General features: G+C 71.8%; 51 protein-coding genes (2 of these 51 cut by a window edge). 16 read left to right on the top strand and 35 right to left on the bottom strand.

What is annotated here, in order from left to right; all coding sequences use genetic code 11:
* On the bottom strand, positions 1 to 770 hold the 5' portion of the coding sequence (gene rlmD / locus M3M55_RS02985) for a 23S rRNA (uracil(1939)-C(5))-methyltransferase RlmD (protein WP_249011340.1). The gene continues 622 nt to the left of window position 1, outside the view; the window shows 770 of its 1,392 coding nt (coding positions 1-770); the start codon lies at positions 768 to 770; its stop codon lies beyond the left edge, outside the window.
* 40 nt (positions 771 to 810) lie between these two features.
* Here rlmD and argF point away from each other — a divergent pair, with 40 nt between their 5' ends.
* Positions 811 to 1,701 carry an ornithine carbamoyltransferase gene (argF, locus tag M3M55_RS02980; protein WP_249011339.1) on the top strand — a complete coding sequence of 297 codons (891 nt, stop codon included), beginning with the start codon at positions 811 to 813 and terminating at the stop codon, positions 1,699 to 1,701.
* 8 nt (positions 1,702 to 1,709) lie between these two features.
* Here the strand turns inward: argF and M3M55_RS02975 are convergent, their stop codons facing one another.
* From M3M55_RS02975 to thiO, 4 genes are read right to left on the bottom strand one after another with little or no spacing between them, the layout of a single operon-like run.
* A complete protein-coding gene (locus tag M3M55_RS02975; RefSeq protein ID WP_249011338.1) occupies positions 1,710 to 2,213 on the bottom strand; it encodes an ester cyclase in 504 nt (167 codons plus the stop codon).
* Positions 2,210 to 3,013 (bottom strand): thiazole synthase, encoded by an 804-nt coding sequence (locus M3M55_RS02970; RefSeq protein WP_249011337.1) that lies wholly within the window; start codon positions 3,011 to 3,013, stop codon positions 2,210 to 2,212. The genes M3M55_RS02975 and M3M55_RS02970 overlap by 4 nt, the downstream gene beginning before the upstream one ends.
* Position 3,014: 1 nt before the next feature.
* On the bottom strand, positions 3,015 to 3,221 hold the full coding sequence (gene thiS / locus M3M55_RS02965; RefSeq protein WP_249011336.1) for a sulfur carrier protein ThiS: 207 nt from the start codon (positions 3,219 to 3,221) through the stop codon (positions 3,015 to 3,017).
* Positions 3,221 to 4,441 (bottom strand): glycine oxidase ThiO, encoded by a 1,221-nt coding sequence (gene thiO, locus M3M55_RS02960; RefSeq protein ID WP_249011335.1) that lies wholly within the window; start codon positions 4,439 to 4,441, stop codon positions 3,221 to 3,223. The genes thiS and thiO overlap by 1 nt, the downstream gene beginning before the upstream one ends.
* 81 nt (positions 4,442 to 4,522) lie before the next feature.
* Between thiO and thiE the strand changes: the two genes are divergently transcribed.
* The 5 genes from thiE (at position 4,523) to M3M55_RS02935 (ending at position 9,216) form a co-directional block, all read left to right on the top strand.
* Positions 4,523 to 5,140 (top strand): thiamine phosphate synthase, encoded by a 618-nt coding sequence (gene thiE / locus M3M55_RS02955; protein ID WP_249011334.1) that lies wholly within the window; start codon positions 4,523 to 4,525, stop codon positions 5,138 to 5,140.
* Between the two features lie 172 nt (positions 5,141 to 5,312).
* On the top strand, positions 5,313 to 5,804 hold the full coding sequence (locus M3M55_RS02950; RefSeq protein ID WP_249011333.1) for a hypothetical protein: 492 nt from the start codon (positions 5,313 to 5,315) through the stop codon (positions 5,802 to 5,804).
* Between the two features lie 78 nt (positions 5,805 to 5,882).
* Positions 5,883 to 7,253, top strand: a complete 1,371-nt coding sequence (gene lpdA, locus M3M55_RS02945) for a dihydrolipoyl dehydrogenase (protein WP_249011332.1) — start codon at positions 5,883 to 5,885, stop codon at positions 7,251 to 7,253.
* On the top strand, positions 7,250 to 7,960 hold the full coding sequence (locus tag M3M55_RS02940; protein WP_249011331.1) for a 2-oxo acid dehydrogenase subunit E2: 711 nt from the start codon (positions 7,250 to 7,252) through the stop codon (positions 7,958 to 7,960). The genes lpdA and M3M55_RS02940 overlap by 4 nt, the downstream gene beginning before the upstream one ends.
* A complete protein-coding gene (locus tag M3M55_RS02935; protein WP_249011330.1) occupies positions 7,957 to 9,216 on the top strand; it encodes a hypothetical protein in 1,260 nt (419 codons plus the stop codon). Before M3M55_RS02940 ends, M3M55_RS02935 begins: the two co-directional genes overlap by 4 nt.
* Here M3M55_RS02935 and M3M55_RS02930 read toward each other — a convergent pair.
* On the bottom strand, positions 9,204 to 10,121 hold the full coding sequence (locus M3M55_RS02930) for a site-specific DNA-methyltransferase (protein ID WP_249011329.1): 918 nt from the start codon (positions 10,119 to 10,121) through the stop codon (positions 9,204 to 9,206). The two genes, M3M55_RS02935 and M3M55_RS02930, sit on opposite strands and share 13 nt — an antisense overlap.
* 44 nt (positions 10,122 to 10,165) lie before the next feature.
* Here M3M55_RS02930 and M3M55_RS02925 point away from each other — a divergent pair, with 44 nt between their 5' ends.
* Positions 10,166 to 10,690 carry a GtrA family protein gene (locus M3M55_RS02925; protein WP_249011328.1) on the top strand — a complete coding sequence of 175 codons (525 nt, stop codon included), beginning with the start codon at positions 10,166 to 10,168 and terminating at the stop codon, positions 10,688 to 10,690.
* On the opposite strand, the gene M3M55_RS02920 is transcribed toward M3M55_RS02925, so the two are convergent.
* The 17 genes from M3M55_RS02920 to M3M55_RS02840 all read right to left on the bottom strand — a co-directional run bounded on the left by M3M55_RS02920 (position 10,591) and on the right by M3M55_RS02840 (position 31,366).
* On the bottom strand, positions 10,591 to 11,442 hold the full coding sequence (locus tag M3M55_RS02920) for a glycosyltransferase family 2 protein (RefSeq protein WP_249011327.1): 852 nt from the start codon (positions 11,440 to 11,442) through the stop codon (positions 10,591 to 10,593). The two genes, M3M55_RS02925 and M3M55_RS02920, sit on opposite strands and share 100 nt — an antisense overlap.
* Positions 11,430 to 12,365 carry an NAD(P)-dependent oxidoreductase gene (locus M3M55_RS02915; RefSeq protein WP_249011326.1) on the bottom strand — a complete coding sequence of 312 codons (936 nt, stop codon included), beginning with the start codon at positions 12,363 to 12,365 and terminating at the stop codon, positions 11,430 to 11,432. Before M3M55_RS02915 ends, M3M55_RS02920 begins: the two co-directional genes overlap by 13 nt.
* Before the next feature lie 208 nt (positions 12,366 to 12,573).
* Positions 12,574 to 13,461, bottom strand: coding sequence for a class I SAM-dependent methyltransferase (locus M3M55_RS02910; protein ID WP_249011325.1), 888 nt, complete (start codon positions 13,459 to 13,461; stop codon positions 12,574 to 12,576).
* 42 nt (positions 13,462 to 13,503) lie between these two features.
* Positions 13,504 to 15,177: an RNA polymerase sigma factor gene (locus M3M55_RS02905; RefSeq protein ID WP_249011324.1), complete on the bottom strand. Its 1,674-nt coding sequence runs from the start codon at positions 15,175 to 15,177 to the stop codon at positions 13,504 to 13,506.
* A gap of 210 nt (positions 15,178 to 15,387) precedes the next feature.
* Positions 15,388 to 16,062 carry a hypothetical protein gene (locus M3M55_RS02900; RefSeq protein ID WP_249011323.1) on the bottom strand — a complete coding sequence of 225 codons (675 nt, stop codon included), beginning with the start codon at positions 16,060 to 16,062 and terminating at the stop codon, positions 15,388 to 15,390.
* Positions 16,044 to 16,637 (bottom strand): sugar transferase, encoded by a 594-nt coding sequence (locus tag M3M55_RS02895; protein ID WP_249011322.1) that lies wholly within the window; start codon positions 16,635 to 16,637, stop codon positions 16,044 to 16,046. Before M3M55_RS02895 ends, M3M55_RS02900 begins: the two co-directional genes overlap by 19 nt.
* A complete protein-coding gene (locus M3M55_RS02890; RefSeq protein ID WP_249011321.1) occupies positions 16,634 to 17,842 on the bottom strand; it encodes a glycosyltransferase in 1,209 nt (402 codons plus the stop codon). The genes M3M55_RS02895 and M3M55_RS02890 overlap by 4 nt, the downstream gene beginning before the upstream one ends.
* Positions 17,839 to 19,023: a glycosyltransferase family 4 protein gene (locus tag M3M55_RS02885; RefSeq protein WP_249011320.1), complete on the bottom strand. Its 1,185-nt coding sequence runs from the start codon at positions 19,021 to 19,023 to the stop codon at positions 17,839 to 17,841. Before M3M55_RS02885 ends, M3M55_RS02890 begins: the two co-directional genes overlap by 4 nt.
* A 5-nt stretch (positions 19,024 to 19,028) precedes the next feature.
* Positions 19,029 to 20,015, bottom strand: coding sequence for a glycosyltransferase family 2 protein (locus M3M55_RS02880; protein WP_249011319.1), 987 nt, complete (start codon positions 20,013 to 20,015; stop codon positions 19,029 to 19,031).
* On the bottom strand, positions 20,012 to 21,472 hold the full coding sequence (locus M3M55_RS02875; protein WP_249011318.1) for a lipopolysaccharide biosynthesis protein: 1,461 nt from the start codon (positions 21,470 to 21,472) through the stop codon (positions 20,012 to 20,014). Before M3M55_RS02875 ends, M3M55_RS02880 begins: the two co-directional genes overlap by 4 nt.
* 154 nt (positions 21,473 to 21,626) lie before the next feature.
* Positions 21,627 to 23,492: a FlgD immunoglobulin-like domain containing protein gene (locus M3M55_RS02870; protein ID WP_249011317.1), complete on the bottom strand. Its 1,866-nt coding sequence runs from the start codon at positions 23,490 to 23,492 to the stop codon at positions 21,627 to 21,629.
* The gene (locus M3M55_RS02865) at positions 23,489 to 24,073 is read right to left on the bottom strand and encodes a histidine phosphatase family protein (RefSeq protein ID WP_249011316.1); all 585 of its coding nucleotides are present in this window, start codon (positions 24,071 to 24,073) and stop codon (positions 23,489 to 23,491) included. Before M3M55_RS02865 ends, M3M55_RS02870 begins: the two co-directional genes overlap by 4 nt.
* Before the next feature lie 38 nt (positions 24,074 to 24,111).
* Positions 24,112 to 25,455 carry a LytR C-terminal domain-containing protein gene (locus M3M55_RS02860; protein ID WP_249011315.1) on the bottom strand — a complete coding sequence of 448 codons (1,344 nt, stop codon included), beginning with the start codon at positions 25,453 to 25,455 and terminating at the stop codon, positions 24,112 to 24,114.
* Between the two features lie 12 nt (positions 25,456 to 25,467).
* Positions 25,468 to 27,516: a nucleoside-diphosphate sugar epimerase/dehydratase gene (locus M3M55_RS02855; RefSeq protein WP_249011314.1), complete on the bottom strand. Its 2,049-nt coding sequence runs from the start codon at positions 27,514 to 27,516 to the stop codon at positions 25,468 to 25,470.
* A 74-nt stretch (positions 27,517 to 27,590) separates the two neighbouring features.
* Positions 27,591 to 29,144, bottom strand: coding sequence for a hypothetical protein (locus M3M55_RS02850; RefSeq protein WP_249011313.1), 1,554 nt, complete (start codon positions 29,142 to 29,144; stop codon positions 27,591 to 27,593).
* A 17-nt stretch (positions 29,145 to 29,161) separates the two neighbouring features.
* Positions 29,162 to 30,175: a DUF354 domain-containing protein gene (locus M3M55_RS02845; RefSeq protein ID WP_249011312.1), complete on the bottom strand. Its 1,014-nt coding sequence runs from the start codon at positions 30,173 to 30,175 to the stop codon at positions 29,162 to 29,164.
* A gap of 15 nt (positions 30,176 to 30,190) precedes the next feature.
* Positions 30,191 to 31,366: a DegT/DnrJ/EryC1/StrS aminotransferase family protein gene (locus M3M55_RS02840; protein WP_249011311.1), complete on the bottom strand. Its 1,176-nt coding sequence runs from the start codon at positions 31,364 to 31,366 to the stop codon at positions 30,191 to 30,193.
* Positions 31,367 to 31,525: 159 nt separating this feature from the next.
* Here M3M55_RS02840 and M3M55_RS02835 point away from each other — a divergent pair, with 159 nt between their 5' ends.
* The 4 genes from M3M55_RS02835 to M3M55_RS02820 all read left to right on the top strand — a co-directional run bounded on the left by M3M55_RS02835 (position 31,526) and on the right by M3M55_RS02820 (position 35,856).
* Positions 31,526 to 32,179: a DedA family protein gene (locus tag M3M55_RS02835; RefSeq protein WP_249011310.1), complete on the top strand. Its 654-nt coding sequence runs from the start codon at positions 31,526 to 31,528 to the stop codon at positions 32,177 to 32,179.
* Positions 32,180 to 32,189: 10 nt separating this feature from the next.
* Positions 32,190 to 33,116 (top strand): undecaprenyl-diphosphate phosphatase, encoded by a 927-nt coding sequence (locus tag M3M55_RS02830; protein ID WP_249011309.1) that lies wholly within the window; start codon positions 32,190 to 32,192, stop codon positions 33,114 to 33,116.
* Positions 33,113 to 34,219: a phosphoribosylformylglycinamidine cyclo-ligase gene (gene purM / locus M3M55_RS02825; protein WP_249011308.1), complete on the top strand. Its 1,107-nt coding sequence runs from the start codon at positions 33,113 to 33,115 to the stop codon at positions 34,217 to 34,219. Before M3M55_RS02830 ends, purM begins: the two co-directional genes overlap by 4 nt.
* A 125-nt stretch (positions 34,220 to 34,344) precedes the next feature.
* A complete protein-coding gene (locus M3M55_RS02820; RefSeq protein ID WP_249011307.1) occupies positions 34,345 to 35,856 on the top strand; it encodes a protein kinase in 1,512 nt (503 codons plus the stop codon).
* On the opposite strand, the gene M3M55_RS02815 is transcribed toward M3M55_RS02820, so the two are convergent.
* Genes M3M55_RS02815 through M3M55_RS02780 form a run of 8 tightly spaced genes read right to left on the bottom strand, consistent with a single transcriptional unit; the run spans position 35,847 to position 46,008 of the window.
* A complete protein-coding gene (locus tag M3M55_RS02815; RefSeq protein ID WP_249011306.1) occupies positions 35,847 to 36,848 on the bottom strand; it encodes a D-alanine--D-alanine ligase family protein in 1,002 nt (333 codons plus the stop codon). The two genes, M3M55_RS02820 and M3M55_RS02815, sit on opposite strands and share 10 nt — an antisense overlap.
* Complete coding sequence (pknB, locus tag M3M55_RS02810; RefSeq protein ID WP_249011305.1) at positions 36,845 to 38,947, bottom strand: Stk1 family PASTA domain-containing Ser/Thr kinase; 2,103 nt, start codon at positions 38,945 to 38,947, stop codon at positions 36,845 to 36,847. The genes M3M55_RS02815 and pknB overlap by 4 nt, the downstream gene beginning before the upstream one ends.
* Positions 38,944 to 40,419, bottom strand: coding sequence for a penicillin-binding protein 2 (locus M3M55_RS02805; RefSeq protein WP_249011304.1), 1,476 nt, complete (start codon positions 40,417 to 40,419; stop codon positions 38,944 to 38,946). The genes pknB and M3M55_RS02805 overlap by 4 nt, the downstream gene beginning before the upstream one ends.
* Positions 40,416 to 41,741: an FtsW/RodA/SpoVE family cell cycle protein gene (locus tag M3M55_RS02800; RefSeq protein ID WP_249011303.1), complete on the bottom strand. Its 1,326-nt coding sequence runs from the start codon at positions 41,739 to 41,741 to the stop codon at positions 40,416 to 40,418. The genes M3M55_RS02805 and M3M55_RS02800 overlap by 4 nt, the downstream gene beginning before the upstream one ends.
* Positions 41,738 to 43,000, bottom strand: a complete 1,263-nt coding sequence (locus tag M3M55_RS02795) for a Stp1/IreP family PP2C-type Ser/Thr phosphatase (RefSeq protein WP_249011302.1) — start codon at positions 42,998 to 43,000, stop codon at positions 41,738 to 41,740. The genes M3M55_RS02800 and M3M55_RS02795 overlap by 4 nt, the downstream gene beginning before the upstream one ends.
* Positions 43,001 to 43,024: 24 nt before the next feature.
* The gene (locus tag M3M55_RS02790) at positions 43,025 to 43,543 is read right to left on the bottom strand and encodes an FHA domain-containing protein (RefSeq protein ID WP_249011301.1); all 519 of its coding nucleotides are present in this window, start codon (positions 43,541 to 43,543) and stop codon (positions 43,025 to 43,027) included.
* Positions 43,544 to 43,551: 8 nt separating this feature from the next.
* Positions 43,552 to 44,337 (bottom strand): DUF3662 and FHA domain-containing protein, encoded by a 786-nt coding sequence (locus M3M55_RS02785; protein ID WP_249011300.1) that lies wholly within the window; start codon positions 44,335 to 44,337, stop codon positions 43,552 to 43,554.
* Positions 44,338 to 44,394: 57 nt separating this feature from the next.
* Positions 44,395 to 46,008, bottom strand: a complete 1,614-nt coding sequence (locus M3M55_RS02780; protein ID WP_249011299.1) for a serine/threonine-protein kinase — start codon at positions 46,006 to 46,008, stop codon at positions 44,395 to 44,397.
* Positions 46,009 to 46,214: 206 nt separating this feature from the next.
* Here M3M55_RS02780 and M3M55_RS02775 point away from each other — a divergent pair, with 206 nt between their 5' ends.
* The 5 genes from M3M55_RS02775 (at position 46,215) to M3M55_RS02755 (ending at position 50,991) form a co-directional block, all read left to right on the top strand.
* A complete protein-coding gene (locus M3M55_RS02775; RefSeq protein ID WP_249011298.1) occupies positions 46,215 to 47,396 on the top strand; it encodes a CARDB domain-containing protein in 1,182 nt (393 codons plus the stop codon).
* Positions 47,397 to 47,459: 63 nt separating this feature from the next.
* Entirely contained in the window at positions 47,460 to 48,023 is a 564-nt protein-coding gene (locus M3M55_RS02770; protein ID WP_249011297.1) for a DUF4446 family protein, read from the top strand.
* Positions 48,024 to 48,029: 6 nt separating this feature from the next.
* Positions 48,030 to 48,893: a prephenate dehydratase gene (pheA, locus tag M3M55_RS02765; RefSeq protein ID WP_249011296.1), complete on the top strand. Its 864-nt coding sequence runs from the start codon at positions 48,030 to 48,032 to the stop codon at positions 48,891 to 48,893.
* Positions 48,894 to 49,028: 135 nt separating this feature from the next.
* Positions 49,029 to 49,562, top strand: a complete 534-nt coding sequence (locus tag M3M55_RS02760; RefSeq protein ID WP_249011295.1) for an HNH endonuclease — start codon at positions 49,029 to 49,031, stop codon at positions 49,560 to 49,562.
* Positions 49,563 to 50,022: 460 nt separating this feature from the next.
* Positions 50,023 to 50,991, top strand: coding sequence for an NAD(P)H-dependent flavin oxidoreductase (locus M3M55_RS02755; protein ID WP_371878792.1), 969 nt, complete (start codon positions 50,023 to 50,025; stop codon positions 50,989 to 50,991).
* Here M3M55_RS02755 and gyrA read toward each other — a convergent pair.
* The 4 genes from gyrA to M3M55_RS02735 form a co-directional block, all read right to left on the bottom strand.
* Positions 50,980 to 53,613: a DNA gyrase subunit A gene (gene gyrA / locus M3M55_RS02750; RefSeq protein ID WP_249011293.1), complete on the bottom strand. Its 2,634-nt coding sequence runs from the start codon at positions 53,611 to 53,613 to the stop codon at positions 50,980 to 50,982. The two genes, M3M55_RS02755 and gyrA, sit on opposite strands and share 12 nt — an antisense overlap.
* A 51-nt stretch (positions 53,614 to 53,664) precedes the next feature.
* Positions 53,665 to 56,091 (bottom strand): DNA topoisomerase (ATP-hydrolyzing) subunit B, encoded by a 2,427-nt coding sequence (gene gyrB / locus M3M55_RS02745; protein WP_305883312.1) that lies wholly within the window; start codon positions 56,089 to 56,091, stop codon positions 53,665 to 53,667.
* A gap of 159 nt (positions 56,092 to 56,250) precedes the next feature.
* On the bottom strand, positions 56,251 to 56,553 hold the full coding sequence (locus M3M55_RS02740) for a DciA family protein (protein WP_249011292.1): 303 nt from the start codon (positions 56,551 to 56,553) through the stop codon (positions 56,251 to 56,253).
* Between the two features lie 2 nt (positions 56,554 to 56,555).
* Positions 56,556 to 57,671, bottom strand: partial view of a DNA replication/repair protein RecF gene (locus M3M55_RS02735; protein WP_249011291.1) — the 3' portion only. The gene runs 15 nt beyond the window's last position; 1,116 of the gene's 1,131 nt are visible here — the last part of the coding sequence; its start codon lies beyond the right edge, outside the window; the stop codon is at positions 56,556 to 56,558.

Raw genomic sequence — 57,671 nt, 5'->3', positions numbered from 1 at the left:
GCCTCCGTACGGGTCCACAGGAGCGTGTCCGCGGACGGGGTCGCCGCACACAGCTCGGCCCGGTCGAGCTGTCCCGGAGTCGTCGGGCCGGTGACGAGCCGCACCTGCAACTGTCCGCTTCGGCGCCCCTCCCGGATGACGAGGTTGCGCAGGAAGCCGGTGCCGCGGCGGCGGTCATAGGCGGCCAGGCCGCGGGCGCGACAGAAGTCGACGACCTCCTCCCGAGCCCGGTTGGAGGCCTCAGAGGCGAGCAGGCAGTCACGCACCTCGACGATCTCCTCCCATCGTCCGGGGGCGTGGAAGCCGCAGATGAGGCGCCCAGGACCGTCGCCCGGGGCGCCGGTCGGGTCATCGCCGAAGGAGTACTCGAGCTTGTTGCGGTAGCGCCAGGGCTCGAGCGCGGGCACGATCGGCTCGATCACGAACCCGTCGAGGCGGCCGATCCGGCGCAGCGCGTCCTCCACCTGTTCCTGTTTGATCGCCAGCTGACGCTCGTAGGGGAGGACCTGCCAGGGCGCCCCGGGGTGGTCGGCCACGGGGGCGACCCGGTCCGGGCTGGGCTCGAGCACCTCGACGGCCCGCGCCTCCGCGTAGGCCCGTTTGGCCTTCGTCACCTCCGCGAGCACGCGGTCGCCGGGCAGACCACCGGCGACGAACAGCACGTACCCGTCGCTGCGGGCGACCCCGGCGCCACCGTGGGCGAGTGAGTCGATGCGCAGCTCGAGACGCTCGCCGCGCTGGGGTCGAGTGGCACTGCGTGGCGGTTCCATGCGAGGCAGGGTAGAGCTGTCGAGCCGGTACTCTGGCCCGGTGCGTCTCACCCACTACCTGACCGGGGCGGAGCTGACGGGCACCGAGACCGCCGCGCTGCTGCGCCGGGCCCGGGAGCTGAAGGCGGCGCCGCTGCACTCGCGGGCCCTGGCGGGCGCGAGCGTCGCGCTCATCTTCGAGCGGCCGTCGACGCGGACGCGGGTGAGCTTTGAGGTTGGCGTCAGCGAGCTCGGCGGCCATCCGGTGATCCTCCGCGGGGAGGAGATGCAGCTGTCACGGGGCGAATCACTCCGCGACACCGCGCTCGTCCTCTCCCGCCACGTCGCGGCGATCGGAATCCGGACCGGCCCGGACGAGACCGTGGAGGAGCTCGCCGCCCACGCGAGCGTCCCGGTGATCAACCTGCTCACCCGCGACCACCACCCCTGTCAGGCGCTCGCGGACCTGCTCACTCTCGATGAGGAGTTCGGACACCTCGACGGGCTCAAGCTCGCCTACGTCGGGGACGGCAACAACGTCGCCCGGTCACTGGCGATCGTCGGTGCCCGGGTCGGGGTGACCGTCGCCGTCGCCGCGCCGCCCGGCCATCAGCTCGACCCCGTCGCCGGGGCGATCCTCACCGACGATCCCTATGAGGCCGTCGCCGGGGCCAACGCCGTCTACACGGACGTGTGGGTGTCGATGAACGACGCTCCCGAGACCGCCGCGGCCCGGCGGGAGGCGCTCGCCCCTTACCGCCTCGACGGCCGGCTGCTCGCCGCCGCGGCCCCCGGCGCGATCGCGCTGCACTGCCTGCCCGCTCACCCCGGCGAGGAGATCACCGAGGAGGTGCTCTACGGCGAGCGCCAGCGGATCTGGAATCAGGCCGAGAACCGCCGCCACGCCCAGAAGGCGCTGCTGGAACGGCTGATCAGCGGCCCGCCGGCGTGAGGTCGGCCTCAGCGGCCGGCACGGAGCCCGAAGCCGCGCAGCATCAGCAGCGCCCGCTCAGACAGCGTCCCCCGGGAGGGGAGGACACCCAGCTGGGTCGCCGCGTCGTAGAGGTCGAAGAAGGCGCGGACGCGCAGCAGCCGTCCCCGTTCGGTCTGGCAGTAGAAGACCATCGGTACGGCCAGGAACTTCTGGGTCGCCGGGAGCGCCTCGAGCGGACCGGTGTTCGTCGCCAGCAGCCGGGCGGGGGCGGCGATGAACCGCTCCGCCGACAGGCGGGCGCCCGAGCGTTCGAGGCGGGCGTCCGGGAACGCCGTCCACAGCCGCTGGGCGTGGCCGCCGAGGGCGGCCGGCCCGGTGAGCGGGGCGATCACGAGCGGATCCTCGTAGCTGACGTTCGCGGTGCAGATCGCGACGAACGCCGCCGGGTCCCGGGCCGACCACGCCTCCTCCCAGGCGTCGATCAGCTGATCGACGCTGAGCCGGCGCGGTTCCATCTCCGTGTCGCTCACCCGCGCGCCCTCGCGGCCGGCGAGCGCAGGTCGGCGAGGCCGGCGCGCGGGCTCGAAGCCCGGGCGTATCGGCGCTGGGGGATCCGCCCGGCGGAGCGGGCGAGGGCGCCCGCCTCCACCCCGAGTCGGATCGCCGCGGCCATCGCCACCGGGTCGTGGGCCCGGGAGATCGCCGAGGCACAGAGGACCGCGTCACAGCCGAGCTCGAGGGCGAGGGTCGCATCCGAGGCGGTGCCGACCCCGGCGTCGAGGATCACCGGAACCTCGGCCTGGTCGATGATCAGGGCGAGGTTGTACGGGTTGGTGATCCCCATCCCGCTGCCGATCGGGGCGCCGAGCGGCATCACCGCGGCACAGCCGACATCCGCGAGACGCCGGGCGAGGACAGGGTCGTCGCTCGTGTAGGGGAGGACGGTGAACCCGTCGGCGACGAGCGTCTCGGCGGCGGCGAGCAGTTCGACGGCGTCGGGCATCAGCGTGTGCTCGTCCCCGATCACCTCGAGCTTGATCCAGTCGGTTCCGAGCGCCTCCCGGGCGAGGCGGGCGGTGCTGAGCGCGTCCTGTGCCGTGAAACAGCCGGCGGTGTTGGGGAGCACGTCGACGCCGCAGCGCTCGAGGACATCGAGGATCGACCCGTGCGCGGCGGGATCGAGCCGGCGCAGAGCGACCGTGCACAGCTCGGTCCCGGCGGCGGTGAGCGCCTCGGCCATCACCTCATGGTTGTCAAAGCCGCCGCTCCCGAGGATGAGCCGGGATCCGAAGGTCCGGCCGGCGATGCGGAGGGGCGCAGGCGCGGGCACGTCAGCCTCCCTGCACGGCGACGAGGACCTCGACGCATGCGTCTGGGGCGAGCGGTGTCTCCCCCCAGACGGCGCGGGGCACGACCACGCCGTCGACGGCGACGGCGACCCCGCGACCATCGGCGCGGACTCCGAGGGTGCCGATCAGACCGGCGACGGTCGTCCCGACCGGAAGGTCCCGCGGCTCGCCGTTGAGGATGATCTCCATCAGCCCTCGACTCCCGGCCCTGCGGCGAGGGCCGCGGCGGTCTCCGCCGCTTCGGCGGCCCCGCCGGCGGGCGCGGCTGCGCTGACGCTCGCGCGCCCGGGCGTCGCAGCCTCGGCCCCCTCGGGCGGGGTCTCGCCGAGGATCGCTGCAACGACGATCGCCGCCGTCAGCGGAGTGAGCAGCACGCCGTGGCGGTGGTGGCCGGTCGCCCAGAGCAGCCGGTCGAGCACCGGAGAGGGACCGATGATCGGCAGGTTGTCGGCCGTTCCCGGCCGGATCCCGGCGTTGAGCTCGTCGATCCGCCACTCTGCCGCACCGGGCACGAGCTCGATCGCATCCGACAGCAGAGCGAAGATCGCTCCGGCGGTGATCGACGTATCGAACCCGCGTTCCTCGACGCTGGCTCCGAGGATGTAGCGGCCGTCCCCCCGGGGGACGAGGTAGCCCGGCTGCATCCGCAGGACCCGATCGATCAGCCCGGGCCCGGCCGGGTCACTGAGCGTGACGATCTGGCCCTTGACCGGCCGCAGGGCGACACGAGCGGTGGGGGGCAGGCCGGCGATCTGGCCCGACCACGGCCCGGCGGCGACGACGACCTGGCCGGCGGCGAGGCTCTCGCCGGTGTCGAGGCGGACACCGTGGACGGTCTCATGGGAGACGCTGAGGGCGGCGACCTCCACGGCGGTCCGCAGCTCGCCGCCGGCTCGGGTGAAGGCGCGCGTGAGAGCAACGGTGAGGGCGCGGGGGTCCACCGCGTGATCGTCGGGAATGTCGAGGGCGAGACGGAGGGTCGGGGCGAGCGCCGGCTCGAGCCGGCGCGCCTCGGAGGGGAGCAGCCGGGTGACGGGACGGCCGAGCCGCTCACGGAAGGCGAGGTCCCGGTCAAGCACCGCCGCCTCATCCCCGTCGCGAGCGAGGAACAGGGATCCGCAGCGCCGGAAGCCGACGCTGAGGCCCGTCTCGGACTCGAGCTCCCCGGTGAACGCCGGATACATGTCCGCGCTCGCGAGGCCGAGCGTGAGGAGCGCCGGTTCAGTCGGGGAGGCCTCACTGACCGGGGCGATCATGCCGGCGGCGACCCGTGAGGTCTGCCGCGCCGGCGCGGCGTCCCGCTCGAGCACGCAGACGCTGAGTCCGCGCTGGCGCAGGCGCCAACCGACGGCGAGGCCGATGACTCCGCCGCCGACGATCAGGACATCATGTGGGCTCGTCTCACTCATCGCCAGCTTCCGGCAAGGCTAGTGATCCCTCCGGGCCGACGGTGCCGCCCACCGGCCGGGAGGGAGTGGCACACTGGTCAGGTGCCTCTGCGCGCCCGCCTCTACCTCGTCACCGGCGCGATCTCCGACGACCGCCTCACCGCCGCCCTCGCCGGTGGCGTCGACATCGTGCAGCTACGGCTCAAGGACGCCGATGACGACGCGATCCTCGCCCAGGCCGCCCGGGTCCAGGCGGTCTGTCGCCGGTATCGAGTTCCGTTTCTGCTCAACGACCGTCCCGATCTCGCCCGCGCCGCCGGGGCCGACGGGGTCCATCTCGGCCAGGAGGACATGCCCGTCGCCGAGGCCCGGGCCCTGCTCGGTCCCGACGCGATCATCGGGCTGTCGACGCACACCCCGGCCCAGGTCGACGCCGCGGAGGCGCTGGCGATCGACTACTTCGCCGTCGGCCCGATCCACGCAACCCCGACCAAGCCGGGGCGCCCGGCCGTCGGAGAGGCGCTCATTCGCTATGCCGCGTCACGGGCGGTGACCCCGTTCTTCGCCATCGGCGGAATCGACACCTCGACGGTCATCGCCGCGCGGGCCGCGGGGGCACACGCGGTCGCGGTGGTGCGGGCGATCACCGACGCGTCCGACCCGACGGCGGCTGCAGCCGCGCTGAGAGCCGCACTGGAGGCCGGGGATGAGCCAGCGTAAGCGCAGGCCCGGCGGGCGCCGGGCGGGCGCCCCAACCGCCTCCCGATCCGCGAACCCGACGGCGATCCCGGCCCCGCCCGGGGGGCCCGGCCCCCGCATGCCATCCACGCCCGCGCCGGCGCGCCCGGCACCCCCCACCGCGCCAGGACACCCATCCCGCCCCCCCGTGCCGGTGGGGTCCCCGATCCCCCCCGTGCCCGCGGACGGGGACTGGGTCGCGCGCTATGCCGCCCGCGCGGAGGCGCGCAACGCCGAGGCGCGGGCGCGGATCGTCCCGCTCGGCAGGGGCGAGCAGCCCTGGCCGCTGCGGATCGCGATCGGCCTCGCGCTCGTCTTCTCCCTTGGCACCCTCGTGCTGATGGTCGCCGGGGTCAAGGTCGACCACCGCTCGCCGTCGGCGAGCTGGATCCTCTACGTCGTGGTGATGTTCGCCTGCGCGGTCGGGATGTGGAAGCACTGGTTCCAGGCGGTGCTCGCGTTCATGTGCCTGCTCGCGATCGCCCTCGTCATCCTCTCCGCCCTCCTGCTGCGCTTCTCCAATCTGCTCGGTCTGATCGTCCCGCTGGTGCTGATCACCCTCGGCGGAACCCTGTTCTGGAAGCTGGTCGGGGTCCTCGGGCGGATCCAGATGCCACAGCGACCGTCCCCCTCGGCCAAGGGCTGACCCGGCGGAGAGGGGCGGGCGACCGTCAACGGCCGCCCGCCTCAGACGCCGTAGGCGGCCGTCTTATAGGCTGGTCCCGTGTCTGACTCCACATACGACTGCATCGTGATCGGCTCTGGCCCGGGCGGTTACGTCACCGCGATCAGGGCCGCCCAGCTGGGATTCCGAACGGCCGTGGTCGAGAAGGACAAGATCGGCGGACGCTGTCTCAACTACGCATGTATTCCGGCCAAGGCGGTCCTGCGGGTCGCTGACGTCGCCGCGGAGATCGCCGAGGCCGCCGATTACGGGATCACCACCTCCGCGCCGACGATCGACTTCTCCGCGGTGATCGAGCGACGCAACCGCGTCGTCTCCACCCTCACCGGCGGCGTCTCAAGCCTGCTGAAGAAGAACGCCGTCGACGTGATCGAGGGTGTCGCCGCCCTCGCCCCTGGCCCGGCGGTCACCGTCGGTGGTCATGAGTACGCCGCGCGCGTGGTCATCCTCGCGACCGGATCGGTCAAGCGCCCGATCCCGGGAACGTCGTTCGGCGGCCGCGTGATCGGAACCGAGGAGGCGTGGGCGCTGCCAGAGTTGCCGCGCCGCCTGGCGGTGATCGGCTCGGGGGCCTCCGGGTCGGAGATCGCCTCCGCCTACGCCCGGCTCGGCTCCGAGGTGCAGCTGTTCGAGGCCCTCGACCGGGTCCTGCCGACCGAGGACGCAGACATCTCGCGGATCGCCGAGCGCGGCTTCAAGAAGCAGGGGATCGACGTTCACACCGGCGTGCTCGTCGCTGACGTCGCATCGGGGGAGACCTCCGTGAGCTTCCGCTACGGGGAGGCGACCGGGGAGGCCGACTGGGTCGTGATCGCCGCCGGGCGGGGCCCGGACGTCGACGCCCTCGGGCTCGAGGCCGCCGGGATCGCCCTCGACGATCGTGGTCTGATCCGCGTCGACGCGACGATGAAGACGAGCGTGCCCGGGATCTACGCGATCGGGGACATCGTTCCCGGCCCGGCGCTCGCTCACAAGGCCTCAGACGAGGGGATCATCGCGATCGAGGACGCCGCCGGGCTGGCGACGCACCCGATCAGCTACCAGGACGTTCCGCGGGCGACCTTCTGCACACCGAACGTCGCCAGCTTCGGCCTCACCGAGGCACAGGCCCGGGAGCAGGGCCATGACGTCGTCGTCGGCAAGGTCCCCTACGGGGCGGTCGGTGCCGGCACCGTCTACGGCGACCGCACCGGCCAGGTGAAGATCGTCGGGGACCGGACCTACGGTGAGCTGCTCGGGGCCCACATCGTCGGCGCCAAGGCGACCGACCTGATCCAGGAGCTCGTCAACACCAAGGCGCTCGAGGGCGGCTACCCCGAGGTGGCACGGATCGTCCACGGACACCCGACCATGTCCGAGGCGCTCGCTGAGGCGGCCCGGGCCGCGGACGGATGGCTGATCCACGGGTGAGCGGGACCGAGCCCGCGGGGCCCGAGCCCGTGGTCGACCCCGAGACCGCTCCGCTGCGGGGGATCCCGACCCTCCTCACCCCGAGCCGCCTCGAGCGGACCGTCGCCCGTCGCAGCGCGGAAATCCGGGCGACGGTCCCCGACGCGGACTACAGCCTGACCGTGCCCGCCGACGGACTCGTCGAAGCCGCCGCGGCGGAGGATGTTCCGGCGGTGGCGCTGCTGATCGCCGCGGTCGCCCGCGCCCTCACGCGGGTGCCGCGTCTCAACGCCGGCTATCGCGACGGCCGCGGGGAGCTGTACTCTCGCGTGAACCTCGGCGTGACCATCGCCGCTGAAGGGGTGTACGTGGTGCCGACCCTGTTCAACTGCGAGACAAAACCCGCGAACCTGATCGCCGCCGAACTGGCCGACTACCGGGCCCGCGCGCTCGCGGACCGGCTCGAGTCCGCGGAGCTGGCGGGGGGCACCTTCACCGTCGCCGACTTCGGTGCCGACGGTCTCACCGCCGGTACCCCGCTCGTCGTCGGCGGCCAGGCCGGGGCGCTCGGGATCGGCGCGATCCGGGCGGTGCCCGTCGTGCGCGACGGCGCCGTGGTCCCCGGTCACGAGATCACGCTCACCCTCGCGGTCGACCACCGGATCGTGCAGTCGTCCGATGCCGGCCGGTTTCTCGCCGCCGTGGCGGAGGAGGTGGCGGGCACATGAGCGAGCGCGACCTCGACACGCTCGCAGAGAGCTACGCGGCCGCGGGCCGGGAGGAGCTGCTCGCGCGGTTCCGCAACGCCTACGCCCACGCGCTCGGCACCCAGGGCGACCTCGTCAGCTTCGATGCCGAGCGGATCGAGGCGATGGTCGAGCGCTCAGCCGCGGAGGCTGACGGGCTGCAGTGGCGCCGCGCTCTCGCCGGCGTCGCCGCCCGAGACCTTGGGATCGACCTCGGCTCCGCCCTCACCCATCCGGCGGTGACCCGCGCCCACCAGTTGAGCGGCGCGCCGTCGTATGAGTCGGCTCTCGCCGCCCTCGCCGTCCCGATCCCAACGCCGATCAGCGCCCACGCGACGGTGACCGCACGGCCCGTCCCCGCTCCACTCACGCCAGCGCCGACGCCGACGCCGACGCCGACGCCGACGATCTCCGCTGAGCCTGCGTCGGCCCCGGCAGCCGCCGGTCCCGAGCCTGTGGTCTCCGTCGAGCTTGAGCCGACCGCCGTCGACGCCGGTCCCGAGCCTCTGATCCCCACCGATCCGGAGCCAGCCCCGAGCGTCGCGGCGCCCGCCCCCGCGCCCACGCCGGCCGACATGCCGGCGGCCGGACCACCCGCCGAGGCGAGCTCGACGCCGAAGTCCGCAGCGACTCCCCCATCCCCGACGATCGTCATCCCGTCCGCGATCCCCGCCCCCGCCGAGCCGGTCGCCGACAGCGCGCCCGAGTCGCGTGAGGAGGTCCTCTCCCATCGCGCCGACGACTTCGCCGCCGAGTTCATGGCCGGTACCGGCCCGTCCACCCCCAGCACGACCGAGGACGACCCCGAGCCGGCCGAGGACCCGTCAGCGGCCGTGCTGTGGGCTCGGGACACCACCGAGAACGAGGATGAGGTCGCCGCCCCCATGGGCGGCGACACCTTTGAGCACGAGGCCGTTCCGGTAGGAGGCGAGGCCGCGTTTGCGGCAGTCCACCTCGGAGGGGTGGCGAGCCTGCCGACCGCCGGGGAGGTCGACGTGCACCTCTCCGCCGACGGTCTCGACCTGCTCGAGGTGAGCGGAGAGATCCTCGGACGGCTCGGGTGGGCCGACATCTCCGCTCTCGAGGTGACCGTCCCACACGGACGGCGCCGCCGCAAGGGCGCCCCGCGGCTCGTCGTCCACACCGCCGGGGGCAGCGCTCGCTTTGAGGTGCCGGGGCTGTCCGGTGAGGAGCTCCAGGCCCAGGTCGCGCCCCTGATGGACCGCTACGGACACTGAGACGGCGGACCGTCCGGGGGCGCGAGCGCCTGCGGGTCGAGACCCAGACGGGCGGCGGCGATCTCGATCGCGACCGGGTTGGCGTCGATGAGGACGAAGTGGCGCCCGAGGGCGGCGGCGACCGCTCCGAGGGTGCCCGACCCGCTGAACGGGTCCAGGCACCACCCGCCCGGGCAGGAGGACGCCGCGACGATGCGCCGCAGCACCCCCTCGGGCTTCTGGGTCGGGTAGCCGGTCTTCTCCCGGCCGTTGGTCGGGACGATCGTGTGGAACCAGACGTCGGTCGGACGTTTGCCGCGCGCCGCCTTCTCCGGGGTGACGAGGCCTGGGGCCATGTAGGGCTCGCGCTCGACCGCGTCGGCGTCGAAGTGGTGCGCGCCGGGCGTGCGGACGTAGACGAGGATCGTGTCGTGCTTGGCCGGCCAGCGCCGTCGCGGCTTGGCGCCGTAGTCGTAGGCCCAGATCAGCTCGTTGAGGAACGCCTCACGGCCGAAGATCTCGTCGAGGAGCAACTTGCAGTAGTGCGCCTCGCGGTAGTCGATGTGGAAGTACAGGCTGCCGTGGGGGGCGAGCAGCTCCCGGCAGCGACGCAGGCGCGGCTCGAGGAAGCTGAGGTAGTCGCTGAAGCGATCCTCGTAGCTCAGCTGCGACAACAGCGTCGAGCGGTAGCGGCGGCCCCCGAAGCCGGTGCGCTCCCCCGCCGCGGCGCCGGCCTCGGGCGCCGACTCCACCGGACGCACCCTGATGCTCTGGCGGGCCTGGGCATGACCGGTGTTGAACGGCGGGTCGAGGTAGATGAGGTCGAACCCGCCGGACGGGAGGGCCGCCAGCGCCGGCAGGTTGTCACCCCACAGCAACCGGTCCTCCAACAGGGTCGCGAGATCGGCGCTGGCGATCGTTCTCACCGGTGGATACCCTGAGGGCAGTGACTCAAGGCCCACACCAGCCGGTGAGCTCGGAGACCCTCTATGAGCGACTGACGTCCTCCCGGTTCTTCGGCAAGATCGCCAAATACTCGATCGGCTCGGTGATCGCGCTCGGCACGAGCACGGTCGTCTTCGAGCTGCTGTTGCTCGTGGGGTCGAACAACACGACGATCGACTCGATCGCCGCGTTCGTAGCGGGCGCGGTGCCCAACTGGATCCTCAACCGTCGCTGGGCCTGGCAGCAGACCGGCGACATGGACGTGCTGCGGGAGATCGTCGGCTACACGATCGTGTCGGTGATCGCGCTCGCCGCCTCCTCGCTCGGAACCGGACTGATGCAGGATTACGTCCAGGGTCACGTCGCGGCCAACAGCGGGCTGCGGTCGCTGCTCGTCACCGGCGCCTACGTGCTTGTACAAGCGCTGCTCTTCGTCGTGAAGTTCGTGATCTACGACCGCTGGGTGTTCACCGGGGAGAGCCGGTTCCGGGCGGCGTGGCGGTCCCGGCGCCAGGTCCTGAAGGCAGCGCGGGCGAACCGCACCCCATAGCCGAGGTTGTTGCCCTTCTTCGTGCCCGTCGCGTGGGTGCCGCGGTCGCGCATCGTCGTCGGGACCTCGGTGAGGCGGAAACCGTTGAGGGCCGCAGAGATCTGGAGCTCTGAGGCCTGATACTGGCGCTGCTCGAGAGTGACCGCGGCGGTCACCTCCGCGCGCATCGCCCGCAGGCCGCAGGCCGGGTCGGTGATCCGGTGGCGGGTGAACAGGGTGAGGATCGCCCCGAACACGATCACCCCCAGGTGCCGGGTGAAGTCGGTCGTCAGCTCGGTCCCGAGCCGGCGTGACCCGGACACGAAGTCGGCCTGGCCGGCGAGGATCGGCGCGACGACCGCGGCGATCTCCGCGGTCTCATACTGGCCGTCGGCGTCGATCGTCGCGATGATCTGAGCGCCCCGGGCGCGAGCGAGCCAGTAGCCCAGGCGGAGCGCCGCCCCCTGTCCGCGATTGACCGGCACGTCACAGACGAGTGCGCCGGCGCCGCGCGCCTGGCCGGCCGTGTCGTCGCTGGCACCGTCGACGACGACGATCACCTCGAGGGCGAGCCCGGCCGCCTCCCGGGGCACCTCGGCCACCACCTCAGCCACGGTCGGCTCCTCATTGAAGGCGGGGATGACGACGGCAAGGGGCGCACCCGCGCCGGCCGGATGGGCAAGCAGGAACGCGCGGGCGGCGTCCCGTTCGGCCGGTTCGAGCCGGGCGAGCTCGCGCTCGAGCTCGAAGGGTTCGGGGGTCACGGTGCGCACGCGCCGCCGAGGTCGAGGTCCCGCCACTCGTCCCAGACACCCTGGACCCCGGTCCGAAAGTCATAGCGTGGCGTCCAGCCGAGGACGCGGGCGTGCCCGTTGTCGACGATCACCGCCGGCATCTCCCCGGCCTTGGCGGGACCGTGTCCGACGGGGAACTCCGCCCCGGTGATCGCCTTGACCTGCGCGACGACATCGAGCACCGACAGCGAGGTTCCCGACCCGATCACGACCGGCCCGGACCAGCGCTCGTCGGTAAGCGCGGCCGTCACCGCGGCAACGACGTCGAGGGAGTGGACGTAGTCCCGAACCTGGCTGCCGTCACCGTAGATCTCAAAGGACCGACCCAGGCGGATGCAACGCATCAGCCGGGCGACGATGCTGTCCTTTGCCTGCATGCCGGGCCCGTACACGTTCGTCAACCGGATCGCCGTGCAGCGCAGCCCGTACACCTCGGTGTAGGCCGACATCAGCATCTCCCCGGCCGCTTTGGTCGCACCGTAAGGGGTCATCGGGGCGAGTCGCTGGCCCTCGGTGATCTTCGGGGCGGTCATCGGCCCGGTCACCGCGTTCGTCGAGGCGAAGGCAAGCGCGCCCACCCCGGCTTCGCGGGCTCCCTCGAGGAGTCGGTGGGTGCCCGCGACGTTCGTCTGATAGGTGAGCTCAGGCTGCTCGATTGACTTGAGCACCGAGGTCACCGCCGCAAGGTGAACGACCCCGTCGATCGTGAGGTCCTCGAAGCACCGCTCGATCGTCGCCGGGTCGGCGATGTCACCGATGATCACGTCGACGCCCGGGTCAGGGTGGGCGACGAGGTCGACGACGCGAATGCGCGCGCCCGCCTCAGTGAGGGAGCGGACGACCTGGCGACCGATGAACCCGGACCCGCCGGTGACGAGGACGGTGCTGCCGGCCAGGTTCACGGCCGGTCCTGCCGTGACGCGGCCGGCTGGGGAACAAGCACTGAGATGGTCATGTGATGTCGGTTCCGATCACTCGCTCGGCGGACGTCAGCGGCCGCACGATCACCGCCCGGAGCGAAAGAGGATGGGGTGGGCCGCCCGGGGCGCGAGCGGGGGAGGATAGCCGACACCGTGGGGCACGCCGAAGTTGGACGCCGCCCAGCACGGTTCAGCGCGGCCGGGCGGTGACCTCCATGATGTCACCGGGGACGATGCGGACGGTCCGCTCAGCGGTCCCGGTGGCCGTGAGGAGGTGACGCAGCGGGCCGGCGGCGGGCAACCCGGCCCGACGCCAGCGGTCGGCGGCGAAACGAAGGCTGACGCGGCGACCGACCTTCTGATGGGTGATGACGGTGAACCCGGTGTCGCCGAGCAGCCGTGTGAGCGTGGCGCAGGAGAAGAAGTGGTAGTGGTCGGGGATGAGCTGGCGCCAGCGCCCGGGCGCGATCCGGAAGAAGACGCTGTCGACCGTCGGGGTCTCGATCATGAGCACCCCGTCCGGGGCGATCAGCTCGCGGACGACATCGAGACCCGCTCGCGGCGAATCGAGATGCTCGAGCACATGGAACATCGTCACTGCCCGGTACCCGCCGGGCGGGGCGCTGAGCCGGTCCAGTGCCGTGTTCTGCACGCGGAGGCCACGGGCGACCGCCTGCCCGGCGGTCGCCGGATCCGGCTCGACCCCCTCGGCGTCGAAGCGCTCGCCGGCGACAGCGAGGAAGTCCCCGAGCGCCGCCCCGACGTCAAGCAGCCGGCCACCGGAGACGTGGCGGAGGAGACGCTCGAGGCGCTCGCGCTGGGCCGCCTCCCGCAACGACGGGGCCTCGCCCTCCTCGACGCCGACGTCGACGATGCCGAGCGCGCGGATCCGGTCGGCGAGGGCGGCGGTCCGGGCCGGATCGGCCCCGGTGAAGGTGAAACCGCGGGAACGGACGGCGACGAACAGGTGGCCGCACTCGGCGCAGCGGACGAGCGGCCCGTCGAGGCGCGGTGAGCGGAGAAAGAGACGGGCCCGCGGGGAGCCGCAGACATCACAGCGTCCGAAGCGGCCGTCCACCCCGCGCACGGTAGCCGCTGAAGCCCGCGCGAGTTGGGCAGGTCACTGGCCCCCGCCGCCGGGGTTGCCGCCGGGGCGGTTGTCACCGCCGGGGTTGCCGCCGGGGTTGCCGCCGGGGCCGTGTCCCCCGTGCCGGTTGCCGCCGGGAGTGGGCCCACCGGTACCTGTCGAGCCGGCCGCGGGACCGGCGGGGTTGCCACCCGGCGTGGGCGTCACCGAGGTCACCGCGTGGGCGTGCCGCCCGTCGGCAGCGCCGGAATCGGGAGACACACCACCGTGCCGGCCCTGCGCCGCTGACGCCGCCGATCCGGGGGTGTCCCCGTGGCGCCTCGAGCCGGCGGCGGGCGATGGCCGCGGGCGGACCGGATGCGTCGCCGCTGCCGTCGGGGCCGCCGGGACGCGGGTCGGCGCAGGTGAAGCAGCCGGACTGGATGCGAAACCCGTGCTCAAAGCCGAGCCGGAGACGATGGAGCCCGTTCCGGAGGGCGAGGCGGTCGAGGTCGCAGACGGCGGCAGGGCCGCCCCCGCTCCGCCTGCAGGAGCGACCGGGGCAAGGCCGCGACGGGCGGCCGCACGCGGCGAGCCGACCCGTACACCACCACGAGCGTCGCCGCGGTGGTCACCGGCTGACCGGGGAGCGATCTCCGCGAACCGGACAACGGACCCGGTGGTGGAGTGGGCACTCCGCGCGAGCCGCCCGACACCGAGGGCGGTCGCGTTGGGAGCACCGCCCGCCCCGACCGCGCCACGGCCGGTGAGGCTGGCCGCGCTCGCAAGTGAACGCGGGGCCGCGGGCGAGCGGAGGTGTCCGTCACGGTGGGGGTAACCGAGCGGCCTCGACGAGCGGGCAGCGCCGATGAAATGGCTGAAGGGCAGGGCGCCAGTGGCGACGATCACCGCGGTCCCGGCGGTGCCGGCACTGACCGCCAGGGTGGCGAGCAACCCCTTGAGGACGCCGCCCTTGAGCGCGCCACCGAGCACGAGGCCGCCACCGGCGCTCCCGCCGCCGAGCAGCGCCGCCCCGAGCGCAACCTCCTTGAGCGCCAAGGACGGTGCGACGGGCAGCAGCAGGCGCAGGCGGCGGCGCTGGCGCTCAATTTGGGTCTGGAAATCCCGACAGCCGTCACAGTCGCGCAGATGCCGGCGCAGGTTGGCCCGCCGAAGCGCCGGCCCACGCGCGGTGGAGAGCAGTTCGCGAATCTCCTGACAGGGCGTCTCCCGTGCCGTGCGGTCGGCGATCAGGCTTGACCGGGCCTGGAAGACGAGCGCCTTGACCTTCTCGGAACGGACGCCGAGCACTCCGGCGATCTCGGTGTGGCTGAGCGCGTCGATCTCCGACAGGACGAGCGCGGCCCGCTGGTCCTGGGGCAGGGCGGCGATATCGGAGAGGAGCGCGCGCAGGTCCTCGCGCCGCTGTACCTCGGCGCTGAGGTTCTCCGTCGATACCTGGTCCACGTCATCGGTCGGCGAATCACGGCGGGCCCGCAGGATCGAGTAACAGCGGTTGCGGGCGATCGTGAACAGCCACGGCCGGACGCTGATCTCCTTGGAGGTGGAGACGAGCTCACGGTAGGCGGCCATGAAGGTGTGCTGAACGGCGTCCTCGGCCTCATGGGCGTCGCCGAGCAGGTGCCGGCAGAACGAGAGGATCGCGCGATGATGGCGGTCATAGAGGGCCTCAAATGCAGCCGTCTCCCCCTCCCGGATGAGGCTCACCAGACGGGCATCCGGACTCAGTCGCCGCACCGGCGGCGGCCCGACGACCACCGCCGCCGGGCGTGGGAGTGTCCCCGCTTCCATTCCGCCTCACCGCCTTCAGTCCCGAGTTCAGGTCGGCGGACGACCTGGCCACGCCCGCCTGAGACGTGTTATAGCGCCACGTTTCGGTCTGCGCCAGCGGGTTTGCGGCAGCTCCATGAGACTGTGTTACCGATTGTTGGTGGATCCGGGCGAGATAACCCGGGCTGGAACCCCAGCGACCGTCGTTCCGGGCGCCACGTCGGCGGTGACGACCGCCCCCGCGCCGATGATCGCGCCGGCGCCGATGCGCAGCGGTCGGCCCGGGGCGCCGTTGACGGTGACCGACCCGGTTCCGAGGAACGCGTGGTCGTCGATCCGGTTGGTGCCCGACAGGCAGGTGCCGGGAGAGAGCGTCGCGAACGCGCCGATCACCGTGTCGTGCATGACGGTGCAGCTGACGTTGATCTGGGTGTGGGCACCGACCTCGATGTCCGTGGTGATGACCGTCCGGGGGCAGATCACGACGCCGGCGCCGAGGCGGACATAGTCGGCGTCGATCTCGACCCCGGGGTGGACGAGCGGCGCGGCGCTGATCAGCCCGGTCGCCTCCGCGGCGGCGATGAGCGCCGCTCGCAGCCGCGAATCGCCGACGGCGGCGATCACCCCCGCCCCGGGATGACGCGCAGCCGCGACGGCGAGCGGCCAGACGGGGAGACCGTGCACCGTCTCATCCCCCGCGGCGCGGTCGTCGATGAAGCCGATCAGGTCGTGGGCGACCTCCGCCCAACACGCCCGGGAGGCCCACGCGGCGATCTCCCGCCCCGAACCCCCGGCCCCGTAGATCAGGAGGGGGTGACCCACCCGCCGCCCTCACCCTCGTGGTAGAGCCCATGTCCGCCGAGCAGGGTCACGACGGTCCGGGCGAGGATTTGCAGATCCAGCCACAGTGAGTGGTGCTCCACGTAGTAGATGTCGAGTTCGATCCGTTCTGGCCAGCTGAGCGCCGCGCGGCCGTTGACCTGCGCCCAGCCGGTCATCCCGGGCCGGACGTTCAGGCGGGTCCACTGGCGCGGCGTGTACTGGGTGACCTGTCCCGGCAGGGTCGGGCGGGGTCCGACGATCGACATCTCGCCCCGCACGACGTTCCACAGGTTGGGGATCTCGTCGAGGCTCGTGCGGCGTAGCCAACGTCCGATCCGGGTGATGCGCGCATCGTCGGGGAGAACGGCGTCACCCGCCCCGAAGGATTGGGCCCCGGCGACCATCGTGCGCAGCTTGAAGATCCGAAAGGGCTCGCCGTCCCGACCGGCGCGAACCTGGGTGAAGATCGGGTCACCCGGTGACCCGAGCCGGATCAGCAGGCACAGGACGGCGATCAGCGGAGCGGTGAGGACCGCTGCGGGAACCGCGAGGAGAAGATCGAATGTCCGTTTCACCGTGTACCTTCCGCCGGCTCCCAGCCGACGGTCTGCGTGCCGCGCATCCAGTCCCACAGCCCGACGGCGAGGGACGCGGTGGTGAACACGTAGTAGCGGGCCAGCAGCAGCAGTCTATTGGGCCACCGCGGGGCGAGCAGGGCGCCGAGGATCAGGGCGACCTGGAGCGCGAGCGCGATCTCGTAAACGAGGCCGGCTCCGGCTCCGACGGCGGCGAGGCTCGCGCCGAACAGGATGAGGTGCAGCAGCGGGGAGGTATAGCGCAGGGTCCGGTGAGAGAACACCATCAGGGCGTACAGGGGCGGATAGCCACGCGGGTCGAACATGCCGCCGAGGATCACGCTCGGCCACGTCTCCTGGCGCGCCATCCGCCGCTTGCGGGCGAACTCGCCCTCGATACTCGGCGCCATCTTCTCCGTCGCCCTGGCCGCCGGGACCGAGATCGCCCGCCAGCCCGCCTTGACGAGCCGGAACGGGAAGGAGATGTCGTGTCCCATCCGCGGGTCGAGGTGGAGGTAGGTGGCCGCCCGGGTCGCGTAGATGGCGCCGTTGCCGGCGGTGATCGACGCCAGCTCCGATTCGAGCCGGCGCAGGAACAGCTCATAGCGCCAGTAGATCCCCTCCTGGTTCGTGCCACCCGCCGGGTTGAGGAAGCTCACCTCACCGCAGGCGTAGCCGACGCGCGCATCCCTGAAGGCGTCGACAAGGGTCGCGAGCGCGTCCGGCTCCCACCGGGCGTTCGCGTCAGTGAAGGCGAGGATCTCCCCACCCGCGGCGCGCACCGCCGCGTTCTGGGCGGCGACCTTGCCCGAGCGGGGCAGCTCGAGCACGAGGTCGGCCCCCGCCGCCCGGGCCCGGTCGGCGGTGAGGTCGCGATCGGGGTCCGCACCCCCGTCGACGGCGACGATGATCTCGAGCCGGCCGGCGGGGAAGCGGCTCGCGCGGAGGTTGGCGACCCGACCGGTGATGACGTCCTGTTCGTGGTAGGCGGCGACGATCACCGACACCGGTGGCACGGGCCGGTCGGCCCCCAGCTCGGCGTCCACCTCGACAGCGCCCCCGGCCGGGCTGCCGCCCCCCGCGCGGCGGGCATCGGCCCGAGCCACCCCGAGGTGAGCGAGCAGGGCAAGGAGGAGCCCGTAACCGACCTGGGTGTAGACCAGCAGGGCGAGGGCGAGCCAGACGACGATGACGGCCACCGTCACCCCAACACCGTTCGGTAGACGTCGACGGTCGCCTCGGCAGCCGCCGCCCATGAGAACGGGCCCGTCGCGAGCGCGGCCGCGCGGGCGCCGAGGGCCGCACGGGCGCCGGGGTCGTCGATCAGCTCCTGCAGGCCCGCCGCGAGCGCGGCCGGGTCAGCCGGAGGAACCCCGCGCACGCCGCCGGCGGCGATCAGCTCGGTGAAGCTGCCGAGGGCGGAGGCGACGACCGGCTTGGCGGCCGCCATCGCGGTTGCGAGCACCGCGGAAGAGCTGAACTGACCGGCCGGGAGGTACGGCACAACGAGGACGTCGGCGGCCTGGAGGAGGGCCCGCTCCTCCAGGCCGTCGACATAGCGGGGGACGAACTGGACCCCGGCGGGGGCACCGGCGATCTCCTCGGCGATGTCATACATCGGCCGTCCGACGACCCACAGGTCGGCCCCGTGCACCTGTCGCCAGGCCGCCAGCAACGCCTCGAGGCCCTTGTAAGGGCGGATCAGTCCGTAGAGGAGCACGACCGGCCGGCCGCTCGGCACGAGTTCGGGAGGGAGCTCCGGCGCGCCAGACGCGGCCTCGGTCTCCGTCGGGGCGGGAGCGCCGGCGGAGCGGGGAGCGGGAGCGCCTGGCGCATCGACCGCAGCCGGACCGGGGGCGCCGGGGGCGGGCGCTGCGCTCATGCCGATCGGGACGACGTGGACGCGACCGGGTGCCAGGCCCGGCACCCGGAGCAGGAGCTGCTCGCGGGCAAAGCCGGAGTGGACGATGATCGCCCCGACCCGACGCAACGCCGCAGCGGGGATCCACTGGTCGGGACGCCCTCGGGTGAACGGGTCATGCAGGGTGAGGACGAGCGGGCGGCGGGGGAGGAGAGCGAGGTCGAGCGCCGGCAGAGTGAGCCACTGGACGTGGCAGAGGTCGCCGGCGGCATGCCGGCGGTAGGAGACGAGGCCGGGAAGGTGGGCGGCGAGCTTGTGGACCCGGCGGCGGCGTGGGTGCGCGCCCGACACCGCCCGGCGGTAGAAGACGACCTTCCGGTCGTACCCGTCGGGAGCGGGCACGGGCCCGTACACGAACGGGCCCGTGAGCAGCCGGACCGACACGCCGGTGCGAGCGAGCGCCCGCGCGAGCTCGTGGTCGTAGCTGGGCAGATAGGCGGGCGGATCGAGCAGATCGACGCGCATCGACGTCACGGCCTCCGGTCGGCTCGGAGGTCAGCGGGACGGAGCCGCCGGGCGATCCCCGACCGCACGGGGCGGACGCGGTTGGATTGGCGCAGGCCGATCTGCTCCTCGACCCCGAGCAGGCACTGAACGGCGAGGAAGGCGAGCCGGTCAGCCCAGGGCAGGCGCGCCGTCGGGCCGCTGGCACGGTGTGGCCGGTCCGGGAGGCCCGGGCCGCCGCGCAGTCGGGAGCGGACGAGCCGGACGAGCCGGTGCAGGGCGGGATCGGGGTGGTAGCCGGGCCAGCGGGTTTCCAGCCAGGCCGACCCGGCCGCATAAGCGCGCCACTGGCGGCGCAGGTCAGACAGCCGTTCCCGGTAGCGGTGGCCGACGACCGCCCCCGGGCAGTAGCCGAGGGTCCACCCGGCCTCCTGCAGGCGCCAGCAGAAGTCGGTGTCCTCAGCGGCGCGGACCCCCTCACAGAAGCCGCCGACGGTGAGGAAGGCACGGCGGCGGACGAGCAGGTTCGCGCTCGCCGCGCGCGGTCGGTAGTAGTGGCTCAGGTGGGCCCGCTGGCTGAGGAAGTTCGCGTGAGCGCCGTAGCGAGCGGCGAGCGTGTCGACCGTCACGACCCCGGCGAGCTCGCCGGCGACCGCGCCGATCCGGGACGGGATCGGCGCGGCGAAGAACCGGGCGAGCAGGTCGGCGGGGGGCCGGGTGTCGGCGTCAAGGAAGAGGATCCAGTCGTTGTGGGCGGCGCGGGCACCGACGTTCCGGGCGTGAGCGGGCGAGCGCTCCCCTGCGGCGGCGATCACGCGCACGCCCGCAGGCGCCTCGGTGACGATCCCGCAGTTGTCGGCGAGAATCCGCTCGTCTCCGGCCTCGACGTCAAGTCCATCGAGCAGCGCGAGCGCGGCGGCAGCCGCCGCCCCCTCCCCCGCGAAGGGAACGACGACCGACACGGCCGGGCGCGCCGGCAGGCTCTCGAGCGTGGGGGGCTCGGCCGGGCTCATCGGCGAAGGCGGGCGAGGAGACGGCGGCCCCCGGCGAGCTCGACGGGAGTGAAGAAGCGACTGAGCGCGAGGACGGGGAGGATCAACACGAACGCCACGGCACGGAGGAGCAGCCCGGCCGGACCGGTGGCCGGCAGGGTGAGGCTGCCGGCGACGGCAAGGGCGGAGCAGACAAGGACGGACTGGGCGAGCCGGCGCCACTCGAAGGCGACCGGGAAGACCCGGCGCAGGAGCGCATACATCACCGCGAGCATCGCCAGGTACGCGCCGCAGAGGGCGATACCCGCCCCGGCGATCCCGAGCACCGGGACGAGCACGACGAGCAGGCCGAGGTTGACGAGCACCCCGGCGGCGGCGGCGAGCGCGTTGCGCCGGGTCACCTGCGCCCGGCCGGCGATGACGAGGAAGATCACCCACAGTCCGTAGAGAGCCCAGCCGAGCGACAGCCACGGAACCGCGGTGTAGGCGGCCAGGTAGCCCGGGTGGGGAGCGAGGAAGGCGATGATGTAGCGCGCCTCGAGAGTGAGGCCACAGACGATCGTGCCGGTGACGAGGACGTAGTAGGTGGCGACGAGACCGTACAGGCGGGCGGCGTCCCCGTCATCGGCGACCGAGTAGGCGAGCGGCGGCCAGGCGTACTGGAAGGCGGTGACGACGAACACGATCGCCCCGGCGACCTTGACGGCAATCGCGTATCGCCCCGCCGCCGCGATCCCCTGCTGGTGAACGAGGTACTGGCGATCCACGACGCTGAGAGCGTAAACGGACGCCTCTGCCGGGACGGTCGGCAGTCCGAACCGGAACAGGGTGCGCAAGGACTCGACGCCCGGCACCGGCCGGCGCGGCCATAGCCGTCCCCGCTCGCTCCACCACAGGCCGAGGAGCACGAGCGTCGAGATCCCGTAGTTGCCGAGCAACAGGCCCTCATAGCCGCGGTGGAGGACGAGGACGAGCAGGACGGAGGCGGCGATCGTCCCGACCACGTTGACGAGCGTCACCGTCGCGTAGGCGCGGAGGCGCTCGTCAACACGCAGCAGGGCCTGGCCGAGCTCGAGGTTGGTGAACGCCCAGATCCCGAGTACGGCGACGCGGTACGGGCCCGCCGCCGGCACGGACGTGATCAGGCGGGCGAGCGGGTCGGCGGGGATGATCAGAACCGTGCAGGCGGCGGTCGTGGTGAGCAGCAGGAACCCGACGGCGCGCCGGGCGAGCGCGGCCCGGCGATCAGGGTCGGCGTCGCTGTAGTGAAAGCGCAGGAACGCCTCGATGATCCCGAGGCGCACGACGATCGAGACGAGGATCACGAAGGTCATCAGGGTCTCGGCGATCCCGTAGCCGCCAGGGTCGATCCGGCCCGTGTAGACCGGGATCAGGACGATCCCGAACAGCTTGCCGACGATGTTGGCGACCTGGTAGGCGCCGAGGGAGCTCGCCAGCCGCTTGAGATAGCCGCCCATGGCCGAGGGAGAGTAAATGGTCATCGCGGACCCGCGAACGTCGCACACCGCGCTACGTCACCCGGGTGGGAACCGTGAGCCACCCTGAGATGCGCACCCATTGCCGGAGCCCCCGCAGAGCGTGGGGCAGCGGCAGCCCGCCGACCGCGCCGCCTCAGCGCAGCACGACCTGCCAGACGCGGGCGAGCAGCTCCTGGGAGTCGACGCTGCGGATCAGACTGAGGCCGAAGTTCGGCAGGCCCGCCTCCACGACCGTGCCGGCTCCGAGGTGGAAGCCGATCACCGCCGGTGCGCTCGGGGCGACGCCGGCGAGGGCGGACACGCGGCCGCCGGGGGGCTCGAGGGCCTGGTAGGTCGAGAACGGGAACACCGCCGCGGTCGAGAAGATCCCGAGGCCGTCCGTGAACGGGGTGATCAGCGCGCCCGCCGTCGCCGACAGCGCCCCGTGGCGCACGCCGAACGGGTCGGCGGCGAGACCGCGGGCCGGACCGGCCGCCGGACCCGACTGTCCGTCGACGAGTGCGGCGGTCTGGGTCAGAGAGTGCACCGCGGCGTTGAAGACGGCACCGCCACCGCGGACGAAGGCGCCCAGGCGCCCGGCGAGCTGGGTCGGCAACCAGGTGAAGGCGCCGTCAAGGAGGACGCCGTGGCGGCCCCTCAGGGTCGGTCCGACCCCCTCGGCGAGGGCGACGTCGGTCGTCAGGTCATAGACGCGGTGCGCGGCGTCGAGGCTCGACAGGAGCGCCGCCTCATCCGCGAGCCCGGCGGGGAGGCCGTTGACGAGCGGCCGCTCGAGGCTCACCTGGGCGCCGTCCGCGAGCGTGTCGATGAGACCGCCGGCGTTGTCGTCGATCGGGTTCGCCCCCTGCCAGCTGAGGGCGGGGAGAACGACAAGCACCGGGGCGCTCGCCGCCGCACCGGTTCCGGAGGCGACGAGCGGCACGCTCGTCGCCTGCCTCCCCGCGGTGACGGTGAGCGTGTAGAGGCCGAGGCGCGGCAGGCGCACGTGCATCGTCGCCGCTCCCGGGTTCGTTCCGCGGAAGATGACGGCGGCAGCGCCGGCGCGGCGCAGCAACCACCGGTAGGGTGCGCCGCCGGAGTTGACGTCGACGGCGGCGAGCGCTCCGGCGGCCACCGGTTCGAGCGGCGGCGTGGCGCTGAGGTAGCTGACGTTGACCCCGGCCCCGGGGGTGCTGCCGGGCGCCGGGTCGGTGACGGGCGGAAACTGCCCGGTGGTGCAGGAGGCGTCGGTCACCGCGGCTCCGAGCAGGTAGCTGCCCGCCGGGGCGGGACGCCCGTTGATGAGACCGTTCCAGACAGCCGGCAGCCGCGGGTTGACCCCGAAGCTCTGGACGAGTTGGAGCGGGTGGGATCCGTTCGCGCCAGCGCGGTAGACGAGGATCCGGACCCCGAGGTCGTGGCGGGTGTCGAGGTGGACGGTGGCCGTCGCCCGGCCGGGCGTGAAGGTCGGGGTACTGCCGGGCGGACCGGTGAGGGCACCGCGCCCGGAAACCGTCACGGCGGTCACCTGCGGACGGGGCCGGCCGTACTGGACGCGGACGGAGGCGCCGGTGACCGGCACGGTCCGGTCCTGGTGGGCGAGGGAGACGAGGAAGGTGTAGACACCCGCCGGCGCGCGCGCCCCGTCCGCGAGCCGTCCGTCCCAGGTGAAGAAGGCGTAGCGGTCAAAGCCGGCACGGATGTAGCGGCCCGAGCCGCCCATCGTCGCCACGACCTGCCCCTCCCCGTTGAGCACCTGCACGGTGACGACGTCGGAGTGCGTCTGGAGGTAGAAGCCCAGCCGGGTGTGACGGAAGCTCACCCGCTTGCCCGCCGCGTCGGCGCAGACCCCGGCGGCGACCGGATTGATCACGGCCGGATCCGCCCGCGGGTTGCCGTTGATGAGCGGATTCTGGACCTTGAGGTGCTGGGTGAGGTAGAAGGCACCGACCGTCGCGAGGACGAGCAGGCCGAACAGGGTCGCGGGGACCCGCGGCGACAGCCGGTCGGGGAGCTTCACACCTCCACCAGCCCGGCGTTGGCGACGTCATGGTCGTGGAAGGCCGCGATTCCGCGCGGATCCGCCGCACACAGCACGAGGCGGATCGACCCGCGGTGGCAGACGACGAGGGCGGGGCCGGAACCGGCCCGGCGGATGTCGTCGAGGGCGGCGAGCACCCGTTGCTGATGCTCCCCAAGCGACTCCCCGCCGGGGAAACGGAAGTCCGGGTCGGCCGCCAGCCAGGCGGCATAGCGCTGTGGCGCCTCAACGGCAACCTCCCTGAACCGGCGGCCCTCCCACTCCCCCCGGTTCCCCTCCCGCAACCGTGGCTCGAGGACCGGATGCAGGCCGATGTGGGCGCTGACGATCTCCGCCGTCTCCCGGGCCCGCGCAAGATCCGAGCACCACAGCGACGCAAAGCGCCGGTCGGGGTCGGCGGCGAGCCGCCGGCCGAGCGCGTCAGCCTGAGCACGGCCACGGTCGTTCAGCGGCGTGTCGCGGAAGCCCTGGAAGCGGTCACCCGCCCGGTTGTCGGCGGTCTCCCCGTGCCGGGCGAGCCACAGCCGGGCCGGGGCTCGCCCGGAGCTCAACGCCGTCACCGCACCGTCTCCTCTCCTGCGCCGGCCCGACGGTCGGGTCAGCCGGTGGTGGTCGTGTTCGCAACGGCGGCGAGATCGCTGCCGACGGTGATGATCACCTTGGCCGGGCAGGTCCCCGGCTGCCCGCCTGCGGCGGGGGTCGCACAGCTCGTGATCGTCGCCTGACTCGCCGGGGTGAGCGTGGTGACGGTGACGCCGCTGGCGCGGGTGAGTGCGGCGGCGACTTGGGCCGCAGCGGCCCGGGCGCCGGGCAGGTAGGCGACGGTCGTCGTCGCCGCCGTCTGGATCGCCGCGTTGGTGATCGCCGTCGCGGGCACGGTGTACCCGGCGGCACTGAGCTTCTGACCGACCGCGGCGGCGAGGCCGTTGACAGCGGTGCCGTTGAGAACCGAGACGGTGATCGTCGCCGGGCTGATCTGCGCCGTCGACGCGGCGTGATGGTGCGCCGGCGCAGCCGCGGGGGTACTGGCAGACGCCGAACGGGCCGTCCGCGGGCTGCCGGTGAGCGCGAGCAGGAGAACGACGAGGACGACGGCGGCCGCGGCCCCGCCGACGGTGAGGGCGACGCGGCTCGGCCCGCGGCGGAGCGGGATCTCATCAAAGGGGGGCAGCAGACGCCGGTCCCCAGCGACGGGCGGGAGCTCGTCGTGAAAGTCGACGCGGGCGGGGGCGGGCGAGCCGGTGCGACGGCCGGAGCGACCGTTGCTCGCCGCGGCGGTGGACGCGGGAACGAACAGCGTGTCGTCGCGGGCGGGAACGGCGTCGGCCCCGACGAACTCCGGGGCGGACGGCGCAGCAGCGGGCGGCATGGCGGCATCAGCCCCGGCGGTGGCCTGGCGGCGCCCAGCGGACCCCATCGGGGAGGGCACGACCGGGATCGCGCCGACGGCGTCCTGGACGCTGACCGGCCGGGCCGGGGCCACCGGATCGGACTCAACCGGGCGGGGACGCAACGCCGGGGAGGCGATCAGCTTCGTCGCCGATCCGAGCGCAGGTGCGCCCGACCCGGCCGGCGAGCCGAGCAGCACACCGCGGGGCGGGGCGGCGGCGGACGCGGTCGCCTCCGCGCTCACACGCGCAACCGTCGAGCCGATCATCTGGGCGGCGACGCGGGGAGCGGGCACGACTCCGGGCCGCGGACCCGGCCCGGCGCTGACGGGGCCCCGGGCGGACGCGGCGGCGATCGTCTCACCGACGCGCGTCTCGAGTTCAGCGAGGCGGTCGTCGGCGTCCTCGAGCTCCTCCCGGAGGATCCGGCTCTCGCGGGCGCCGGCGAAGTAGAGGACGACCAGGAGGGCGACGGCGATCAGCGAGCCGAAGCCGATATCGGTCCCCGCCGAATGGAGGTACTTGGTCAGGGAGAGGGCAAACGGGATCGACATCGGCGAGCGAGTCTACGGGGAGGGCGCGACCGAGCCGGGGACGGCCGCGGCGCGGAGCGTATCGAGCCGGGAGACGTGGGCGGCAAGGGCGGCGGCGTCCCCCTCGAGCACGAGCAGGTTGACGGTGTCGAAGATCGCCTCGACGGTCGCCGGGTCGAGGGGGTGGCGGTCGGCGCGGAGGATCTTCTGCGCCGCGGTCGGCTGCGGCGTCTCATAGACGTTGAAGAGCTCCTCGTCGTACTTCTCGCCCGGCCGGGCGCCGACGATCTCGATCGCGATGTCGCGACCCGGCTCGAACCCGGAGAGGCGGATCATCGTCTCCGCGAGCTCGAGGATGCGGACGGGCTCCCCCATCTCGAGGACGAACACGTCGGCCGGTCCGGGCTCGTCCCGTCGCAGCTCGACGTCGGACCCCGGCGCGGCGGCGACCGGCGCGGTCCCCGGCCCGGCGATCCCGGCGAACGGCGCCCCGGCGCGCATCGAGCCGGCGCGGATGACGAGCTGGACGGCCTCGGGGATCGTCATGAAATAGCGCTGCATCCGCGGATCGGTGACGGTGACCGGACCACCGGCGGCGATCTGGCGGCGGAAGATCGGCACGACCGAGCCGGAGGAGCCGAGCACGTTTCCGAACCGGACCGACGCGTAGTGCGTCGCCGGAAAGCGGACCGCCGCGGCCTCGACCGCCCACTCAGCCAGCGCCTTGGAGGCGCCCATCACCGTCGCCGGCTTGACCGCCTTGTCGGTCGAGATGAGGACGAATGTCTCAACGTCGAACTCGCCGGCGGCGACCGTCATCAGCCGGGTCGCGAGCGCGTTGTTGCGGACCGCCTCAACCGGGTTGAGCTCCATCATCGCGACGTGCTTGTAGGCGGCGGCGTGAAAGATCACCGCGGGCCGGTGCTCGGCGAGCACCTCACGCATCCGCTCCTCCTCCTTGCAGTCGGCCAGCACGGGGACACACACGTTGACGTGACGTTCCTCCTCCAGCTCACGGGCGATCTGGAACAGGTTGTCCTCGGCGTGGTCGACGAGGATCAGGCGGCTCGGGTTGACGAGGCTGATCTGGCGACACAGCTCGGAGCCGATCGATCCGCCCGCGCCGGTCACCATCACGACCTTGCCAGCGAGGTAGCGACCGACCCGCTCAACGTTCATCACCACCGATTCGCGGCCGAGGATGTCCTCGACCTGCACCTCACGGAGCTGACGCGCATACCCGCCGCGCCCGGGCGCGTGCTGGAGCAGCTCGAACACGGTCGGCAGGGTGCGGACGGGGATCCCCCGCCGGCGGCAGGCGGTGACGACGTTGGCCCGCACCTGCCCGGGCGCGGACGGGATCGCGATGATCACCTCATCCGGCTCGACGTCGTCGAGGACACGGGCGAGCTCGGTCGGTTCGGTGCGGCCGAGCACCCGCAGCCCGTGCTCGTCCTTGAACCGCTGCTTGCGCGGGTCGTCGTCGATGAACCCGATCGGGCGCAGCCGCAGCTCCGGATTGCGGGCCAGCTCGCGCACGACGAGGTGACCGCCGTCACCGGCGCCGACGATCAGCACCTCCCGTGCCCCCTTGACCGAGCGGATCCCGCCGACCCGGCCCTCCCGGACGAGGTGGACGCCGAACCGCACCCCGATCAGCAGCACGAGGGTGATCAGCAGGAACAGGGCGATCACCGACAGGGGCAGCTCGACGGGGGAGCTGAAGAGACCGTGCTCCGGCACGTACGCGACCGGCCGGAAGATGTCGACGCCGCCGACGACGAGCAGCACCCCGACGACGGTCGCCTTGACGACCGCCTCATAGTCGCGCTGGGTGATGTAACTCCAGCCACGCTCATAGGCCGAGAACCCGGCGAGGACGACGAGCAGGAGCGGAACGACCCACCAGATCGTGTCCGCGAGCAGATGGCCGTAGCGAGCGAACTGCCCGTGCAGGTGCCCGTCGAAGCGCAGCTCGAAGGCGATGAGGTAACTGAAGGCGACCAGCAGCCCGTCCGCGACAAGCTGAGGGAGCGAGTGGCGGTGGACGGGGAGGGCACCGGGGCGAATCCGCCAGCGCATGCGCCGCGATTTTAGTCTCCGCCCCCCTTTGCGGGGATTAAACGCCGTGTGAGAACTCGGTTGGGAGAACGGCGCTAATGGTTGAGATGGAAGAACTCACCGGTCGGGTGCCCGGCGGTCTCCAGGTAGTAGGCGTCGTTGAGCACCCGACAGCGGGAGACCGCCGCCCCATGCTCGTTGTAGGTGTGCATCACCCAGCCATTGAAGAGGCCGGTGAACAGCACGACCGGGCCGCCCATGTGGATCTGACGGACGGGGATGTAGCCGACCTGGGCGGTGTTGAGGTGCGTGTCCCAGGCGAGGATCGACGCGGCGCCGACATCGACGGTCGGAACCCCGCAGGAGCGGACGAACGCCGCCCCGCCGGCCCGGGCGATCGTCCGGTCGAGCATGTAGATGCTGTGGGTCCGCGCACGCTGACCGACGATGTCGACGTGCTCCCAGTCCCAGGCGCTCTTGGCGTAGGGGGCCATGAAGCCGACCAGGACGAGCGCGAGCACCCCCGCGCCGAGCCGGGCCGGGAGCCGGCCGCCGCCACCGCTCACAGCACCGCGGCCCCATAGGGCGGCGGTGCTGCCAAAGGCGATCCGCGCGAGCCAACCGACGCCGATGCCGCCGAGGACGATCGTGAAGGCGCCCGCCTCGAACATGTAACGGGCGACCCCGGGGAAACCGTTGGAGAGGACGAACCACTCCTCGACCCCCATCCAGATGATCGCCACGGCCCCGACCCCGGCGACCCACCAGTCCCGGCGCAGAAGCGACCACAGGAAGGTGACCGCGGCGGAGACGAGCACCGGCCAGTAGGTGAGGTCGAAGAAGCGCGTGAGCGTGCCGGTGAACTTGTTCGAGTGCAGCTCGCGGACCGAGTGCTGGGCGAGGCGGCCGGCGATGTCCCAGTAGGCGCCGGTGATCACCGGGATCCCGAACCACAGGAACGGGGTGATGATGAGGGCGGCGATCAGCCAGCGGCGGATCCCCGGCACCGGCACCTTGAACCAGCACCACAGCCAGTAGAGGCCCATCAGCGCCCACACCTCGGGCCGGCCGAGCCCGGCGATGAACAGGCAGAACAGGGTGAGGCGCCAGCGCCGCGACAGCAGCGCGTCGAAGCCGAGCAGGACGAAGCTGACGAGCATCGGGTCTGACTGGCTGGAGAGGATGTAGTGCCAGTACTGGACGATCATCACGATCCCGATCCCGGCGAACAGGGCGGCGATGAGCGCCGGCCAGATCGGCTCGTCCTCACGCCGGACGAGCCGGTAGGCGATCCGCCCGCCGGTGACCGGGCCGACGATCGCGAAGCTGAGCGCGGTGATCCGCCACAGCCACCACGAGTAGTGGCCGAAGATCGAGTAGGGCAGGGTGAAGATGAAGGTGACGGGCTTCCAGGAGGGCGCTCCGTGCAGGTTGAGATGACCCCGCAGCGCCTGGTAGCCCCAGTCGAGCCAGCCGTAGGGGTCATAACCGGGGCTCGTCTGGGCCCAGCGGAGAATGAGATAGGAGAGGAGCGGCAGCGCGATCCACGCCCACACCCACGGGTTGTTGACCGCGCGGCGGAGAACGCCGCGGGCCGAGTCGGTGTCGGGAGCCGCGAGGGCGGCGGAGTGGGAGCTGGTGAGGGACATCGCGAACGCGGGTCGGGTCAGCGCCAGGGCTCTCGAGCGGGCGCGGCGAGCAGGTCGGTGAGTAAAGCAGGATCGCGACGGACCCGGTCAGCCCCGGACCCGGCACCGCGCGGTCGCTTAACGAGATCCACATCCGCAGGGTCGGTGAGGCGGCGCAGCCGACCCTGGGCGATCAGCTCGGCGTCGACGGCGCCGAGCCGGCCCTCGAACACGGTGTAGACGGGGGTGCCGAGGGCGACCGCCTCCCGGTTCATCGTCCCGCCGGCGGAGATGACGAGATCGGCGTAGGCGATCAGCGACTGGGCGTCGATCGCGGCGGCCGGGATGATGTACCCGCCCGCGGCGGCCAGCTCCTCGCGCTGGGCGTCGGTGCGGGGCAGGACGACGGTCTGGGCGCCCTGGAGGCGGGCGAGCACGGCGGCGAACGTGTCGTTCTCGAAGCGGTGGTAGAGGCTGACCGCCGGCGGGGTGCGGACGACCGCGATCGGCGCGGCCGCATCGAGGCCGAGCCGGGTGAGGACGGCCGGGTCGGGCTGGAAGTCGGCGAGGTAGTACTCCTCCTTCAGCCCCGGGTAGGTGATCCGCTTGTGCGCCGCCCCGTACCGGCGCAGGCGGGCGGGCGGGATCACCTCGGGCACGACGACGGCCTGGGCGAGACGGCAGTTGACGGTGTGCTGCACGGTCGCCCACTCATAGTCGAACGTCGTCGTGCACGGGATCGACAGCCGGCGGGCGGCGACGGTGATGTCGTTGGAGCCGTGTCCGATCGCGAGGTCGAAGCGGCGGCCGCGGGCATAGCGGACGAGCGCCCGCGACCGGTCGAGCAGCCCAGCCGCCTTGGCGGTGAGCGCCCCGCCGCGGTGGGCACCGATCGCCGTGTGGGCGACGCCGAGGCGCTCACACAGCCCGAGGGTCTGGGCGAAATCACGCGCGGTCACCTCGACCTCATGCCCGGCCGCCTCGAGGCGGCCGATGACGGGCGCGAGTACGAGCACGTGCGGGGAGTTGGTGAGATCGACCCAGACGCGCACGCGACCGCCCCGAGGTCAGGCGCCGCCCGGGCCGGCGGCTACGGCCGCGGCGGGGTCCGGGTTCTCGACGCCGGCGGGGGTGGCGCGGCTGCCGGCTGTGGGCTCGGCAGCCGCGGCGAGCGCGGTCACCACCTCCTGAGCCTGGGCGGCCGACAGCACCGGGCTGATCGGAAGGGCGAGGTTGTGCGCGGCGAGCCAGTCGGTGACCGGCAGCTCGAGGCCGGCGGGAACGTAGGGGGCCATCGCGGGCTGGCGGTGCAGCGGCCGGCGGTAGTAGCCCCGCGCGCCGACCCCGGCGCCGTTGAGCGCAGCGATCAGGGCGTCCGCCGCGGGGTGGGTGACGACGTAGAGGTGCCAGGCGGGGGTGAGCTGCGCCGGAACCTCCGGGAGGTTCACGTACGCCCCGGCTCCGGCGGCTACGTAGGCGGCCGCGGCGGCCCGGCGCGCGGCCGACCACTCCGCGAGGTGGGGCAGGAGCACCCGCAGGATCGCCGCCTGCAGCTCGTCGAGGCGGCTGTTGTAGCCGACGAGGTCGAAGGTCTGCTTGTCCCGGGAGCCGTGGAAGCGCAGCGCCCGGACCGTCTCGGCGAGGGCGGGGTCGTCGGTGAGCACCGCCCCGCCGTCACCGAAGGCGCCGAGGTTCTTGGACGGGTAGAAGGAGACGGTGGCGATGTCCCCGAGCGTCCCGGCCGCCCGCTTGCCACAGCGGGCGCCGAGCGCCTGGGCGGCGTCCTCGATCACCGGCAGGCCGGTTGCGGCGCGGATCTCGGCGACGGGGGCGGGCAGGCCGAACAGGTCGACGGCGACGACCGCCCGGCAGTTCTCGGTGCGGGCGGCGGCGACCGTCTCCGGGGTGAGGTTGCGGGTGGCGGCGTCGACGTCGGCGAACACCGGGCGGGCGCCGATCGCCGCGATCGCCTCCGCGGAGGCGTAGAAGGTGAAGGCGGGCACGACCACGTCGTCCCCCGGAGCCACCCCGACGGCGCGGAGGGCGATCGCGAGCGCGTCCGTGCCGTTGGCGACCCCGACGGCGTGGGAGACGCCAAGGAAGGCGGCGAGCTCGGCCTCGAAGGCGGCGACCTCCGGCCCGAGCACGAACCGGCCGGCGGCGATCACCGCGCTCACGCGCGCGAGGATCTCCTCCCGCAGGGGGGCGAGGGGGGTGTCGGCATCAAACAGGGGGACGGCCACCGCGGCAACGCTAGCGACCGGCCGTGACGTCCTCCCCGGCCGGGCCGGACCGCACCGGCCGGACCGCGCCGGAATCCCCCGGATGACACGCGCTTGACAACGGTGAGATGCGGCTTAGCTTGAGCTGGGCCGAAGGTACCGGCGCCATACTCTCGGGCCATGCTCCTCGCCGCCTCCGTGACCGAAGCGCTCGCGACCTTCGCCACGCACCTCATCACCCACCTCGGAGAGGCCGGCATCTTCGGCCTCACCCTGTTCTCCGCCTTCTTCATTCTCCCGGGGACGGAGGTGACGATGCTGTTCGGCGGGTTCAACGTGGACGAGCACCACCTCACGCTCCTCGGAATCGTCGTCTTCGCCTCCATCGCGGACATCCTCGGCGCCGTCTGCGTCTACTGGATCGGTTACTTCGGCCTCCACGAGGTGCTCAACCGACTGCCCGGGCCGCTGAACGTCAGCTCCCACGGCCTCGACCGCGCCCACGCCTGGTTCGAACGGTGGGGGATCCCGGCCGTCGCCCTCTCCCGGGTCGTCCCGACCGTCCGGGCCGGCGGCCCGTGGGCGGCCGGCGTCGCCCACATGCCGTTCTGGCGCTACTTCGCCGCGATGGCGGCCGGGACAATCGTGTGGATGCTCGGGCTCGGCCTGCTCGGTGAAGCGGTCGGTTCGCAGTGGTCACAGTGGAAGTCCCATCTCGGCTACGTCGACTACGCGGCGGTCGTGCTGATCGTCGCCGGGATCGTCTGGCTGCTGTACGCGCGGGTGTACAAGCCGCGAGCAGCGGCTCGCAGCCACGCCGGCGTCGACCTCTGATCTCGACGATATGTCCGCGACCGCGGAGGGTTCCGGGCGCCTCGCGCTCTCACAGGCGGTGCTGCTCGGACTGCTGCACGGTCCGGCGGAACTCGCGCCCGTCTCTTCCTCCGGCCATCTCACCGTCGTCCCATTCCTCGCCGGCTGGGACTACCTCAACCTCGAGCCCGACCTGCGCAAGGCCTTTGAGGTCGCCCTGCACGCCGGAACCGCCGCGGCGCTGCTGATCGGCCTGCGGGAGGAGGTGAGCGAGGCGGTCCTCGGCCTCACCCCCCGGCTCGCCGGCCACCTCCTCTGCTCGTTCCTCCCCCCGGCGATCATCGGGTACGGGCTCGAAGGCCCAATCGAGCGGCGGCTCGGCACCCCCGGATCGATCGCCGTTGGCCTCATCGCCGGCGGCGCACTGCTGATCTGGGCTGACCGCGCCCCCCAGGAGCGGGCGCGAACGGATGCCGGTATCGCCGACGCGCTCTCACTCGGGGTCGCCCAGGCCTGCGCGCTGATGCCGGGCGTCTCCCGCAACGGCGCGACCCTCACCGCCGCCCGGCTGCGCCGGTTCCGCCGGGTCGACGCGAACGTTCTCTCCCGGCACGTCGCGCTGCCGGTGATCGGCGGAGCGACCGGGCTCAAGCTCGCCCGGCTCGCTCGCCGGGGCCTGCCGCCCGGCGCGCTCGTTCCGTTCCTCGCCGGAGCGGGCGCGAGCTTCGTCTCGACGCTCGGGTCGACCTGGATGCTCGGCCAGGTCGAGCGCGACCGCACCCTCGCGCCGTTCGGGATCTACCGGATCGTGCTCGGCAGCGCGGTGCTCCGCCGCCTCGCCCGTCCCGTCCCCACCGCTTCCGCTGCCCCCACCAAGGACAAGGGACGACCGTCGGATCGGCCCGCCGGCGCGGCCGCGACAGCCGGTCCGCTCGATCGCGCACAATGGGGCTCATGAGCGACGCATACGCCGCCGCGGGAGTCGACACCTCTCAGGCCGACCGCGGGGTCGCCGCGATCGTTGAGATCCTCGCCGCGATCAACCCGGGCCGGGCTCGGCTTGCCGTCGGCCTCGGCGCCCACTACGCCTCCGTGCTCGCCCTCCCGGGCGCGACCGACGCGGCCGGGAGGGCGCTCGGGATCGCGCTCGCGACTGACAGCGTCGGGTCGAAGGTGATCGTCGCCGAGGAGACCGGACGCTTTGACACGATCGGGATCGACTGCGTCGCGATGAACGTCAACGACCTCATCTGCGTCGGGGCCGAACCGCTCGCCCTGCTCGACTACGTCGCGGTTGAGGCGGCCGACCCGGACCTGTTGGCCAGCCTTGCCCGCGGCCTCGCGGCCGGGGCGGAGCTCGCCGGAGTGGAGATCCCCGGCGGTGAGGTCTGCCAGGTCCCCGAGGTGCTGCGCGGCCACCCGTCCCCCTACGGCTTCGACCTCGTCGGCTCGGCGTTCGGGACCGTCGCCCTCGACGCCGTCATCACCGGGGCGGCGATCGCCCCCGGGGACGCGCTGATCGGCCTGCCCGCCTCCGGCGTGCATGCCAACGGGCTCACCCTCGCCCGGCGCGCCCTGCTGTCCGACGGCGGGCTCGGGCTGACGGAGCGGCCCGCCGCGCTCGGCGGCGCCTCCGTCGCGGACGTGCTGCTCGAGCCGACGGTCATCTACGTCCGCGCGGTCCGGGCCCTGCTCGACTCCGGGATCCCCGTGCACGGCCTCGCCCACATCACCGGCGGCGGATTGCTCAACCTGCTGCGGCTCGGTGACGGGGTCGGCTACACGATCCTCGACCCGCTCACGGCCCCGCCCGTGTTCGCACTGATCGCCGAGCTCGGCCACGTCCCGGTCGCGGAGATGTGGGAGGTCTTCAACATGGGCACCGGCCTGATCGCGACCGTTCCGGCGGTCTCGGCGGGTGCCGCGGCGGACCTGCTCGCGTCCTTGCACCCCGGGGCGCGGGTGATCGGGACGGTGACCGATCAGGCCGGCCGGGTCGAGATCCCCAGCCTCGGTATCCACAACGATCCCAGCTCGGGAAAGCTCGTCGGCGCCGGTTAGGACAGGGGCGTTGCGCGGATGGTGCCCAGACCGTCGATCCCTCACAATGAAGGGCCCGTGAACGGCCTCAGGTCACCGACTGACCGGGACGCCCACCGCTGCGCGCCGCTACCCCCCGGTTTGAGATGAGCACGCTGCTCGGCACGACCCTGAGCGGCCGCTATCGGCTGGAGGCGCGGATCGGCAGCGGCGGGATGTCGACGGTCTACCGGGCCCTCGACGAGACCCTTCAGCGCCACGTCGCGATCAAGCTGATGCACCGGGAGATGAGCTCGGACTCCGATCAGCTCGAGCGGTTCCGCCGTGAGGCCCGGGCGGTCGCCCAGCTCTCACACCCCCACATCGTCGGGGTGATCGACGCCGGTGAGGATGAGGGGCGTCCCTACATCGTCTTCGAGTACGTCGAGGGGGAGACGCTGAAGGAGCGGATCCGCCGGCTCGGCCGCCTGCCGATCCCAGAAGCGGTCGCCTACGCGATTGAGATCGCCCGGGCACTTGGCGCCGCCCACGCCCGGCACATCATCCACCGTGACGTCAAGCCCCAGAACGTGCTGATCGACGACGAGGGGTCCGCGAAGGTGACCGACTTCGGGATCGCCAGGACCCTGGATGAGGACGGTCTCACCGCCGACGGGCGCGTGCTCGGCACGACCGATTACGTCTCCCCCGAGCAGGCGCTCGGACGCCGGGTCAACGGTCAGTCGGACCTGTACTCCCTCGGCATCGTCCTGTTCGAGATGCTGACCGGGGACGTGCCGTTCAAGGGGGACAACCAGGTGGCGGTCGCGATGAAGCACGTCCGCGAGGCGATGCCGGACGTGCGCGAACTGCGCCCGGAGGTGTCGGCCACCCTCGCGGCGGTCCTTGACGCGGCGACCGCGAAGCGGCCGGAGGAGCGGTACGCCGACGACCAGGAGATGGTCGCCGACCTGGAGGACGTGCTCGCGATCGAGGCCTCCCGCGCCGGCGGTACGAGTGCTGAGGCGACGACGGTGCTGCGCACCCTGCCACCCCGGGCGCGCCGGCGGGTGCCCTTCAGCATCCTGCACCGCCGCCACCTCATCCCGCTCGCCGCGCTCGTCTCCCTCCTCCTCGTCGCCGCCGGAGCGTGGCTGGCGCTGCGCTCCCACCTCGGCACCGCCGCCCCGCCCGGGACCCGGGCGGTCGTCGCCCCCCACGCCAACCTCATCCACCTGTGCACCCAGTGCGCTTCGGCCTACAACCCGGACGCGATCGGCTCGAGCATCGCCCAGAACAACCAGACCGCCGGCCTGGCGATCGACGGCGACCCGTCCACCGCCTGGGACACCCAGCAGTACTACACCGGTTCGCTCGGCAAGCCCGGGGTCGGCCTCTACGTCGACGCGGCCCCCGGGACGACCGCGTCTCGGCTGATCGTCGACACCGCCACCCCCGGGTTCTCGGCGACCATCTATGCGACGAATCGGTCACCAAACCCGACGAGCTTCTCCGCGAGTGACTGGGTGCCGCTCGACACCGTGCACTCCGTCTCCGCCCACCAGACCTTCCTGCTGGACCGGCCGACGGTCCGCTACACCTACTACCTCGTGTGGATCACCTCCCTCCCGCCCCATCAGGACTACGTGTCCCTCAATGAGGTGCTGCTCTACTCCTGAAGCGGGGGTGAGCTGGGCCGGTGGCGCTCAAGCGCCAGGTGCACGAGCCGATCCAGCAGGTCCGGGTAGGCGAGCGCCTCGGCCGCCCACAGCGCGCCGTACACGCTCGTCTGCGTGAACCCCGGCATCGTGTTGAGCTCGTTGAGGAGGACATCCTCCCCGGCGACGAAGAAGTCCGCCCGGGCGAGACCGTCACAGCCGGCGCGGATGAACGCCTCGACGGCGAGGGCGCGAACCCGGTCTGTCGCAGCCGGGGAGATGCGAGCGGGGACGATCAGGCGCATCCCGCCGGCGGTGTACTTGGCCGCGTAGTCATACCAGGCCGACTCGCCCGCGGCGAGGAGGATCTCCCCGGGGGCGGACGCGCGCACCTCTCCGGCCCGGTTGCCGAGGACGCTGCACTCGACCTCGAGGCCGGGGGCGGCCGCTTCCACGATCGCCCGGTCGTCGTAGGTGAACGCTGCGGTGAGGGCATCGGCGAGGCCGTCAGGACGGTTCACGCGGGCGATGCCGACCGACGAGCCCATCCGTACCGGCTTGACGAACACGGGCAGCCCGAGGGGAGCAAGGGAGTCCACGGCGCCCGCCGGGTCTGCGGCAAAGGCGGCGGCGTCAACGGCGCGGTAGGCGACCTGGGGAACCCCGGCGGCGGCCATCACGTCCTTGAACAGGACCTTGTCGAGACAGAGGGCGGAGGCGGCCACGCCCGATCCGACGTAGGGGACGGCGAGACACTCGAGCAGGCCCTGGATGATGCCGTCCTCCCCGTATGGACCGTGCAGGGCGGGGAAGACGACGTCGGCGCCGTCGAGGCCCGCACCCGGGACGAGGGCGATCCCCTCCGGCCAGGCACCGTCGCGGGCGATGGTGATCTCCCGGACGTGGTGGCCGGCGGCGCGCAGCCCGGCGGCAACGGAGGCGGCGGAGGCGAGGGAGACCTCGTGCTCGGAGGAGCGGCCGCCCCCGAGCACGACGGTCGACAGGCCGCTCACAGGCCAGACCCCGGCGTTGTGCCGGTCCCCTGTGCGGTCGTGCTCGTGCCGGTGCCGGTCGTCGTGCCCGTTCCCGTGCCCGTCGGGATCGGGCCGGGCCCGGTCGTCGTGTTCGTCGTCGAGGGATTGCTCGTCGTGTTCGTCTGCGTATTGGTGGGCCGGTAACGACCGATCACGATCGTGACGGAACTGCCGCGCTTGACCTTGGTGCTCTGAACCGGGCTCTGGGAGAGGACCTGGTTCGAGAGGGAGGCGACAGCTGTGCGCTGGAACGTCCGCACGTAGGTGAGCCCGGCGGAGGTGATCGCCGACTCCGCCGCGGTCGGGGAGTCGCCGACGACGTTGGGGACGGTCACAGTCGGCGGCCGCTGGGCGACGACGAGGCTGACGGTGCTGTTGGGCAGCGCGTTGTGCCCGCCCGCCGGTGTCTGGCTCATCACCGTCCCCGGGGCCTGGCTGGTGCTCACCTGGTTGGTCACCTGCACGTGGAAGTTCGACAGCGCCGCCTGGGCGGTGCCGAGGCTGTCCCCGGTCACGCTCGGGACCGGCACGGGCGCGACACCGCTGGAGAGGTACAGGACGACACCCTGGCCGGTCTGGAGGTCGGTGCCCGCCGCCGGGTCGGTCCGGGTCGCCTTGCCCGAGGGGACCGCGCTGGAGGGCTCGGTCAGCACCCGCGAGACCTTCAGCCCCGCCAGGTGCAACTGGGCGACCGCCTGGGTCTGGGAGAGGTCGACCACGGCGGGAACGGTCGTCGAACCCGGCCCGCTCGAGACGGTGAGGTCGATCGTCGCGCCCGAGTTGACGCGGGTGCCACCGAGCGGACTCTGGTAGATCACCGTCCCGGCCCGTTCGGTCGAGGCCTGCTGGATCGGATTCGGGCTGAGCCCGTCGGCCTCGAGCTTGGAGGTCGCCACCGCCTGGGTGTCGTTGACGACGATCGGGACGGTCACCTTCACCGGACGGGTGAGCAGAAAGGCGACGACCCCGCCGGCGATCAGCGCGAGCACGAGCAGGGCGAGCAGCCACGGCCACGCCCGTGACCACCCCGAACGCTCCTCATCCCCGTACGGGGGAGGTGGCGGTGGCGGCAGCGGCGCGTACTGGCCGGTCACGGGGGCGACGACGGTGGCCGGCTCGGTCAGCGGCCGCTCCCCGAGGGCAACGCGAGGGAACGGGCCCGTCGCCGCGGCGGCACCGGCCGCGCCGGCGAGCACTCCGCCGCCGAGGGCGGTCATGCTCGCCGTCGGCTGGGCGCCGCCGCCGGCGGCGACGGCCTCCCGCACCCCCTCGAGGATGCTGATGAACTCATCCGCGTCCTGGGGACGGTCGGCGGGATCCTTGTTGAGCGCCCACAGCACCGTCTGCTCCAGCGCGGGCGGGATGTCCGGGTTGAGGCGACGGGGCGGCGGCGGCGGCTCGGAGACGTGCTTGAGCGCGATCGTCACCGCCGACTCGGCGTCAAAGGGCACCTGCCCGGTGAGCATCTCGAACAGGATCACCCCGATCGAGTAGAGGTCAGACGCCTCCGCGACCGCGAGGCCCTGGGCCTGCTCGGGGGAGAGATACTGGGCGGTCCCCATGATCGACCCGGTCTCGGTCATGTCCGATGCGCCCGCGCGGGCGATCCCGAAGTCGGTCACCTTCGCGTGGTCCTGGTCGTCGACCATCACGTTGTGGGGCTTGAGGTCACGGTGGATCACCCCGCGGCGGTGGGCGAACCGGGTCGCCTTGAGGATCTGGACGCAGATGTCGATCGCCCGCAGCGGATCGAGCGGCGCGTCGGTCCGGATCACCTGCTTGAGCGTGCGGCCCTGCAGGTACTCCATCGCGATGTAGTAGGTGCCGTCCCAGGTGCCGCGGTCATAGACGGCGACGACGTTGGGGTGCTGGAGATTCGCCGCCGCCTGGGCCTCGCGACGGAACCGCTCGACAAAGCCGGGGTCCTCGGCGAAGCGGCGGTGCAGGAGCTTGAGGGCGACCTCACGTTCGAGCTGGGTGTCCTGCGCGAGGAAGACGTCGGCCATCCCGCCGGTCCCGAGCCGACGCAGGATCCGGTAGCGGTTGTCCACCAGGCCGTCGGGGTCGGTCGCGCTCAATATCCCTCTCCGAGCAGTGTCTTCATCATCTGGGCGGCGATCGGTGCCGCATACGTGCCACCGTAGCCGTTGGGGACGTTGCGGAGCATCACCGCGACGGCGATCTTCGGGTTGGTCACCGGCGCGAAGCTGACAAACCACGCCTCATCGAGCTCGACGCCGTGGAAGTTCTTGATCACGCTCGCCGTGCCGGTCTTACCGGCCGCATCGAGGCCCGGGAGGTCCGCCGCCGTCCCCGTCCCGGAGAGGACGACGCTGCGCATCATCTGCCCGACCTCCGCCGCCGTCTTGGCCGACATCACGTGGTGGTAGACCTGAGGCGGGAAGCTCTGCACGACCTGGCCCTCCGGATTGACGACCCTCGTGACGAGTCGCGGCTTCATCAGGGTGCCGCCGTTGGCGACGGTGGCGACGACCATCGCCATCTGCAGCGGGGAGACCTCCAGGTCGGACTGGCCGATCGAGCTGCGGCCGAGGTCGACCTGGGGTGAGCTGACAGGGATCAGCTTGCCGGTGGTCGGGGAGCGCTCCCCGCTCGCGGTCACCGACCCCGCGGGCAGGTCGATCGGCGGCGGGGAATAGAACCCGAACCGGCGCATGTAGTCCTCGAGGCGAGTGGCGCCGACGGCCTGGCCGACCTGGGCATAGACGGTGTCGATCGACAGGGTGAGAGCTTCGGTGAGAGTCACCTCACCGAAGCTCTGGTTCGCGTCGTTGTGCAGCGGAGTGCCGGAGACGAGCAGCGGCGAATGGCCGTTGATGAGCGAGTTGGGGGTGTAGAGCCCGCTGTTGATCGCCGCCGTCGACGTGACGATCTTGAACGTCGACCCGGGCGCATACTGACCCTGGAGGGCGAGGTTGAACTCACACTCGTTCTGCAGGCCCGGGTTCGTGTAGGAGTCGGTGATCTGGGTCTGCGCGCACGGGTGGGCGAGGTTGTTGTCGTTGTAGGTCGGGTTCGCATAGAGGACCGGGATCGCCCCCGTTTGGGGGACGATCGCGACGACCGCGCCGACCCGTCCGGCCAGCAGGCTGCGCGCGAGCGTCTGGGCGCGTGGGTCGAGCGTCGTGTCGACATCGTCGCCGACATTGGAGGTCGAGATCGGTCCGAACACCGAGTTGAGGGTCGTCTGCTGGCGGGCCGACAGGGCCCGGGAGTACTCGCTCTCCAGGCCCGTCTCCTGGCCCTGCTGGATGTCGGAGAACCCGACCGTCTGGGCAAACAGCGGCCCGAGCGGATAGGTGCGGGTGAACGTGCCACCCGGCGCGGGCACTGAGCGGGCGAGCACCGTCCCGTCGGCGGCGAGGATCCGGCCGCGCTTGACCTTCAGCTCCGCGAAGTAGCCGAGCCGGTTGAGCGGGTTCGCGTTGAGCGCATTGGCGCTGAACACAGTCCATCGGCTCGTCCACACGATCAGCAGCGCGAACAGCACCAGGACGACGACATAGAGCCGGGAGATCGACCGGTTCACGGAGTCATCGCCCCGAGAGCCTGGCGGCGGGCGCGATCTGAGACGAGCAGCAGCAGCGCAACGAGGATGAAGTTGGCGAGGATCGAGGAGCCGCCGTAGGAGACGAACGGGAGGGTGACGCCGGTGAGCGGGATCACCCGGGTGACCCCGCCGACGATCACGAACACCTGCAGCGCGAGCACGGCCGACAGTCCGGTCGCCAGCAGCTTGGAGAAGCTGTCGCGGGCAAGCGTCGCCGCCTTGAACCCCCGCCAGCAGATGAGGATGTAGACGGCGAGCAGCCCGACCCCGCCGAACAGCCCGAGCTCGGAGACGATCACCGCGTAGATCATGTCCGTCCCCGGGGCCGGCAGCCAGAAGTCCTGGGTGCCCGGGATCGTGATGATCGACTGGCCGAACCCCTGCCCGAACAGGCCGCCGGCGGCCATGTTGAACTGCGCGTCGGCGAGCTGCTGGCTGCCGCCGTAGGCGTCATAGAGGGCGGGACGGAACGGGTGCTCCCAGTCGAGCACGCGTGCGTCGATGTGGGCGATGTGGGTCGCCAGGTACCAGGAGCCGACGGCGAAGGCGAGCAGGCCGAGGACGACGAAGGAGACCCGACCGGTGCCCACATACAGCATCGCCAGCAGCGCCCCGTAGAACATCAGCGAGGTCCCGACGTCGTGGAGGAAGATGAGGATCAGCATCGCGATCCCCCACAGCAGCAGCATCGGGCCGAGGTGCCGCAACGGCGGCAGGCCGACCCGGACCCCGAGCACGGTCGTCCCCTGCGCGAGCACCTGCCGGTGATCGCGCAGGTAGGAGGCGAGGAAGACGATCAGCCCGACCTTCCCGAACTCCGTCGGCTGGAAGGTGAAGGGCCCGAGCTTGATCGCCAGGTACGCGCCGTTGACAGGGTCCTCAAGACCTGGGACGCGGGGGAGGACCATGAACAGGATCGAACCGACCGCGATCAGATAGCGGTAGCGCTCGAGCTTGCGGTAGTCGCGGAAGACGAGCACGGCGACGGCGACGAGGATGAGGCCGAGGACGAACCACTGCGCCTGCTGGCGCGCGTAGGTGACCCCGTAGATGCGCAGCACCATCACGAGCCCGAAGCAGGCGAGGACCGAGACGAGCGGAAACAGGTACGGGTCGGCGTGCGGAAGGGTGATCCGGATGAAGATGTTCCCGACCAGGCAGAGGCCGAGGAACACCCCGCCGTAGATCAAGCTCGTGTTGGAAAGCCGGTTGGACTCCTGAACGAGCACCGCGGCGAGCCCGGCGGTCATCAGCAGGGCGGCGGGGATCAGGCCGAACAGCTCTCGGTTGCGCGCCCTCATCCGGAGATCTTGCCGAGCTCCAGGTCGTTGATCAGCTTGAAGGCGGCGGTCTCGGAGTGCAGCTCGTGGTTGAGCAGAGCGGCCCGCCGGTCCGCGGGGATGAGCGAGGCGGGAACCCCGGAGACGTAGTAGGTCTCGTACATGTTGACCCCGAGTACCCGGTAGGGGAAACCGCGGTCGACGACGACGGTGCCCTGGTTGTCGGTGGCGAGGAAGTACAGCTGGCGGCTGGCGAGGTAGCCGCCCCCGCCGAACAGGAACAGGAGGATCGCGAGGGTGACCGCCCCGGCGACGAGCTTGCCGACCCAGTTGAACTCGCGCTGGGGGGCCCGGGGCGGTCCCTGGGTGCGGGCGAGCGGGAGGCGGGCGCTCACCCGGGCCTTGCCGGCCCGAGCGAGGTCACGGAGGGCCTCGGGGCGCGGGGTCACGTACGCCGAACCGCCGGGCCGCCCCTCGGCGCTGCCGGCCCGGTAGCCGGCAGCGGCCGCCTGCGCGCCACCGAGGGCGAGCGTCTCCTCGCTCGGCTCGGCTCCTGCGCTGACGTCCTCGACGCGGAACAGGACGACGGTGATGTTGTCGCGACCGCCGGCCTCGTTGGCGGCGTCGATCAGGCGGCTGGCGGCCGTGTCGAGATCGGGCGCGGCGGCGAGCAGCTCGGCGACGGTCCGCTCGGGCAGCATGTCGGTGAGCCCGTCGGAGCAGAGCATGATCACGTCGTCGGGGCCCGCCGGGTAGCTGAGCGTATCGACCTCGACGATCGGCTCCTGACCGAGCGCACGGGTGATGATCGAGCGTTGCGGGTGCTCGAACGCCTCCTCCTCGGTGAGGCGGCCGTCCTTGACGAGCTCCTCGACGAGGGAGTGGTCCTCGGTGAGGCGGGTCAGCTCGCCGTCACGCAACCGGTAGGCACGACTGTCACCGACGTGGGCGAGGGCGAGCACCCGGCGGTCGGCGTCGAGGTAAACGGCGGTGAGGGTCGTCCCCATCCCGTCGAGGCGCGGGTCCGCGCGGGCACGGTCATAGATCTCCCGGTTCGCGCGCTGGGCGACGACGGCGAGGCGCTCCTCGCTGCCGCCCTTGGCGGGCAGGCCGGCGCGGAAGGCCTCGATCGCGATCTGGGAGGCGACCTCCCCGGCGGCCGCGCCACCCATCCCGTCGGCGAGCACGAACAGCGGCGCCCGGGCGTAGGAGCAGTCCTCGTTGCCACGGCGCTGACGGCCGGTGTCGGTGCGTTGAATGGTGTCGGAGGCGCGAAGCATCAGGGGCGGGGGCTCACGGTGAGCTCACTGCAGGTAGGTGAAACGGGAATCGCCGATCCGGATCCGGTCGCCGCTGTGCAGCGGCTGGGGGCCGCTGAGGGGCTCGTCGTTGAGGTAGGTGCCGTTCGTCGATCCGAGGTCGGTCAGCACGAGGGTACGGCCCTGGCGGGTGATCGAGGCATGCCGGGAGGAGGCGAACGGGTCATCGAGCTGGATCTCGACGTCCCCGCGGCCGAGCGTCGCGCCGTTGAGCAGGTCATAGGCGACGCCCGACTCATGCCCGGCGGCGTGCTCGATCAGCAGTCGCGGCTCGAACTCCCCGGCCGCCGGGTCGAGCGCCGCGCGGGGGTCGACGGTCGCGTACAGGTCGGTCGCCGTCCCCGCCCACGGCTCCGGACCGGCGCCGCCCGCGGGCCGCGAGTCGCGCGAGCGGCCGCGGACGCGGAGGTCGAACAGCGAGCTCGTGGCGATCCAGAACAGGAACAGGTAGAGGACGATGAGGAATCCGAACTTGAGGCCGACGGAGACGGGCTGGAGGGTCATCGCCAACGTCACTCGAGTTCGAAGCGGATCAGGGAGGTGCCGATCTCGATCTCATCGCCGGCGGACAGGCTCTCGGGCTGGCGGATCCGGCGTCCGTTGAGCAGCGAGCCGTTCGTCGACTCGAGGTCGGTGAGCACCCAGGCCCCGCCGCGGGGGCGGACCTCGGCGTGGCGGCGGGAGACGTTGGGATCGTCGATGACGATCTCACACTGGCGGGAGCGGCCGATCGTCACACCGGAGGCGGGGATGGCGAGGCGACGCCCGTCGTGGAGGAGCGTCGCCCGACGCGCGCGGGCGACGGCGATCTCGGCGAGCGGCTCGGCGACGCGGGCGGCGGTCGAGTAGATCATCGTCGCCCCGGCCGGCTCCTCCGCGGCGGGGTAGACCGTCGACGGCGGCGCCGGATCGTGGCCCTCCGCGTCCTCGGCGCTGACGGTGCGGGTCTCGATCCCGAACTCCCCGAGGCCGAGGTGGGGATCGGTGGCGAAACTGATCTTCGGGGTCGAGAGCAGGGAAAACCCCTCCCGGCGCGCGTGCTCGAGCAGATAGCCGGCGAGCTCGGCGGCGAGCGCGTCCTCGAAGTCGAGGAACCGCTCGTGGTCCCGGGGGCTGAGGTGAACGCGATAGTCGTTGGGCACGTAGGTGTGGGAGAGACTGTAGGTGCGGTGCTCCTCCATCTCCCGGGCGAGTTTGCGGGCGATCTCGACCGGCCGGACCTCGGACTTGAAGACACGGTTGAACGTCCCCTCGACGAGGCTGGCGATCTTGCTCTCGAGGCTGTCCAGAAGGCTCATGGGTGGGGACCCCACAGGGTCGGCAGAAGGGCGTGAACGCCTTCTGACACACGCATGCTACGCGAGGGCGCGTGCGGCGATCGCGTAGCGGAGCCCGGCGAGCAGTGGAAGGGCGCCGAGCAGAAGCCCCCCGAGGAGGGCGCCGACGGTGAGACCGGTGGTGTGGGTGAGGCCGGCGAGCCGCGGGCCGAGCGCGAGCGCGAGCGTCCAAACCCCCAGCGCGCTGACGCTGCGCCAGGGTCGCCGCAGGCCCGCCAGCCACGGGCCGATCACCGCCGCGACGGTCCACAGGAGGGCACACACCCCGAGCGCGGTGAGGGTCCGCGGCGAGCTGGTGATCGGGCCGACCCCGAAGTTGCGTGGGCTGAGCAGGTCCCCGGCGGCGATCCAGAGGAGCCCGAGCGCACCCAGCAGCGCCCGCCGCCACGGGCCGCGGATGCTCCGGGCCACGAGTCCGGGCCAGACGCCGGCGAGCCCGACCGCCCCGGCGCCGAGGGCGAGCAGGGCGAAGGCGAGCAGCAACAGCCCGCTGGGCGCGAACCCTCCGCCCTGACGGGAACGTGCAGGGGCGGCAGGAGCGGTGAGATCGGGACGGGGGGCGGCGGGCGGAGCGGTGAAGGCGAGCGGCGGGGCGGGACGGTCGAGGCGGCGCGTGAGCGCGATCGCCCGGGCGGGGGCGACGACCCCGGCCCGGTCGCTGGCGAGCGTGATCGCGTCACTCAGGGTCTCCCGGAGGTCCCCGAGGGTGCCGCGCTCACATGGGCGCGGGCGCAGGGCCCGGTCGATCGCGGCCCCGAGCGGACGTGGGAGGTCGGCGCGCTGGCGACGGACCGGCGGGAGGTAGGTGCCGAGGCGGCGGCTCGCCCCCGAACGGAGCCGGTCACGCACCGGGTTGACGCCGGTGAGCGCCTCATAGAGGACGAGGGCGAGGCTGTAGAGGTCCGCCTCCGGGCCCGTGTCGCGACCCTCGGCCTGCTCGGGGGACATGTACGCGACGGTGCCGATGACATCGCCGGTCCGGGTGAGGGTGTCCCCGCCGACGACGCGGGCGACCCCGAAGTCGGTCAGCTTGGCGAGGACCGGGCCGGCCGCCGGCGTGCCCCGGCGGGACGGGACGAGGACGTTTTCGGGTTTCACGTCGCGGTGAACGACGCCGTGGGCGTGGGCGTGCTCGAGCGCGTCGGTGAGCGCGATCCCGACGCCGAGGATGTCCCGGTCAGACAGATCACCGCGCGCGAGGCCCTGGGCGAGGGTGCCGCCGCGGACGAGCTCGGAGACGAGGTAGGCGCCGTCATCGTCGATGGCGGCCTCAAACAGGGTGACGATCCCCGGATGCGACAGGCGCGCGGCCGCCCGTGCCTCGCGGGCAAACCGGCTCTCGATCACCCGCTCACGTGGGAGGATCTTGATCGCGACGGGACGGTCGAGCCGCTCGTCATGGGCGGCGTAGACGGTCCCGAAGCCGCCGGTCCCGAGGCGGCGTCCAAGACGGTAGCGCCCGAGCGTCAGCGCGCTGCCGTCGCCGGAGCCCGCGGTCGACCGCGGGCCCGCTGTGGCGCCGATCTCTCCCGGGAGCGCCTCCGCCGTGCGGGCGGTGTCGGCGGTGGAGCGGAGGGCGAGCGTGACGTCCTCGGGGACGGCGACAGTGAGGATCTCCGAGTTCCGGCGCACGACGGAACTCCTTTCGCGGCGGGCGCTCATGCTCCTGCCGGGGGGCGGTGAGCTGCAGGGAGCTGACCCGACTGTGAGCAGGGAGCGGCCATGGAGAGAGGGATTATCGCGGGCGGCGCGAATCCGTCCGGGACGCCCGCGGTCGCTGCGTCGGCGGGCGGCGGGCCGGGGGATACTGCTGGAAGGTCCGATCAAGGAGACCACCCGTGTCGTTCTTCGACGACGACGACCCAATCGAGGAGACCACCCACCCGGCTCGGCCGGCCGTGTCTGCGGGCCCGCGACGCGGTTCGCCGCGCGGGTCCGGCGCCGGCCCGACCGGTGGCCGTGCGGGCTCGGCCGCGCGCTCCGTGCCGGCCCGACGGCGGGTGTCGACGCCGAACGCGGCGGTCGAGCGGCGGCGACTGATCGCGATCGGGGTGCTGATCGTCGTCGTCATCCTGATGATCCTGCTCATCTCGAGCTGTCAGGCGGCGAACACACGCAGCTCGCTCGAGAACTACAACAACGCGGTGTCGAGCCTGATCAGCCGCTCGGACGCGACCGGGCGGACCGTGTTCTCGATCCTCTCCTCCGGCAAGGGCGGATCGACGATCGCCTCCAACCTCGCCGGCCCGCTGCAGGCCGCGGAGGGTGAGCTGACCGCCGCGCAGGGACTGGCGGTGCCCGGCCAGATGCAGACCGCACAGACCGACCTCCTGCTCGCACTGCGGATGCGGGCGGACGGGATCGGACAGATCGCTCGTAACGCCGGGCAGTTGAGCGGCTCGGTCGCCGCCCAGAAAGCCGCCCTCACCGCAATCGCGCTCGGGACCGCGCGCTTCTACGCCTCCGACGTCATCTACAAGGCCTACGCGGCACCGGCGATCGCCGGTGCCCTCCACGGCGACAACATCAGCGTCGGCGCGACGTCGAACATCCAGATCAACGGCGGGCAGTTCCTCACCGACCTCGGCTGGCTCCAGACGAGCTTCATCGCGACGAAGCTCGGGGCGAACCCGGCCGCCGTGACCGGGTCACCGAAGAACACCGACCAGCCCGGTGTCCACGGAGACGCCCTCGTTTCGGCCGCGGTCGGGTCGACGACGCTGCAACCGGGCGTGACCAACACGGTCCCTGGCTCGCCGGCGCCGACCTTCGTGCTGTCGGTCTCCAACGGCGGGCAGTTCAACGAGTACAACGTCGGCTGCACGGTGACGGTGAGTGGCGGGCCGACCGGGCACGCGACCGTTCCCGAGACGACGCCGGGCAACACGAGCACGTGCAACGTCACGCTCCCCTCGACGGTGAGTCCCGGCACCTACCAGGTGACCGCGTCGGTCGCGAAGGTGCCCGGTGAGACCAATCTCGCCAACAACAGCGCGACGTACACGATTCAGTTTCAGTAGTCCGATACGGGCCGGCGGCCCTCACGCTGCCGCCGCGGAGGCCGGAGACCTATCCTCCCCCGGGTGAGTGGGTCCGCCAACACGACGCAGATCGTCGCGATCGCCGCCGGCGCCGTCGCGGTCATCGCCCTCCTCTGGGCCCTCTCGCTGACCGTCGCGCTCAGGCGACTGCGGGCAGCTCAGCGGATGGTGCTCGGTGACCGGTCCACCGACCTCGTCAGCCACGCCGCAGCGCTCGCCCGGGAGTTCCACGACCTCGATGCCGCAGTGCGGGACGGTCTCACCCGCTTCGAGTCGCGGATCCTCGCGACCGAGGCGAGGCTCGACGGGGCGATCGCCTACCGCTCGCTCGTCCGCTACGACGCCTACGGGGAGATGTCCGGCCACCAGTCGACCTCGATCGCCCTGCTCGACGCGACCCGCTCGGGAATCGTCCTCTCCTCGATCCACCACCGGGACCAGGCCCGCCTGTATGTCAAGCAGATCCACGCGGGCCGTCCGGACCTCGAGCTCTCCCCGGAGGAGGCGGACGCGGTCCGGCTCGCACTGAGCGGCGAGCGCCAATCCAGCGCAGAGGAGCCCGGCGACGACGGAGCGCGGGTGCGGGTCCGCCGCCCGCGCGGCTAGGACCCGATGCGCGCGGCCGCCGAGCTGCGGGTCGGCTTTCTCGGGCCGGAGGGAACCTTCTCACACGCCGCCGCCCTGCGGGCCCGCCGCGCCTGGCCGGCGGCCGAACTCGTGAGCCTGGCCACGATCTACGACGTGATCGTCGCCGTGCAGAACGGGCGCGTCCAGCGGGGGGTCGTCCCGGTCGAGAACTCAATCGAGGGGTCCGTGTCGATGACCCTCGACGCGCTCGCCATCGACGCGCCGGACGTGCAGATCATCGGGGAGCACGTGGAGGTGATCGAGCAGTGCCTGATCGCCGCCGCCGACCAGCCGCTCGAGGCGATCCACACGGTCCTCTCCCACCCCCAGCCGACCGCCCAGTGCGCGCACTTCCTCCACGACCGGCTCGGCCACGCCCATGTCCTCAGCGCGAGCTCGACCGCTGACGCCGTCCGCCAGGTGACCGAGCGGGGGGCCGGCTGGGCCGCCCTCGGACCCCGCGGTGCGGCCGAGCGCTACGGGGCGACCGTGCTCGCGGCCGGTGTGGAGGACCGCGCGCACAACGAGACGCGGTTCGTGTGGATCGCGGCAGAACCGGGCCCCTCACCGACCCCGGGGCCGACCGGCGCCGCGAAGACCTCGATCGTCTTCTGGGGCGACGGAACCGGCCGGCCGGGCTGGCTCGTGCGCTGCCTCTCGGAGCTGTCTGAGCGCGGGGTCAACCTCACGCGGATCGAGTCCCGGCCCCGCAAGCTCGAACTCGGGCTCTACATGTTCTTCGTCGACTGTGAGGGAGATCGCGAGGATCCGGACGTCGCCGACGGGCTCCGCGCGCTCGCCGCCCACACCGAGGTCCTCCGGATCCTCGGCTCCTACGCGGCCGGGTGACCGGCCGGGCGGGCCCGTACCCGCCCGGGTCGCCTGTACACTGAGGATGGGATGAGGTCAGGCTCAGAGATACCTGCACCAGGTGGGTCCGGGCCGCTCTCTGAGCACCAGCGGCACGGATCTGATGTGGGTCGGGTGCTCGTCCTCAATGCCACGTACGAACCGGTCAACGTGTGCACCGTCCGTCGTGCGATCGTCCTGCTGCTGAAGGAGAAGGCGGAGGTGATCGAGCGGTCCGAGCGGGAGCTCCACTCCGCGAACGGGTCGATGTCGCGGCCGGCGGTGATCCGCCTGGTCAGCTACGTGCGGATCCCCCGGGACGCGCACCGGCGCAAGATCACCCGCCGAGCCGTGTTCGCCCGGGACAACTGGACGTGTCAGTACTGCGGCGCCCGCAGCCAACTGACCGTCGATCACGTCATTCCGCGCAGCAAGGGGGGAGGGTCGGGCTGGGACAACATCGTCGCCAGTTGCGCGCCATGCAACCGCCGCAAGGGCGACCTGCTGCCCCGGCAGGCGAACATGCAGCTCGCCCGGCCACCGCGCACTCCCAGCCCGGACGTGTTCATCCACGTCGCGAGCCCGACGATCCCGGTCGCCTGGCGCCAGTACATGTACCACGGGGCCGTCGAGGGCGCGCACGCGCCCGTTCCGGCGCGTGCCGCCTGAGCCCGCCGCCGGGTCCGCTCTCGAGGCGCCCTGCCGGCACCCGCCCGCTCGGCCGGTTCAGCTCAAGCGGAGAGGACGGACCTCGCGGGGGAGAGACGGGTTTGGTCTCGTCCAGCCTCTCCTGTATTCTTGATCTCACCAGAGAAAGGAGGTGGTCCAATCTTGTCTGACAGTCGTTATGGGACCCTGGAGGTGTCCGGCCGCTAAGACCGGAACAGGCTGACTTCCCTTAGCGGAGGCCAACCGGGACACCGCCGCGGTGGCTGCCGGGACTCGTCCCACCGGCATCAACGGGTCATCGCGGTCTCCAGTCAGCAGTGTGGTGAGGGGCGCCGTCCGTCGAACGGCGCCCCTCAGCTTTTCCCGGGGGTGTGCATCGGCGGGCGGACGTTAAGGCCGTAGCCTTCGCCAGGTGCACGACGATCTCCGCCTCTCTGAGCGTTCGCTCGTGGTCGCCCCGATGGCCGGTGGCGCGACCACCGTCGCGCTGCTCCGGGCCGCCAGTTCCGCCGGAGCCTTCGGGTTCCTTCCTGGCGGCTATCAGACCCCGGCCGCCCTCGCCGAATCCCTCGGCCAGCTTCGGAGCGCCGGCATCCGCCACGGCGTCAACCTCTTCTGCGCTGCGCCCACCGCCCCGGACCCCGACGCCTACGCCCGCTACGCGAGCGAGCTCCAAGCCGAGGCAGACCCCTACGGCATCGACCTGTCGGCGATCCCGCCGACCAGTGATGACGACCACTGGGCGGCGAAGCTCGCGCTCCTCTGCACCGAGCCGGTCCCCTGGGTCTCCTTCACCTTCGGCCTCCCGACCCCCGGGGAGCTCGCGCAACTGCGAGCGGCCGGGAGCCGGCTCGCCGTCACCGTCACGACGGTGGCGGAGGCGGAGCAGGCGAGCCGGGCCGGGATCGACCTCCTGATCGTGCAGGGCCCGGCCGCCGGGGGCCACAGCGCCAGCTTTGACCCAGGCGCGGAGATCACCGCGGTACCGACCGCGGTGCGGGTGGCCGAGATCGCCGCCGCCGTCCGGTTGCCCGTGATCGCCGGCGGCGGGATCGCCGGGCCGGCGGATGTCCGCGCCGTCCTCAGCGCCGGGGCGAGCGCGGCCGTGATCGGCACCCTGCTGCTGCGCTGTGACGAGTCGGGGGCGTCGGTGACCCACCAGCGGGCTCTCGTCGATCCGAGCTTCAGCGAGACGGTGATCACGCGCGCGTTCACCGGCCGCCCGGCGCGCGGCCTGCTCAACGGGTTCATCCGCCGCCACGAGGCCGACGCACCGCTCGGCTACCCGGCGATCCACCATCTCAGCGCCGGGATCCGGCGAGCCGCCGCGGCCGCCGGTGACGCCGACCGCGTCCACCTCTGGGCGGGAACCGGCCACGCCGCCGCCCGCACCGGACCGGCAGCAGGGATCCTCAGCTCACTGCTCTGAGTCGACGGGACCGGAATCCGGGTCCTCGGGGCCGTCCGCGGTGGCCTCCGGGTCGCCGTCGGTGAGGTCCTCCGGCAGGGACGCCAGCTCGAGGTCGACGGACACGCCAGGAGCGGCGGGATCGTCCGGGTCGACCGGATCGACCGGATCGACCGGATCGACCGGATCGGCGGAGGACTCGACGATCAGCGCGACGGCGGACACCTGGTCGTCGTCGCGGATGTTCATCACCTTGACGCCCTGGGAAGCCCGGCCGTAACGGTTGATCCCGCGCACCGAGGTGCGCTGGACCATCCCGTTCTGGGAGATGAACACGAGCTCCTGGTGCTCGCGGACCACGAGCGCGCCGGCGAGAGCACCCTTGTTCTCGGTCAGCTGGATCGTCTTGACCCCCATCGTGTCCCGGCCCTTGACCGGGTACTCGGAGATCGGGGTGCGCTTGCCAAAGCCGTTCTCGGTGACGACGAGCAGCTCCTGATCGTCGTTGGCGACGTCCATCGCCAACAGCGCGTTGCCGGGGTGAGAGACGTTCATCCCCCGCACCCCGGAGGTGTCCCGGCCCATCGGACGGACCCGTTCCTCGGAGAAACGGGCGGCCTGCCCGGAGCGGGAGACCATGATGATGTCGTCCTCGCCGCTCGTGCGGCGCACCGCGATCAGCTCGTCGTCGTCGCGAATGTTGATCGCGATGATCCCGTCCGCCTTGATCGGCGTGTTGTAGGCGATGAACTCGGTCTTCTTGACCATCCCGTTGCGGGTCGCGAAGACGAGGTAACGGCCCTCGGTGAAGTCACGGGTCGAGAGCACCGACTGGACGCGCTCCCCCTCACGGAGGGGTAGGACGTTGACGAGCGCACGGCCCTTGGCCGTCCGGGATGCCTCCGGGAGGTCATAGACCTTCTGACGGTAGACCTTGCCGCGGTTGGTGAAGAAGAGGAGGAAGTCATGGGTCGATGAGACGAACAGGTGCTCGATGTAGTCCTCGTCCTTGAGGTCCATCCCGTTGATCCCGACCCCACCACGGCGCTGCTGGCGGTAGGTGGACAGCGGCAGCGACTTGATGTATCCGGAGTGGGTGATCGAGATGACCATCTGCTGCTCGGCGATCAGCGACTCGATGTCGATCTCACCCTCGGCGTAGGTGATCTCGGTGCGCCGCTCGTCCCCGTAGGCGGCGGCGATCTCACTCAACTCGTCCTTGATGATCCCGTACACCCGCTGCTCGTCCCCGAGGATCTCCCGGAGCTCGGCGATCCGCTCGAGCAGGTCGGCGTGCTCCTGCTTGATCTTGTCCGCTTCCAGCGCCGTCAGCCGGCGGAGGGTCAGCTGCAGGATCGCCTCCGCCTGGATCAGGGTCAGCTCAAAGGTCTCGATCAGGCCACGGCGGGCGGCGTCCGGGTCCGCGGATGCGCGGATCAGGGCGATCACCTCATCCAGGTTCGCCTGGGCGATGATCAGCCCCTCAAGGACGTGGGCGCGCTCCTCAGCCCGGCGCAGCTCGTACTTGCTGCGCCGGACGACGACCTCCCGCTGATGGTCGACGTAGTGGCCGATCATCTCCTTCAGCGACAGGGTCCGCGGCACGTTGTCAACGAGCGCGACCATATTCACGCCGAACGTCGTCTGCAGTGGCGTGTGCTTGTAGAGCTTGTTGAGGACGACCTTGGGGATCGCGTCGCGCTTGAGCTCGACGACGATCCGCATCCCGTTGCGGTCCGACTCGTCGTTGAGATCGGTGATCTCAGGGATCTTCTTGTCGAGGACGAGGTCCTTGATCTTGTCGAGCAGCCCGTTCTCCCCGCCCTTGCGGACCTGGAAGGGGAGCTCGGTGATGATGATCGCCTCCTTGCCCTGACCGATCGGCTCGATGTGAGCCCGACCCTGGACCCGGACCCGGCCACGGCCGGTCGCGTAGGCGTCCCGGATCCCGTCCCGGCCGAGGATCATCCCGGCGGTCGGGAAGTCGGGCCCGTGGACGTGGCGCATCAGCCCGTCGATGTCGATCGCCGGGTTGTCGATGTACGCGTTGACGGCACCGATGATCTCGCGCAGGTTGTGCGGCGGAATGTTCGTCGCCATCCCGACGGCGATGCCGGAGGAGCCGTTGACGAGCAGGTTCGGGAACCGGGCCGGCAGGACGACGGGCTCCTGAGCGTTACCGTCGTAGGTGGGGATGAAGTCGACCGTGTCCTGGTCGATGTCGCGCAGCATCTCGGTGGCGAGCTTCTCGAGCTTGGCCTCCGTGTAGCGCATCGCCGCCGCCGGCCACCCGTCGATGTTGCCGAAGTTCCCGTGCCCGTCGATGAGCGGGTAGCGCATCGAGAAGCTCTGGGCCATCCGCACGAGCGTGTCGTAGATCGCGCTGTCGCCGTGGGGGTGGAACTCGCCCATCACGCGCCCGACGATCTGAGCGCACTTGACGTGCTTGCGGGCCGGGTTGAGGCCCATCTCGCTCATCGCGTAGAGGACACGCTTCTGCACGGGCTTGAGTCCGTCGCGGACGTCGGGGAGGGCCCGCCCGACGATCACGGACATCGCGTAGTCGAGGTACGCCGAGCGCATCTCCTCCTCGAGCCCGCGAGGCTCGATGTTGCCGCCACCGAGTGTGTCGATCGTTGCCATGTGAAGTTCCTGTCTCCTGTCCGGAAAGCGTCGAGAGCCGCGTCGCCGGCCTTATACGTCGAGGTTGGCCACGAGCCGGGCGTTCTCTTCGATGAACGCGCGGCGGGGCTCGACCTGGTCGCCCATCAGCATCGCGAACACCCGGTCGGCGCCGGAGGCGTCCTCCATCGTCACCTGCACGAGCGTCCGGGTCGACGGGTCCATCGTCGTCTCGCGCAACTCCTCGGGATCCATCTCCCCCAACCCCTTGAAGCGATAGTAGGTGACGCCCTTCTGGGCGATCTCGAGCACCTTGGCCCGCAGCTCCTCGAAGGAGAACGCCTCGGTCACCTCGTTATTGAGGGTGATCGTGAACGGCGGGATGCCGACGAGCCCGACGAGCTCGTCATGGACCTGGGCGAGGCGCCGGTACTCGGTCGCCTCGAGCACCGCCTTGGGGACGTGGTGGGTGGAGGCGAGACCCGTCTTGGTCTCGAACGTTCGGACGACGATCTCCGTGTCGGACTGCGCGAGCACGCTGGCGCGGTAGGCGTGACCGTTCTCCCCGGCGGCGACGACGACGCGGAGGAGATCCTCGACGTCGGTCACCCGCTCCTCGAGCAGCCGCGCCTGCTGGAGGAAGGAGACGATCCCCTGACCGTGGTTGGTCCGCAGCGCCGCCCCCCACCCCTGGTACTGACGCAGCAGCCGGCTGAACCGGTTCCAGCGCGCCTCGGTGAGTCGGAGCGCCTTCCCGTCGTGATCGTCGATCTCGATCTTCTCGAACTTGTCGCCGAGGAGGAGCTCCTCGAGCTCATGCTCGCCTTCCAGGTAGCGGTGCTTCTGCCCGCGCGTGAGGCGGTAGAGCGGCGGCTTGGCGATGTAGACGTACCCGGCCTCAATCAGCGGCTGCATCTCGCGGAACAGGAGGGTGAGCGCGAGGGTGCGGATATGGGCGCCGTCCACGTCGGCGTCGGTCAGCAGGACGATCTTGTGATAGCGCGCCTTCTCGAGGTCGAACTCGTCACGCACACCGGTCCCGACGGCTGTGATCAGCGCCTGGATCTCCTGGTTGGCGAGGACCTTGTCGATCCGGCTCTTCTCGACGTTGAGGATCTTGCCGCGCAGTGGAAGGATCGCCTGGGTGCTGCGGTCCCGCGCGTCAACGGCCGAGCCGCCCGCGGAGTCCCCCTCGACGATGAACAGCTCCGCCAGCGACGGGTCCTTGACCGAACAGTCCGCAAGCTTGCCCGGCAGCGTCGAGTTGCCCAGCGTCGACTTGCGGCGGGTGAGGTCGCGCGCCTTGCGGGCGGCCGCACGGGCCTGGGCGGCGCCGACCGCCTTGCGGATCACCTGGCGCGCCTCCTTCGGGTTCTCCTCCAGCCACTCGGCGAGCCGCGCGTTGACGATCGACTGGACGAACCCGGCCATGCCGGGGTTCCCGAGCTTCGTCTTGGTCTGGCCTTCGAACTGGGGTTCGGCGAGCTTGACGGAGATGACCGCGGTGAGCCCCTCGCGTACGTCCTCGCCGCTGAGGCTGTCGTCCTTCTCCTTCAACTCGCCGACCTCGCGCGCGTACCGGTTGATCACGCCCGTCAGCGCCGTGCGGAACCCGGTGAGGTGCGACCCGCCCTCATGCGTGTTGATGTTGTTGGCAAAGGAGAACACCGCCTCCTGGTAGGTCGAGTTCCACTGCATCGCGACCTCGACCGAGCCCTCCTCGGACTCGCCGGCGATCGCGATCACCTTCGGGTGGATCGGGTCCCGGTTCTCGTTGAGGTAGGTGACGAAGTCAGCGATCCCGCCCTCGTAATGGAAGTCCGCCCGCGCCCCCTCGCCGCGCTCGTCCGTGATCGAGATGCGCAGGTCCCGGGTGAGGAACGCGGTCTCCCGCAGGCGCTCCTCCAGCGTCGCGTAGGTGAATTCGAGACTCTCGAAGATCTCGGCGTCCGGAAGGAACGTGACGGTCGTCCCATGCTCGTCGGTGGGCTCCCCGCGCTCGATCGGACCGAGCGGCGTGCCCCGGGAATAGCTCTGGCGCCAGGTGTAGCCGTCGCGGCGGACCTCGACGTCAAGCCGTTCTGACAGGGCGTTGACGACCGAGACGCCGACCCCGTGCAGACCACCGGAGACCTTGTAGCCGCCGCCCTCACCGAACTTGCCGCCGGCGTGGAGGACGGTCAGGACGACCTCGAGCGCTGACTTGCCCTCCTTCTCCATCGTCGCGACGGGGATCCCCGCCCCGTGGTCGACGACGGTCACCGAGTTGTCCGGGTGGATCGTCACGTCGACGGTGTCGTTGCGGCCGGCGAGAGCCTCGTCGACGGAGTTGTCGACGACTTCATAGACAAGGTGGTGGAGGCCCCGCTCGCCCGTGGAACCGATGTACATGCCCGGCCGCTTACGCACCGCCTCGAGTCCCTCGAGCACCTGGATGTTCTGGGCGTCGTAGCTCTGCGGTATGGGGCGCTGCGCTTCGGCGCCGCTGTCGTTCGTCAACGATCCTCCGATTGACGTCGAGACGCCCCGGTGCCGCGCACGCGAGGTGCGCGCCGGGGCGTCAAAACTTGATTGCTGTACAAGATAGCACAACGGCCCCCCGCCCCGAGCCCGGGCGGACAATTGAATGGCCTGCAAAGACCCACAAAATGCGACGAGTCAGCGGCCGTCGGCGACGCCCCGCACGGCCGTCAGCCTCCCCGTGGTCAGGGTGGCGTTGAGGGCCGGGAGAATGACCGCGGACATCAGCTCCAGTTCCTCGCACCAGACCGCAGCGCTGCAGGCGACCGTCAGTACCCCGGCACGCTCGGCAACCGGTCGACACTCCGCATCGATCCCGGCTCCGACGACCCCGCGCCAGGCACTCTGGACCTCTCCGAGCACGGTGGCGGGAGCGAGCTGTGCCGTCAGCGGGGCCAGCACCGCAGAGAGATCACGGGGGGCGCGGCGATGCAGGGCCATCCTCAGCAGTCTGCCCGATCGCCTCCGTCGGGGGGCGCGCCGGTGAGCGCACCCCCCGCCACCACCAGCTGGACCGCGGCCGACGCGCGGGGTACCGGCACGTGCTCGGAGTCCGTCGCGGTGATCAGCGCCTGTCCGGGCGTGCTGAGGAGCAGGTCGACGAGGCGACGCCGGCGTGTGCGGTCCAGTTCGCTCATCACGTCGTCAAGGAGCATCAGTGGCGCCCGGTCACGCTGCTCGGCAAGTACCGCCCGCTCGGCGAGCAGGAGCGCGAGCAGGCCGAGTCGCTGCTGGCCCTGGGATCCGTAGGTGCGCAGGTCATGGTCGGCCCGGCGGAGGACGAGGTCGTCCCGATGGGGACCGTAGCCCGTGTGGCCTCGCTCGACGTCGCGCTCCCAACGGGCTCGCAACTCGTTGAGGAAGACGTCCTCAGAGTCCGTCGCGACGCGGGGACGGTAGCTGACGGTCGGGGCATCCTCGAGGCCGAGCGCAGCGGCGATTCGGCCAAAGTGCGGCGCGACTGCGGCTGCCGCGGCCGCGCGATCGGCCATCAGGGCCAATCCCGCCCGCACGAGCTGGGTGTCCCACGCCTCGAGGTGGTCGGGCCAACGAGCGGGAGCGACGCCCCGCAGCCGGGCGACGAGGGCGTTTCGTTGGGCGAGAATCTGAGCGTAAGCCCGGCGTGTCTGGGCGCGACTGGGCCAGAGCGCCCCGAGGAGCTGATCGAGGTGGGCCCGCCGGCCGGCGGGCACCCCCTTGATCAGGTCGAGACGATCGGGAAGGAACACGCTGACGAGCGGACGGTGGGGCGTGTCGAGCAGGCGCTCGACCGGGGCCGTGTCGACCCACATCCGCTTGGCCTCACCTCGGGTCAGCCCAACTGCAAGCTCGTGGCGGCCGTCGGGCGCGATGACGGCGACACTCACCCGCAGGGTCGCGGTCCCGAACCGGTGGAGCTCCGCGTCGTGGTGGGTGCGACAGGACCGTCCGGTACAGCCGAAGTAGACGGCCTCCAGGAGGTTCGTCTTGCCCGCGCCGTTCTCCCCGGTGAGGACGGTGAGGGAACTCCCCAGATCGGTCTCAAGCCGATCGTAGCTGCGAAAATCGCGAGCCGAGAC

Origin of the sequence: Conexibacter sp. DBS9H8, from assembly GCF_023330685.1 — a bacterium.
Lineage (GTDB): Bacteria > Actinomycetota > Thermoleophilia > Solirubrobacterales > Solirubrobacteraceae > Palsa-465.
Note: the sequence above shows the minus strand (reverse complement) of the source record. Positions and strands in the feature narration are given on the sequence as shown.

Bases quoted from the DNA above. Each gene is read 5' to 3' on its own strand.
- M3M55_RS02790 (WP_249011301.1), bottom strand. From the start codon at position 43,543: ATGACCCTCCAGCCCGTCTCCGTCGGCCTCAAGTTCGGATTCCTCATC.
- M3M55_RS02835 (WP_249011310.1), top strand. From the start codon at position 31,526: ATGCTCCTCGCCGCCTCCGTGACCGAAGCGCTCGCGACCTTCGCCACG.
- thiO (WP_249011335.1), bottom strand. From the start codon at position 4,441: ATGAGTGAGACGAGCCCACATGATGTCCTGATCGTCGGCGGCGGAGTC.
- M3M55_RS02755 (WP_371878792.1), top strand. From the start codon at position 50,023: ATGGCCGGTGGCGCGACCACCGTCGCGCTGCTCCGGGCCGCCAGTTCC.
- M3M55_RS02785 (WP_249011300.1), bottom strand. From the start codon at position 44,337: ATGAGCCTTCTGGACAGCCTCGAGAGCAAGATCGCCAGCCTCGTCGAG.
- M3M55_RS02855 (WP_249011314.1), bottom strand. From the start codon at position 27,516: ATGCGCTGGCGGATTCGCCCCGGTGCCCTCCCCGTCCACCGCCACTCG.
- M3M55_RS02800 (WP_249011303.1), bottom strand. From the start codon at position 41,741: ATGAGGGCGCGCAACCGAGAGCTGTTCGGCCTGATCCCCGCCGCCCTG.
- M3M55_RS02860 (WP_249011315.1), bottom strand. From the start codon at position 25,455: ATGTCGATCCCGTTTGCCCTCTCCCTGACCAAGTACCTCCATTCGGCG.
- M3M55_RS02795 (WP_249011302.1), bottom strand. From the start codon at position 43,000: ATGCTTCGCGCCTCCGACACCATTCAACGCACCGACACCGGCCGTCAG.
- M3M55_RS02935 (WP_249011330.1), top strand. From the start codon at position 7,957: ATGAGCGAGCGCGACCTCGACACGCTCGCAGAGAGCTACGCGGCCGCG.
- M3M55_RS02820 (WP_249011307.1), top strand. From the start codon at position 34,345: ATGAGCACGCTGCTCGGCACGACCCTGAGCGGCCGCTATCGGCTGGAG.
- M3M55_RS02740 (WP_249011292.1), bottom strand. From the start codon at position 56,553: ATGGCCCTGCATCGCCGCGCCCCCCGTGATCTCTCTGCGGTGCTGGCC.
- M3M55_RS02875 (WP_249011318.1), bottom strand. From the start codon at position 21,472: ATGGGCGGCTATCTCAAGCGGCTGGCGAGCTCCCTCGGCGCCTACCAG.
- M3M55_RS02830 (WP_249011309.1), top strand. From the start codon at position 32,190: ATGTCCGCGACCGCGGAGGGTTCCGGGCGCCTCGCGCTCTCACAGGCG.
- gyrA (WP_249011293.1), bottom strand. From the start codon at position 53,613: ATGGCAACGATCGACACACTCGGTGGCGGCAACATCGAGCCTCGCGGG.
- purM (WP_249011308.1), top strand. From the start codon at position 33,113: ATGAGCGACGCATACGCCGCCGCGGGAGTCGACACCTCTCAGGCCGAC.
- pheA (WP_249011296.1), top strand. From the start codon at position 48,030: ATGCGCGCGGCCGCCGAGCTGCGGGTCGGCTTTCTCGGGCCGGAGGGA.
- M3M55_RS02880 (WP_249011319.1), bottom strand. From the start codon at position 20,015: ATGAGCCCGGCCGAGCCCCCCACGCTCGAGAGCCTGCCGGCGCGCCCG.
- M3M55_RS02885 (WP_249011320.1), bottom strand. From the start codon at position 19,023: ATGCGCGTCGATCTGCTCGATCCGCCCGCCTATCTGCCCAGCTACGAC.
- M3M55_RS02850 (WP_249011313.1), bottom strand. From the start codon at position 29,144: ATGTCCCTCACCAGCTCCCACTCCGCCGCCCTCGCGGCTCCCGACACC.
- thiS (WP_249011336.1), bottom strand. From the start codon at position 3,221: ATGGAGATCATCCTCAACGGCGAGCCGCGGGACCTTCCGGTCGGGACG.